The organism is Nitrospirota bacterium (assembly GCA_016219645.1).
In the GTDB taxonomy this organism is placed as follows: domain Bacteria; phylum Nitrospirota; class Nitrospiria; order Nitrospirales; family Nitrospiraceae; genus Palsa-1315.
Map to the genome: position 1 here is coordinate 114374 of JACRLR010000018.1, position 57671 is coordinate 172044.

The 57671-nt window shown below is 55.6% G+C and carries 53 protein-coding genes and 1 pseudogene (2 of these 54 running past the window's edge); 34 read left to right on the plus strand and 20 right to left on the minus strand.

All coding sequences use genetic code 11. From position 1 onward, the window contains the following. Both HZB34_07300 and HZB34_07305 read right to left on the minus strand, forming a co-directional pair. Positions 1 to 146, minus strand: the 5' end (the start) of a protein-coding gene (locus HZB34_07300; protein ID MBI5315761.1) for a hypothetical protein. Its footprint begins 451 nt before the window's first position; the window shows 146 of its 597 coding nt (coding positions 1-146); it begins with the start codon at positions 144 to 146; the stop codon falls past the left edge of the window. Positions 147 to 241: 95 nt separating this feature from the next. Then, complete coding sequence (locus HZB34_07305) at positions 242 to 1255, minus strand: hypothetical protein (protein MBI5315762.1); 1014 nt, start codon at positions 1253 to 1255, stop codon at positions 242 to 244. Between the two features lie 368 nt (positions 1256 to 1623). Here HZB34_07305 and folD point away from each other — a divergent pair, with 368 nt between their 5' ends. From folD to panB, 3 genes are all read left to right on the plus strand, one after another. Next, the gene (folD, locus tag HZB34_07310) at positions 1624 to 2484 is read left to right on the plus strand and encodes a bifunctional methylenetetrahydrofolate dehydrogenase/methenyltetrahydrofolate cyclohydrolase FolD (protein MBI5315763.1); all 861 of its coding nucleotides are present in this window, start codon (positions 1624 to 1626) and stop codon (positions 2482 to 2484) included. Between the two features lie 227 nt (positions 2485 to 2711). Next, the gene (locus tag HZB34_07315; protein MBI5315764.1) at positions 2712 to 3605 is read left to right on the plus strand and encodes a methylenetetrahydrofolate reductase; all 894 of its coding nucleotides are present in this window, start codon (positions 2712 to 2714) and stop codon (positions 3603 to 3605) included. Beyond that, on the plus strand, positions 3602 to 4390 hold the full coding sequence (gene panB / locus HZB34_07320; protein ID MBI5315765.1) for a 3-methyl-2-oxobutanoate hydroxymethyltransferase: 789 nt from the start codon (positions 3602 to 3604) through the stop codon (positions 4388 to 4390). The genes HZB34_07315 and panB overlap by 4 nt, the downstream gene beginning before the upstream one ends. A 321-nt stretch (positions 4391 to 4711) precedes the next feature. Here the strand turns inward: panB and HZB34_07325 are convergent, their stop codons facing one another. The 4 genes from HZB34_07325 to HZB34_07340 form a co-directional block, all read right to left on the minus strand. Beyond that, positions 4712 to 5140 (minus strand): DUF309 domain-containing protein, encoded by a 429-nt coding sequence (locus HZB34_07325; protein MBI5315766.1) that lies wholly within the window; start codon positions 5138 to 5140, stop codon positions 4712 to 4714. 64 nt (positions 5141 to 5204) lie between these two features. After that, complete coding sequence (locus HZB34_07330; GenBank protein MBI5315767.1) at positions 5205 to 6026, minus strand: symmetrical bis(5'-nucleosyl)-tetraphosphatase; 822 nt, start codon at positions 6024 to 6026, stop codon at positions 5205 to 5207. A 27-nt stretch (positions 6027 to 6053) separates the two neighbouring features. Continuing rightward, positions 6054 to 6443: an NADPH-dependent 7-cyano-7-deazaguanine reductase QueF gene (gene queF, locus HZB34_07335; GenBank protein ID MBI5315768.1), complete on the minus strand. Its 390-nt coding sequence runs from the start codon at positions 6441 to 6443 to the stop codon at positions 6054 to 6056. A 128-nt stretch (positions 6444 to 6571) separates the two neighbouring features. Then, a complete protein-coding gene (locus tag HZB34_07340) occupies positions 6572 to 6820 on the minus strand; it encodes a methylenetetrahydrofolate reductase C-terminal domain-containing protein (protein ID MBI5315769.1) in 249 nt (82 codons plus the stop codon). Positions 6821 to 7231: 411 nt separating this feature from the next. Between HZB34_07340 and HZB34_07345 the strand changes: the two genes are divergently transcribed. The 5 genes and pseudogenes from HZB34_07345 (at position 7232) to HZB34_07365 (ending at position 11408) form a co-directional block, all read left to right on the plus strand. Continuing rightward, positions 7232 to 8134 carry a ferredoxin oxidoreductase gene (locus HZB34_07345; GenBank protein ID MBI5315770.1) on the plus strand — a complete coding sequence of 301 codons (903 nt, stop codon included), beginning with the start codon at positions 7232 to 7234 and terminating at the stop codon, positions 8132 to 8134. A 23-nt stretch (positions 8135 to 8157) separates the two neighbouring features. Continuing rightward, on the plus strand, positions 8158 to 8871 hold the full coding sequence (locus tag HZB34_07350; protein MBI5315771.1) for a 2-oxoacid:acceptor oxidoreductase family protein: 714 nt from the start codon (positions 8158 to 8160) through the stop codon (positions 8869 to 8871). Positions 8872 to 8898: 27 nt separating this feature from the next. Then, positions 8899 to 9129 (plus strand): annotated as a pseudogene (locus HZB34_07355) (hypothetical protein). 116 nt (positions 9130 to 9245) lie between these two features. After that, on the plus strand, positions 9246 to 10010 hold the full coding sequence (locus HZB34_07360) for a 2-oxoglutarate:ferredoxin oxidoreductase (GenBank protein MBI5315772.1): 765 nt from the start codon (positions 9246 to 9248) through the stop codon (positions 10008 to 10010). A 45-nt stretch (positions 10011 to 10055) separates the two neighbouring features. Further along, a complete protein-coding gene (locus HZB34_07365; protein ID MBI5315773.1) occupies positions 10056 to 11408 on the plus strand; it encodes a ferredoxin oxidoreductase in 1353 nt (450 codons plus the stop codon). A gap of 139 nt (positions 11409 to 11547) precedes the next feature. Here HZB34_07365 and HZB34_07370 read toward each other — a convergent pair whose 3' ends face one another. Beyond that, on the minus strand, positions 11548 to 11796 hold the full coding sequence (locus HZB34_07370; protein ID MBI5315774.1) for a hypothetical protein: 249 nt from the start codon (positions 11794 to 11796) through the stop codon (positions 11548 to 11550). A 152-nt stretch (positions 11797 to 11948) separates the two neighbouring features. On the opposite strand from HZB34_07370, the gene HZB34_07375 reads away from it, so the two are divergent. The 3 genes from HZB34_07375 (at position 11949) to HZB34_07385 (ending at position 15403) form a co-directional block, all read left to right on the plus strand. Continuing rightward, on the plus strand, positions 11949 to 13052 hold the full coding sequence (locus tag HZB34_07375) for a hypothetical protein (GenBank protein MBI5315775.1): 1104 nt from the start codon (positions 11949 to 11951) through the stop codon (positions 13050 to 13052). Positions 13053 to 13535: 483 nt separating this feature from the next. Further along, a complete protein-coding gene (locus tag HZB34_07380; protein ID MBI5315776.1) occupies positions 13536 to 13856 on the plus strand; it encodes a BrnT family toxin in 321 nt (106 codons plus the stop codon). A gap of 725 nt (positions 13857 to 14581) precedes the next feature. After that, positions 14582 to 15403: a GIY-YIG nuclease family protein gene (locus tag HZB34_07385; GenBank protein ID MBI5315777.1), complete on the plus strand. Its 822-nt coding sequence runs from the start codon at positions 14582 to 14584 to the stop codon at positions 15401 to 15403. Between the two features lie 383 nt (positions 15404 to 15786). Here HZB34_07385 and HZB34_07390 read toward each other — a convergent pair whose 3' ends face one another. Together HZB34_07390 and HZB34_07395 are read right to left on the minus strand one after the other, a co-directional pair. Continuing rightward, positions 15787 to 15975 carry a hypothetical protein gene (locus HZB34_07390; protein MBI5315778.1) on the minus strand — a complete coding sequence of 63 codons (189 nt, stop codon included), beginning with the start codon at positions 15973 to 15975 and terminating at the stop codon, positions 15787 to 15789. Positions 15976 to 16014: 39 nt separating this feature from the next. After that, positions 16015 to 16374: a hypothetical protein gene (locus HZB34_07395; protein ID MBI5315779.1), complete on the minus strand. Its 360-nt coding sequence runs from the start codon at positions 16372 to 16374 to the stop codon at positions 16015 to 16017. A 119-nt stretch (positions 16375 to 16493) separates the two neighbouring features. On the opposite strand from HZB34_07395, the gene HZB34_07400 reads away from it, so the two are divergent. The 11 genes from HZB34_07400 to HZB34_07450 all read left to right on the plus strand — a co-directional run bounded on the left by HZB34_07400 (position 16494) and on the right by HZB34_07450 (position 32414). After that, positions 16494 to 16949, plus strand: a complete 456-nt coding sequence (locus HZB34_07400) for a dual specificity protein phosphatase family protein (protein MBI5315780.1) — start codon at positions 16494 to 16496, stop codon at positions 16947 to 16949. Between the two features lie 119 nt (positions 16950 to 17068). After that, entirely contained in the window at positions 17069 to 17908 is an 840-nt protein-coding gene (gene mutM, locus HZB34_07405; protein MBI5315781.1) for a bifunctional DNA-formamidopyrimidine glycosylase/DNA-(apurinic or apyrimidinic site) lyase, read from the plus strand. A gap of 216 nt (positions 17909 to 18124) precedes the next feature. After that, positions 18125 to 19321 (plus strand): ATP citrate lyase, encoded by a 1197-nt coding sequence (locus HZB34_07410; protein MBI5315782.1) that lies wholly within the window; start codon positions 18125 to 18127, stop codon positions 19319 to 19321. A 67-nt stretch (positions 19322 to 19388) separates the two neighbouring features. Further along, on the plus strand, positions 19389 to 21209 hold the full coding sequence (locus HZB34_07415; GenBank protein MBI5315783.1) for an ATP citrate lyase: 1821 nt from the start codon (positions 19389 to 19391) through the stop codon (positions 21207 to 21209). Positions 21210 to 21291: 82 nt separating this feature from the next. Beyond that, positions 21292 to 23538: an aconitate hydratase gene (locus HZB34_07420; GenBank protein ID MBI5315784.1), complete on the plus strand. Its 2247-nt coding sequence runs from the start codon at positions 21292 to 21294 to the stop codon at positions 23536 to 23538. A gap of 23 nt (positions 23539 to 23561) precedes the next feature. Then, positions 23562 to 25793 carry an NADP-dependent isocitrate dehydrogenase gene (locus HZB34_07425; GenBank protein ID MBI5315785.1) on the plus strand — a complete coding sequence of 744 codons (2232 nt, stop codon included), beginning with the start codon at positions 23562 to 23564 and terminating at the stop codon, positions 25791 to 25793. A gap of 61 nt (positions 25794 to 25854) precedes the next feature. Next, a complete protein-coding gene (locus tag HZB34_07430) occupies positions 25855 to 26568 on the plus strand; it encodes a (2Fe-2S)-binding protein (GenBank protein ID MBI5315786.1) in 714 nt (237 codons plus the stop codon). A gap of 123 nt (positions 26569 to 26691) precedes the next feature. Next, positions 26692 to 28272: an FAD-binding protein gene (locus HZB34_07435; protein ID MBI5315787.1), complete on the plus strand. Its 1581-nt coding sequence runs from the start codon at positions 26692 to 26694 to the stop codon at positions 28270 to 28272. Positions 28273 to 28370: 98 nt separating this feature from the next. Then, entirely contained in the window at positions 28371 to 29549 is a 1179-nt protein-coding gene (gene sucC / locus HZB34_07440) for an ADP-forming succinate--CoA ligase subunit beta (GenBank protein MBI5315788.1), read from the plus strand. A 157-nt stretch (positions 29550 to 29706) separates the two neighbouring features. Then, the gene (sucD, locus tag HZB34_07445; GenBank protein ID MBI5315789.1) at positions 29707 to 30579 is read left to right on the plus strand and encodes a succinate--CoA ligase subunit alpha; all 873 of its coding nucleotides are present in this window, start codon (positions 29707 to 29709) and stop codon (positions 30577 to 30579) included. Between the two features lie 200 nt (positions 30580 to 30779). Next, a complete protein-coding gene (locus HZB34_07450) occupies positions 30780 to 32414 on the plus strand; it encodes a B12-binding domain-containing radical SAM protein (GenBank protein ID MBI5315790.1) in 1635 nt (544 codons plus the stop codon). A 564-nt stretch (positions 32415 to 32978) separates the two neighbouring features. On the opposite strand, the gene HZB34_07455 is transcribed toward HZB34_07450, so the two are convergent. After that, on the minus strand, positions 32979 to 33350 hold the full coding sequence (locus HZB34_07455; GenBank protein MBI5315791.1) for a hypothetical protein: 372 nt from the start codon (positions 33348 to 33350) through the stop codon (positions 32979 to 32981). A 278-nt stretch (positions 33351 to 33628) separates the two neighbouring features. Here HZB34_07455 and HZB34_07460 point away from each other — a divergent pair, with 278 nt between their 5' ends. Then, on the plus strand, positions 33629 to 34036 hold the full coding sequence (locus tag HZB34_07460; protein ID MBI5315792.1) for a hypothetical protein: 408 nt from the start codon (positions 33629 to 33631) through the stop codon (positions 34034 to 34036). A 129-nt stretch (positions 34037 to 34165) separates the two neighbouring features. Here HZB34_07460 and HZB34_07465 read toward each other — a convergent pair whose 3' ends face one another. Continuing rightward, a complete protein-coding gene (locus HZB34_07465) occupies positions 34166 to 35368 on the minus strand; it encodes a hypothetical protein (GenBank protein ID MBI5315793.1) in 1203 nt (400 codons plus the stop codon). Positions 35369 to 35530: 162 nt separating this feature from the next. On the opposite strand from HZB34_07465, the gene HZB34_07470 reads away from it, so the two are divergent. Next, positions 35531 to 36400 (plus strand): cyclase family protein, encoded by an 870-nt coding sequence (locus HZB34_07470; GenBank protein ID MBI5315794.1) that lies wholly within the window; start codon positions 35531 to 35533, stop codon positions 36398 to 36400. 119 nt (positions 36401 to 36519) lie between these two features. On the opposite strand, the gene HZB34_07475 is transcribed toward HZB34_07470, so the two are convergent. The 3 genes from HZB34_07475 to HZB34_07485 all read right to left on the minus strand — a co-directional run bounded on the left by HZB34_07475 (position 36520) and on the right by HZB34_07485 (position 40805). Next, on the minus strand, positions 36520 to 37773 hold the full coding sequence (locus HZB34_07475; GenBank protein ID MBI5315795.1) for a fibronectin type III domain-containing protein: 1254 nt from the start codon (positions 37771 to 37773) through the stop codon (positions 36520 to 36522). 612 nt (positions 37774 to 38385) lie between these two features. Then, positions 38386 to 38838, minus strand: a complete 453-nt coding sequence (locus HZB34_07480) for an SRPBCC family protein (protein MBI5315796.1) — start codon at positions 38836 to 38838, stop codon at positions 38386 to 38388. A gap of 665 nt (positions 38839 to 39503) precedes the next feature. Continuing rightward, positions 39504 to 40805: a DUF4382 domain-containing protein gene (locus HZB34_07485; protein MBI5315797.1), complete on the minus strand. Its 1302-nt coding sequence runs from the start codon at positions 40803 to 40805 to the stop codon at positions 39504 to 39506. Between the two features lie 491 nt (positions 40806 to 41296). On the opposite strand from HZB34_07485, the gene HZB34_07490 reads away from it, so the two are divergent. From HZB34_07490 to HZB34_07505, 4 genes are all read left to right on the plus strand, one after another. Further along, positions 41297 to 42103, plus strand: a complete 807-nt coding sequence (locus HZB34_07490) for a formylglycine-generating enzyme family protein (GenBank protein ID MBI5315798.1) — start codon at positions 41297 to 41299, stop codon at positions 42101 to 42103. 149 nt (positions 42104 to 42252) lie between these two features. Then, on the plus strand, positions 42253 to 42519 hold the full coding sequence (locus HZB34_07495) for a type II toxin-antitoxin system Phd/YefM family antitoxin (GenBank protein ID MBI5315799.1): 267 nt from the start codon (positions 42253 to 42255) through the stop codon (positions 42517 to 42519). Continuing rightward, positions 42516 to 42770: a type II toxin-antitoxin system RelE/ParE family toxin gene (locus tag HZB34_07500; GenBank protein ID MBI5315800.1), complete on the plus strand. Its 255-nt coding sequence runs from the start codon at positions 42516 to 42518 to the stop codon at positions 42768 to 42770. Before HZB34_07495 ends, HZB34_07500 begins: the two co-directional genes overlap by 4 nt. 330 nt (positions 42771 to 43100) lie before the next feature. Beyond that, complete coding sequence (locus HZB34_07505; GenBank protein MBI5315801.1) at positions 43101 to 44171, plus strand: DNA adenine methylase; 1071 nt, start codon at positions 43101 to 43103, stop codon at positions 44169 to 44171. Here the strand turns inward: HZB34_07505 and HZB34_07510 are convergent. Beyond that, the gene (locus tag HZB34_07510) at positions 44092 to 44994 is read right to left on the minus strand and encodes a hypothetical protein (GenBank protein MBI5315802.1); all 903 of its coding nucleotides are present in this window, start codon (positions 44992 to 44994) and stop codon (positions 44092 to 44094) included. The two genes, HZB34_07505 and HZB34_07510, sit on opposite strands and share 80 nt — an antisense overlap. A 220-nt stretch (positions 44995 to 45214) precedes the next feature. Between HZB34_07510 and HZB34_07515 the strand changes: the two genes are divergently transcribed. Further along, positions 45215 to 46105, plus strand: a complete 891-nt coding sequence (locus tag HZB34_07515) for a hypothetical protein (protein MBI5315803.1) — start codon at positions 45215 to 45217, stop codon at positions 46103 to 46105. Between the two features lie 371 nt (positions 46106 to 46476). Here the strand turns inward: HZB34_07515 and HZB34_07520 are convergent, their stop codons facing one another. Further along, on the minus strand, positions 46477 to 47733 hold the full coding sequence (locus HZB34_07520) for an adenosylhomocysteinase (GenBank protein ID MBI5315804.1): 1257 nt from the start codon (positions 47731 to 47733) through the stop codon (positions 46477 to 46479). Between the two features lie 110 nt (positions 47734 to 47843). Further along, positions 47844 to 48992: a methionine adenosyltransferase gene (locus HZB34_07525; protein ID MBI5315805.1), complete on the minus strand. Its 1149-nt coding sequence runs from the start codon at positions 48990 to 48992 to the stop codon at positions 47844 to 47846. A 341-nt stretch (positions 48993 to 49333) separates the two neighbouring features. Between HZB34_07525 and HZB34_07530 the strand changes: the two genes are divergently transcribed. From HZB34_07530 to HZB34_07540, 3 genes are all read left to right on the plus strand, one after another. After that, positions 49334 to 49849: a TlpA family protein disulfide reductase gene (locus HZB34_07530; protein ID MBI5315806.1), complete on the plus strand. Its 516-nt coding sequence runs from the start codon at positions 49334 to 49336 to the stop codon at positions 49847 to 49849. Between the two features lie 3 nt (positions 49850 to 49852). Further along, positions 49853 to 50599 (plus strand): sulfite exporter TauE/SafE family protein, encoded by a 747-nt coding sequence (locus HZB34_07535; GenBank protein MBI5315807.1) that lies wholly within the window; start codon positions 49853 to 49855, stop codon positions 50597 to 50599. A 100-nt stretch (positions 50600 to 50699) separates the two neighbouring features. Further along, the gene (locus HZB34_07540; protein ID MBI5315808.1) at positions 50700 to 51905 is read left to right on the plus strand and encodes a geranylgeranyl reductase family protein; all 1206 of its coding nucleotides are present in this window, start codon (positions 50700 to 50702) and stop codon (positions 51903 to 51905) included. A 318-nt stretch (positions 51906 to 52223) separates the two neighbouring features. On the opposite strand, the gene bamD is transcribed toward HZB34_07540, so the two are convergent. Continuing rightward, positions 52224 to 53132, minus strand: coding sequence for an outer membrane protein assembly factor BamD (gene bamD, locus HZB34_07545; GenBank protein ID MBI5315809.1), 909 nt, complete (start codon positions 53130 to 53132; stop codon positions 52224 to 52226). Positions 53133 to 53272: 140 nt separating this feature from the next. Here bamD and HZB34_07550 point away from each other — a divergent pair, with 140 nt between their 5' ends. Next, on the plus strand, positions 53273 to 54265 hold the full coding sequence (locus HZB34_07550; GenBank protein ID MBI5315810.1) for a ketoacyl-ACP synthase III: 993 nt from the start codon (positions 53273 to 53275) through the stop codon (positions 54263 to 54265). 101 nt (positions 54266 to 54366) lie between these two features. On the opposite strand, the gene HZB34_07555 is transcribed toward HZB34_07550, so the two are convergent. Together HZB34_07555 and HZB34_07560 are read right to left on the minus strand one after the other, a co-directional pair. Further along, the gene (locus tag HZB34_07555; protein ID MBI5315811.1) at positions 54367 to 56187 is read right to left on the minus strand and encodes a HAMP domain-containing protein; all 1821 of its coding nucleotides are present in this window, start codon (positions 56185 to 56187) and stop codon (positions 54367 to 54369) included. A 15-nt stretch (positions 56188 to 56202) separates the two neighbouring features. Beyond that, entirely contained in the window at positions 56203 to 57093 is an 891-nt protein-coding gene (locus tag HZB34_07560; GenBank protein MBI5315812.1) for a response regulator transcription factor, read from the minus strand. A 225-nt stretch (positions 57094 to 57318) separates the two neighbouring features. On the opposite strand from HZB34_07560, the gene ispH reads away from it, so the two are divergent. Continuing rightward, positions 57319 to 57671, plus strand: partial view of a 4-hydroxy-3-methylbut-2-enyl diphosphate reductase gene (gene ispH, locus HZB34_07565; protein MBI5315813.1) — the 5' portion only. 601 nt of this gene lie beyond the right edge of the window; only the first 353 of its 954 coding nucleotides appear in the window; its start codon is at positions 57319 to 57321; the stop codon falls past the right edge of the window.

Consider the following 57671-nt stretch of genomic DNA (forward strand, 5'->3'; position numbering starts at 1 on the left):
AGGGCTACGGATTTGTCACCGCCTAGCTCGGTCAACTCGCGATAGAACTCTCGGCGTATCGGCATAAATTGTACCGCGAGTCGTTTCTGCTGGTAGTCGCTCCCGGATTCGAGATAGAGGCAATCGGCAGGGCATGAGACGCGCACGATTCGATGTTCGCCGCAACATTGGCTGCAGATCAGTCCCCCCAAAGCGGGGCATGGCCGCTTGCCTTTTCGCTGTGAACAATAGGCGCAGTGGCTCATTTCTTTGTTGGCCCTTCCGGTGCCGGCTTCGGCGGAGGGGGAATGAAACCGTAGTCTGCCAATGTCCGTTTCTCTTGTTTGGACTTCGCGCTGCTGGGGGTTTCAAGTCCGTTCATTTCAGCCGCATGGGCCGACTCGAATGGGACAAGGATGAGGTTGTTTGCACGGTCGATGCTCAGGTCACCCGGCGAGGGCAGAAACTCGGCGATGACTTGAAACCGCTTGTCCCAGCTCATGCGCCAAACTTTTCCTGTCGTGAAATCGGACACGTACATATTGCCCCAGCGGTCGAAGTCTACTCCACGGAGATTCTGAAAGCGGTTGGAAAAGAATCCATTAGAGAAGAGCTCCGTCACCATGCCTTCTGGAGAGACCTCGAAGATCTTGCCCTTGTCCCAGCTCACCGCAATGATCTGGCCGGACTTGGGATGGACAGCAAGGCCTGAGGGACCGGCCAGGGCCAGGTCTGTTACTAGCACGGACAGAGTCTGAGTGGCTAGATCGACGCGATAGATCGTGTTGGCTTTCTGATCGGAGCAGTACAAGTGGCCCTTGCCATCAAAGGCCACGTCGCTCAAGGAGGCCCGTGGCAGCTCAGATTGTGCGGTAGCCGGCGATCGGACGGTGAGCATCATGACCGGCTCGCCGGTGGCAGTGTTAAAACCCCGTAAGGTATTGAGGTCCGCCACGTAGAGGACATGCTCCACCACGGCCATGCCTTTGGGGGCATGGAGGGTCACGTCACCCTTCCCGCCCTGGATGAATTTGAGATTCAGAAGTTTGCCATGGGGATCGAGCTTGGTGATGAATCCGTTGTTGTCGGCGGCCTCCGCCTCGCCGTTCACGCTCGAAATAAAATAGCCCTTTTCGATGGGATCATTCACAAAGCTATAGGGAGACTGGAGTTCGGTCACGGTGATCTGGGCGCTGAGCGGGCTGACGATCGCAACGGATACGATCCAGATGAGCCAGGCCACAGGATGACGGACGACGCGTGTCAGAAGGGGCATCACGGAGGAGGTTCTGCTCACAAGCTCGATGGCGGTTGATCTTGGTTGCCGAATCCATCGTAGCTGTCAAGCGAAGAACCTGTCAAGAAATGGGCGTAAGGCGTAACGCGTTAGGCGTTAGGGGTGAGGCGTGAGGGGTATGGAGAGAGAACGGATTGTTTCTTCTTTTGTCTCCCGTCTCGCGTTTCACGCCTCACGCCTGACGCCTCACGTCTTGGCTGGTCGTTGACTTGATCAAAAATGCCCTGGTATGGTGCCGACTCCGAATACAAGTCAAGGTTGAGGTCAAGGCTGAGTGAATGGTCGTTCTGGTTGCTCTTGCTCAGCCTCAACCTTAACCTTAAACCTTGTCATAAGTGGAGGAACCCGTGGCAGCACGATTGATCGACGGCAAAGCGTTGGCATTGCAAGTTCGGGAGGGGCTCATAGCCGAATCGGCGGCAGTCTTGGCTAAGACCGGGGTGAAACCTGGCCTGGCGACGATTCTGGTGGGCGACGATCCCGCTTCGCATCTCTATGTGAAGAGCAAACAGAAAGCCTGTGATGCGGCGGGCATCTATATCGATGATCACAAATTGCCGGCGAGTACGACTCAAGCAGAGCTGTTGGCCTTGATCGCAAAAGAGAATGCTGATCCCAAGATCCATGGGATTTTGGTCCAGTTGCCGCTCCCGAAACATATCGACAGCAAAGTTGTGCTTGAAGCTGTGTCGCCTGACAAGGACGCAGACGGGTTTCATCCGTACAATTTCGGTCGACTTGTTGAGGGGCATCCCGTGTTTGAAGCCTGCACACCGAAGGGCGTTATCAAGATGATCGAATCCACCGGTGTGAGTATCGAAGGGAAACGCGCTGTCGTATTGGGTCGGAGCAATATTGTCGGCAAGCCCTTGGCGCTCATGTTGCTCCAGCGCAACGCCACAGTGACGATTTGTCACTCCAAGACCAAAGACTTGCCCGCGGTTTGTCGCGAAGCCGAATTGTTGCTGGTGGCGATTGGGAAAGCCAGGTTTGTCACGGCCGACATGGTGAGAGAAGGGGCAGTCGTCATAGATGTGGGAACGAACAAAACCCCTGAGGGTAAATTGTGTGGCGATGTCGATTTTGAGCCGGTCAGTCAGAAAGCGGGCTGGATCAGTCCTGTGCCGGGTGGTGTGGGGCCGATGACGATCGCGATGTTGCTGGACAATACGGTGGAGTCTGCGAAGAGAATGGCGGGAATGCTGTAGGTGGAAAGGGGATGGAGGCTGATGATCTTCTGTGCTCGCGCAACGCGCGGTCGCGGACTCCCCTCGTTGGACGCGCGCAGTGGAAGATCAATCAGCCCCCATCCCCGAAGAGATAACGAACGAGTTTTGAAGCATTAGTTGTAAGGATGAGGGGAGAGATGCGCGCAGTAGGGAGCCCCCAATCCTCCTACAACAGCGGGTGAAGTGTAAGGGGGTACGGAAAGAACATGAGCCGGGAGCCGAGGCGATTACGAGAGGTGCTTGATCGGGGACAGTTTGCTGTCACGATTGAGTACAATCCCCCCAAAGGCACGAATATCTCAGGCGTATTGGAAAACGCCAAACAGCTGGTGGGACGCGTGCATGGGGTCAACGTGACGGACAATACGGCTGCTGTGGTGCGGGCCGGGTCTCTCTCTGTGTGCCGACTCCTCTATGAACTCGGCCATGATCCTGTGATGCAAATGACCTGTCGTGACCGGAACCGGATTGCGATGCAATCGGACCTGATGGGGGCCTCCATGCTCGGTATCCGCAATATACTCTGTCTCACTGGAGACTATCCGACGGTTGGGGACCATAAAGAGGCAAAACCGGTTTATGATCTGGATTCAGTTCAAGTCATGCAGCTCGTGCAAGGACTCAACAACGGGAAGGATTTTGTAGGAAACAAGTTAGATGGCGCCACGCAGTTTACCATCGGGGCTGCTGTGACTCCGGAAGCAGATCCGCTCGGCCCGATGCTCGCCAAGTTCGAAGTGAAGGTAAAAGCCGGCGCTCAGTTTTTCCAGACACAGGCGATTTACCACCCGGAGCAGTTTGCCTCCTTTATGCAGGTGGTGCGGCCCTTCAAGGTCAAGGTACTGGCGGGAATTCTCGTCCTCCGGAACGCCAGGATGGCGGAGTTCATGAATGCCAATATTCCTGGTGTGTCAGTTCCCCAGGAGATGATCGACGAGCTCAGGGCTGCAGGCCCCGAGCGTGCGGAGGATGTGGGAGTGGACATCGCGGTGCGGACCATCAAGGCGGTGAAACCTTTTTGCGACGGGGTCCACATCATGGCGATCAAGGCCACACACAGGCTGGCTGACATTATCGCCAAGGCGGAAGTGGGTTCATGACGATTCCAGAATTTCAACGACACAAGCGTGAGAAGAAGAAGCTCATCGTCGTCACAGCCTACGATGCATTGTTCGCGCGCATTCTCGAACAGGCCGGTATTGAGACGATCCTGGTCGGTGATTCACTGGGAGTCGTCGTGCAGGGGAAGGCCAATACGATCTCGGTGACGATGGAGGACATGCTGTATCACACCAAACTTGTGGCAGGAGCTGCCCTGCAAGCACTCGTCATCGGTGATATGCCGTTTATGTCCTATCAAGCCAGTCGGGAAGAGGCGGTCCGCAATGCGGGACGGTTTCTGCAAGTCGGGGCTCACGCGGTCAAGTTGGAAGGCGGCGCGGCTGTAGCCGATCAGGTGGCTGCAATGACGAGTATCGGCATTCCCGTCATGGGGCACCTCGGCATGACTCCCCAATCTGTGCACCGATATGGCGGCTACAAAGTGCAAGGGAGAGACTCGGACCATGCGCAGGCATTGCTGAATGATGCCAAGGTTCTTGAAGCAGCCGGCGCGTTTGCTCTTGTGCTCGAAGCGATCCCTGCCGAGCTGGCTAAGATTGTTACAGAACAGGTGGCTATTCCTACCATTGGAATCGGCGCCGGGCCGCATTGTGATGGCCAGGTTCTTGTGCTCTATGATCTTCTTGGATTATTCGATGATTTCGTGCCAAAGTTTGTGAAGCCCTATGCCCACCTGAAGGCGGATGCGCTCCAAGCCCTTCGACGCTACAAGGAAGAAGTCGAGCAGGGGAAGTTTCCCAGCGACTCCGAGTCCTACCACTAGCAGGCTGCTGAAAAAGGCTCCCAACTTCGTTCTCGGCTCGAAACAATCCTCAACGTACCCCGAGGGTACGTCTCCGGTTCTTTCTCGCCTGCGGCATCGCCATGGGTAAGACGCGCGTCTCGGCGCGCGTGGGGTGGGAGGGTGAGATGGAAGACCTTTTTGAGCAGCCTGCAGGAGCATTCTCCTAATCTTTCCACAGGTGCGGATCATCGAAGTTCTAGCAGGCTGCTCAAAAAGCTTACCAACGCTCAACCTTAACCTCGTCCTCAGCCTTCTTCAGACGCTGCGGCCTTGCTTTCCCAAAGCCTGGTCCTAGTGCGGTTAGCCTAAGGCGATGAGTGGAGCGTGTGGGTGGGCGCTGATCAAGTGCGCCTGTAACGCTTCTGTGAGGCGAGGCACGTCGATGCCTAGATACGAAGGAGGAACCTTCTGCAATCGAATGATCCCACTGCGAAGAAGGTTACGTGCTGCCGCGGAGTTACCGAGAAAAGATTTGAGATTTGCGGCGGCGACTTGGATGAGGGCTTGGAAGAAGTTTCCTTGCGCGGTATCGTGCCCCACGGCGTGCCACAGCCCCTCGAAGACCTCGTGACATTCCCACCAATAGGCGAAATTGTAGAGATCAATTCCATAGAGATAGTCTTCAGAAGTGTGCCATTTGTCGGCGGGGAATGGCGTTGGTTTCGGCTCCGGCAGTCCATAGGAATGTCCGCGTGGATCACGGCGTGGATGTGGGGCCCTTCCGGGCACGAAATGGTATGGGGGGAATGGACGGGTTGAGTAGCGAGGCCAGTGCGGGTCTGGCGGTTCAGGCTCAGTCACCACGACACCCGACGTTGTTGCAGTCGACTTGAAATACCGTCCGGTCTTCCAGTCGTATGGCCGTGAGCTGTCGTCCCCATACACAGCCGCTGTCGATCGTGAGGAGATGCTCTTCACAATGAAGCCCTAGTGCGGCCCAATGTCCGCAGATGATCGTTGTATCGCGATGTTTTCGATCCTCAATCTTGAACCAAGGGAAGTATCCAGAGGGGATCAGGTCCGGAGGTCCATTAAATGACGATTCCATCCGACCATCGGGTGAACAGGCTCGGAGTCTTGTCATGACTTTGACGATGGTCGCGAGCCGAGTGGGACCATTCAGGCTTGAAGACCATTGGAGATGTTTACTGGGGTACAACGCGCGAAGGATGTCTCGATACGCAGGACCTCGCAAGCCAGCTTCAACTTCACGCGCCAGCTTCTCTGACTCATCGATGGTCCACTGAGGGAGCAAACCTGCGTGGACAAGGACAAAAGGACCCTCGCGATACAAGAGCCGCTGTTGCCGTACCCACGCCAGGAGCTCGTCGCGATCTGGCGCGGCCAGTATTCCTTGTAGCGTGTCTTCCGGACGCACCGTGACAATACCCTCGGCCACGGCAAGAAGGAAAAGGTCGTGGTTACCCAATACGACAACAGCTCGATCTCGAAGATTCTTGATGTAGCGGAGGACGTTCAGTGAATCCGGACCCCGGTTGACGAGATCTCCGACGAACCAAAGACGATCTACGGAAGGGTCAAATCGAATATGTTGGATGAGGCGTTGCAAGGCATCGGAACATCCTTGCACATCGCCGATTGCGTAGGTGGCCATACCTCAGAGTAAGACAGAAAATGCCGATTATGGATACTTCGCTTCGATCTTGCTCGACAGCCCGCCGCGTGCGGTAAAGGTGCCGGTGACTTTCGCCCAGACAGGCCGGCAGGCTTTGACAATATCGTGGAGGATGCGGTTCACGGAGTTCTCGTAAAAAATGCCAACGTTCCGGTAGGCGTGGACGTATATCTTGAGGGATTTCAGCTCGAGACAGGCTTTGTCCGGCATATAGTGCAGGGCGATGGTTCCGAAATCCGGCAAGCCGGTCTTTGGGCAGATCGCTGTATATTCCGGGATTTCGATGGTGATTTCGTAGCCCTTGTATTGGTTCGGGAATGTTTCAATGTCCGGAAGAGGAGCAGTGATGCCGCTCTTAGCATGCCGCTCATTATAGCCTAGCCTTGTCGCCGGCAGAATTTTTTTCTCCTTACGCCTCACGCCTTACCCTTTCAAGTTGATCCGGTTTGTTTTGTTTGTCTGGTTTGTTTGGTTGAACGAGATAACCAAACCAACGAAACAAACCAAATAGACGAGTATTTTCGTTAGACTTGTTTCATCCATTCCACTCGGCCAATTTTCTCTAATTGAATGTAGAGGGTGACCCAAGGACACACCATCTCAGGATACACCTCACAAAAGCCCCCTTTTCGCACACCTCCGCAAGGGCCATGACTCATGAATTTCGGGCACTCGGCTTTGAGCGAGTTGTCAGGTATCGGGGGGCGCTTATGGACCCCACCGGTCTGTTGGGCGCTTTCGTCTTCCCCTGGGATGATGACGTGTGTCGGCATAGGCCCTAGTCTAGACAGGTTTTATTGAATCGGCAATCTCTCTTTCTTACCCCATGACTGAGGACGCGCATTCTGCAGGTATGAAAACATCGCGAAACTTAGATTGTTAGGGCCAATGGCCTACAGGCTTGGAGTATGCTGGGCCTTCTATCTGATAGGGTGGGCCTTATGAGAAGTTGTGTTGATTATTAGTACGTTATAGTATGTTGCCGTGAACTTGGGACCCAGGAACTGTGACGTTTCTCATTGACAGTCTTTTTTGGCCTTTGTTACCATGTGGCTCGCGTGAAGGTTGATAAGCAGGTCAGTTCCGTTCATTCACCCGCGGATTCCTGCGGGTTTGCGCGTATTAACCGTGTCTTGCCAGTGAGACAATAGAATTCCGTTAAAACGGCAGAGGGAGGTGTTCCAATGAGTCTTGACTATGTAAAATTTTCCGGTGGATTTGAGAAGTTCATGCCCAAAGAATATCGGGACATGGTCGAACATGGCCCGTTCGGAAAGAAAATTACAGTCTCCCAAATGGGGAGCTTCAAGGAAATTCTCGAAGAACATCCCATGTGTGCCGGTTGTGCGATGACTCTGTTCATCCGCCTAGCGATCATCGCCTTCCCCAACCCAGAAGATACCATTACTGTCGGAACGGCAGGCTGTGGACGGTTGGCAATTTCACAGGCTGCGATCCCCTTTGTGTATGGGAACTACGGAGATCAGAACGGTGTGGCGAGCGGATTGAGCCGCGGGTTGCGGTTGCGATTCGGTGACAAGCCGAAGGATGTCGTCGTTATGGCGGGAGACGGCGGGACGGCTGATATCGGCTTCCAGCAAGTGCTCCATTCCTGGTTCCGGAAGGAACGATTCACCACGATCATGTTGGACAATGAAGTGTACGGCAATACCGGTGGGCAGGAGAGCGGGATGACCAACCGCGGCGCCGTTCTCAAGATGGCCCCGCTGGGGAAGAAGTTCGAGAAGATGGATATGTTGCAAATGGCGAAGGTGGCCGGCTGTGCCTATGTGGCATCGGTGGTCCCCAATAATCCCCGTCGTGTCGAGAGCGTCATCAAGAAGGCTGTGTTGATTGCTCGTGAAGTAGGCGCCACCTATATTCAGGCCTACACCTCCTGCAACATCGAGTATGCGATTCCAACCGACAAGGTCATGGAAGACGCGAAAGCCGTTGAGAACGATCGGTATCAGTTCACGGAGTATGTGAGCGATGAGGCTAAGCAGTATCTGACTGAGCGGTATGGCTACAAAGAATATCTTCCGAAGCCGGCTGCTCCTGCCGCGGCAATTCCAAACAAAGCATAAGCGACCAGGAGGGAGGTCCGGACATGGCAAAGCGCTTCAACATTCGGATGGCAGGGGTCGGTGGTCAGGGTGTCGTGACCGGATCACACATTCTCAGCACCGCGGTGATCCATGCAGGCGGTGAAAGCACAATCGTCCCATTTTATGGATCAGAAAAGCGGATGGCGCCGGTTGAGAGTTACGTCCGTGTGTCGGATGAACCGATCTATGAGATCGGAGAGATCACTTTTCCCCATATCATTATTATTTTCCACCCACAAGTGATTACCCACGGCAAGTCGTATACGATGCCGTTCTACTTCGGACTGAAGGAAAATGGAATTGCGCTGATCAATAACGATGGGCCGATGTCGCTTCACAGAGATCAGGCGCGCGAGCTGGAAGAGCGCCATGCCAAACTGTATTATTTCCCCGCCACCAAACTGTCCCTCCAAGTCGCCGGGATGGACCTTGCGACGAACATGGCCTTGATGGGCTGTATCGGAGCCATCACGGGCCTGACGTCTGTTGAGGCGCTGGAGGAGTCGGTGAAGGAGCGATTCCTTGGCAAAGGATTCGTCGTATCCGGTGGAACGGCCGCGTTGGACAGTGTCGTCGAGCGGAAATTCAAGAAGAAGCAGGAATTGATCGATAAAAATGTGGCAGTGATTCAGGCCGGCTGGAATTACGCAGTCGATCACGGTTGGGCTGCGGAATCGGTCAAACGGTCAGAAGCCCGTGTGCCCGTGAGTGCCTAACTAGGATTTAGTTACGAAGGAGTCACAATGTATTTGGTTGCCAATATCAGTGTTGAGATCTGTGCCGCAAAGAGCTGCAAGCTCTGCACGCAATATTGCCCTGAAGCGAATACCATTCAGTATAGCGAAGACATGGGGAAGGATCAGGGCTTTAAGTATGGCTCCGCATATGTGGCGGTGGATCGGTGCAAGGGCTGCGCGCTGTGTGTGTGGGTCTGCGACACCATGGCGAAAAATAATGCCATTAAGATGACCATGATTGATCAATTGCCGTTGGCTGCCGTGACCGACAACATTCGGTATGAAGAGAAAACCACGGTTGCGGTCTTGTCCAATCCAATGACTGTGATAGGCAATTAAGGGGGGAAACGCGAGTGGCAACGACGCAAGATACAAGAGAACGCATCATTGTTCCAGGTCCTGCTGGATTTCATCCTCCGTCGGCAGCTCAGTTAGGGGTCTCTCTTCCTGACCCTGGAGAAGGGCTGTACTATGGATTGCTGGAACCCAACGAAGACAAGGTCATCGAAGAGATGGCCCGTAAGATGCTGACCAGTCCCAACGCGACCATTTTCCCTGGTCCATTAGTTCTCTGGGCCTGGAACGAACATGCAATTGAAAAGGCCAGGGCAGTACTGGAGATCGCAGCCCAAATTCCGAATGTCATGATCATCCCCATGCCGGACTACCGTCCGAAGTATCCGAAGATCGACCCGGAAGAGGTCATCAATCCGAACCATCCGAACCTCACGATTTGGGGCAACAAGATTGAAGCCTGTATCTTTGTCGGGGTGCATTGCCACTACGCCAATTTGACCTTGAAGATGATTCGTGCAGGGACCAACTGCCTGACGATGGCGATCTGTGCGGAGCAGGGGCATGAAGATGCGATGCTGACGATCAGAGATTCGGACGTGGTCAAGTTGAAAAAGACCGCGCAGGTCTTCAAGCGGGTGCGTGAAGAAATGGGCATCAAATTGCCCGATAACGGGGAGAACGTGCGATTTACCGGCACGCAATCACGAGTTCACGGCGGGAAAACTCACACGAGTCCCCTCACCTTTGCGCCGGTGACAGTCGGCGCCGGCAGCGCGGGAGCCTTTGGCCATTCCGCTGAACAGATGAAGCGCGAAGGTTAAGACTACGGTTGAACAGCCCGGGCCATATAGCCAAGAGGTGTCATCATGAGTGAAGCGCTCGAAGCAGAACAAAAGACAAATCCCCAGGGCGATCCCATCACGAGTGTCGCCGCGCCAAAAGTGGAGGTGGGCACAGCAAGGAAGGACCCCCATGCCGAAGCGAAACGGCAGAAGGTGGTCACGCCGGAATACATGTTTCTCGAAGCCCCGCGCACGAAGGAGTTCATCACTGGGAGCGAAGCGGCCAAAGAGGCGGTTCGGCGCTCCAGCGTGGATCTGGCTATCGCCTATCCGATCACCCCGCAGAGCGAAACGATGCAGCTGATCGGCGTGCTCTACGGCGAAGGATACGTAAAGGAATACTACCGTGGTGAAGAAGAAGTCGGTGTGATGGCGGCGATTGCCGGTGGGTCACGGGCGGGTGTGAGGTGTTTTACGGCAACGGCCGGCCCGGGAACCTTGCGTGGCATGGAAGGGATCGCATCATGGCCGGGCCATCGTTTACCGGCCGTGGCAATGTTTACCTGCCGAGTGGTGAATGCTCCCTTGGCGATTCAGCCGGACAATATCGAAGTTGCTTATTTGTTGAACTGCGGCATGCTTGTCTTTCACGCCGAAAACCAGCAGGACATGTTCGATTTCATCATGGCCGGGTTTACGATCAGCGAGAAAAATGATGTGACGCTGCCGGTCGGTGTCTGCTGCGACGGGTTTTTTGTGACCCATGCCCGTGGGTATGTCCGGATGCAGGATCGCGGCATCAGGCTTCCTCCGCGTGAAGCCTGGCGCGGAGCGGTTCCGGTGCTTGACGCGGAGAATCCTCCCGCCCGCCTGTCACGCGACGCTCCGGTGCAGAAGTCGAATTTCATGGCCTACAATATCCACGCAGTCTGGCAGCAGGAAGTCTGGGCTGCCGTGGAGCGGTCGCGCAAGTACATCAATAAGTATATGGGTGGCTTGCTGACAGCTGAGAACGTAGACGATGCCGAGGCAGTCATTATCGCCTCGGGCAGTGCTGCGGCCCAGTCACGGGAGGCCGTTCGCATCTGTGCAGAAAAAGGTATCAAGATCGGCTTGATCAAGGTCCGATCGCTGCGTCCGTTTCCAACACAGGAGTTACGGCAACTTCTTGCCAAGACGAAGCTCATCGTCGTTCCAGAATTCAATTATGTCGGTTGGCTGGCAAAAGAAGTGGCGACAGCGATCTACGGGTACTCTCATGCCAAGATTATCGGTGGGCCGAGGGTATACGGTGGTCAGTCGATGCCGGTTGAATTGATTGTGGACGAAGTCGAGTCCGGTCTAACCGGGAAGAAGTCGACCAATGTGGCAATGTCCTCAATCATGGGTGGAGCCGTCAGTCAGGATGACGTGGCGCACTTCATGCGCAGCATCTAAACGGTAGGTTTGGGAAAAACACAAGGGCCCGATCCCTTCTGGGATCGGGCTCTTTGTTTTTTGGTTTATTTCGTTTGTTTGGTCTATTTGGTTGAACAAAACAAACTAAATGAACCAAACAAACCAATCGACCGTTTCTCTACCCCTGCAGCTCGTCCTGCACCATCTCTTCACTCTCCGGCATGCCATAGGCTACGTACTTGGCGTAGGAGAGATAGATCATCGCACTGTCCCTCATCGCCTTGGAACCTTGAGACAAACGGAACACTTTATCCGCGTCTGGGGATGGGGCCGCCCCCATCGTTTCTACATGGCTTTGAAGCAGTTGGGTGAATCGTTCCATTGAGCGTTCCACATCTTTGTAGGCCAAGAGAATTGCATCTGTCATGGTTGTCCTCCTAATCGACATCAGCTTACACTATGCCCATGCAACCCTTCAACGAGAAGAAACCTGCCGGTCTGTCGTCAGAGGTCCTCAAGGTTCTGGAAAAGACCTCGCCAGAGCGGGGCCTTCATGGTAGCCATTTGGCACGAGCGGTCATGAGCCTTTCACGTCTGTTTACGACAGCACGAGCCACGTTGCCTCCCCATTACCTGGATGATCCAGCCCACGCTTCTGCCTATCTCTCGTACTTTCTCCCTGTGAACCTTTCCAAAGCCCAAGTCCTATTGGACGAGCTACCCTGGGATAGAGACGTGGGGGCGTCGGATCGCCCAATGGCTGTCCTTGATCTTGGCAGTGGACCAGGGACCGGGGCCTTAGCCCTGCTGGATTGGCTGTGGCATCGTAGCCCGGATCAGGCAAAGTCTTTATCAGTCTTGGCTGCTGATGCTTCTTCCGCACCATTGCAGGATGCGAAGAAACTATGGGAGGCCTATTGCCGGGAGGTGGGAATCGCAACATCAAGACTTCGCTGTGTCGAAGGCAATCTGGAGCATCCGCTCAAAGGCGATCTTGGCAAGCAGATTGTACGGGGAGGGCCGTACGATCTGATTATCATGGCGAACTGTCTGAATGAATTGTTCCATACAGCGTCCGATCCTCCCGCAGAGCGGGCCGGGGTTGTCGGCCAACTCCTGCCGTTCCTCGCACCGCATGGCACCATCATGATCCTCGAGCCTGCTTTGCGGCAGACGGCGAGAGCGCTGCATCAGATGCGTAATCATCTGCTCAAGCAGGGCATTTGCACCGTCTATAGTCCTTGCCTGCATGAAGGAACCTGTCCCGCCTTAGACCACCCGGACGACTGGTGTCATGAGGAGCGACCCTGGCAGACGCCTCCTGCGATTGCCGCTCTTGACCGAGAGGTGGGGTTCATCAAGGATGCGTTGAAATTTTCTTATCTGCTGTTGCGTACAGACGGTCGCACTATTGTGCCGCGCAGCCCCCAGACCTTCCGGGTTGTAAGCGAGCTACGAGAATTGAAGGGAGAGAAGCGAGCCTGGCTGTGCAATGAAACAGGACGGCCTGAAGTCGGGCGGCTGGATCGGAAGGCCTCCCCTCAAAATGCGGCTGTCGATAGCTGGCACAGAGGCGCCATCGTGCAGATCGAGAAGATTGTGCGCAAGGAACGAGTGGGGAAGGTCTCGCCGGTTGGACGGATTGAGAGTGATGTGGCGGTGCAGATCGTCCGTTCCGTCTGAAATTTACCAATCAGGGCAGAGGCAGCGTGCGCCCTCTCGCTTCCGCGCCTCCCGCGGTACCCCATCCACGGCGCTCTGAAGCAGAAGGATGGGGAAGGAGCGGCCAGGTGCCCTTCTTGCTCGCAGAACGCGCGCCCTCGGAAGGGCCTCGTTCGACGCGCGCAATAAAGGGCAGCCTCGGCCACTCCCTCTAAGAACAAGTAAAAAGGGTCGGAAGCCCCCTCGTTGGACGTGCCCACATACGAGATAAGCCCCGCCGCTCCGGCGCAAGTCGCTCGATGCCGCACGCTTCCTTATAGAGTGTGGAAACGAGACCGGTCGCTCATAGTCCGGTCCCGTTTCTCGGATAAGATTGCGCACTGAGAACAGACTGCTAGCGACCTGTCACCGTTCGGAGGAAAGCCGATGGTAGAATTGGCAGATGTCTGATTTACGCCCATATAATCATATGGCCATTCTGCTGGCTTCGTGGTAGCCTGTGCGATGGCAGAGGTCAGGTTCGAGTGGGATCCCAAAAAGGATGAGGAAAATCAGGAGAAGCACGGCGTCTCTTTCGCAATGGCCCAATTCGCCTTTGCTGACTCGCGCCGCGTCATCGCGGAAGATCTCTCCCATAGCTCGAGCGAAAAGCGGCATTACTGTTTCGGTTGGATCAACGGCGGAATCCTGACCGTACGGTTCACGTTTCGCGACAACGCGATTCGGATTTTCGGAGCCGGTTACTGGCGGAAAGGCAGGCGAATCTATGAGCGGGAAAATAAGATACACCGACGAACCTCTCGGAGACCTAAGAGTCGTTCCTGATTTCTTGCCTCGCCCCGAGGAACTCATCTTTCGGGAGGAAGGAATCAAAGTGACCATCGCGCTGAGCAAGAGAAGCGTCGATTTTTTCAAGGGGGAAGCCCGCAAGCATCATACGCAGTACCAGCGCATGATCCGGCGACTACTCGACGCCTATGCCCAGCATCATTCACGACCGTCGAGTGCGCGGTCAACTCGGACACGCGCAAAGTTAGCGCGTGCCGGTTAGCCCGGCAATGCGGACGGAAGCATGCGCCTTCTCGCTTCAGCGCCTCCCGAGGCACCCCTTCCACGGCGCTCTGAAGGGGAAAGTGGAGGCGGCCTGGTCGTCCTCCTGCTCGCGGAACGCGCGCCCTCGGAAGGATGCGAAGGAGCAGGCAGACCGTTCTTCTTGCTCGCAGAGCCCCCACGATAATGCGGTGGTCGCTCGATGCGCGCAGTGAAGAACAATCTGCCTACTCCTTCTGGAGAAGTCGAGGAATCAGAAAGCCCTCGTTGGACGCGCGCGCGTAGATATAAGCACCGCCGCTCCGGCGCAAGTTGCTCGATGCCGCATGCTTCCTGAGAGTGTGGAAACGGGACCGGTCGCTCCCAAACCGGTCCCGTTTCTCGGATGGGAGCGCTACAACATTCTTGCTCTGTGTGGAGAAAGCGCCTAGGATTTGTCTCAGGCAATCAAAGGGGTTTGACCTCTAGAATTGACCCATCGTTGTCATGTTCACTAATCCATGAACATCAAGCTAAGCGCCGTTATCCCAATTAGCAACTTGACCGAATACAAGATGCATCTGGCATGCTGGAATAGTAGGAATCAACCGCTAGACGTCTTCGTTAGAAGTCGAGAGGAATGGGAACAATGGAATACGTGGAAAGGCCAGAAAGACGAATTTAACCGCGAGCACATTCTTGCACTAATTGATTTCTACCCGGAGCAGGATACCTGGCTTTTTGGTGGAATCTACAAAGTCATTTCGCGTGGGTCACAGAACTATGCCCACAGCTATATAGTAAAACTCGTCGAGAGTTCGCAGGGTTTCGTTGGCCGACTAAAGATTCGATTTAAGAGACCGGCTCGGGCAAAAGCGGTACGGCTCGAAAATTATTACGACCATCTGGTCGTTTCTGAAATTCTGAAAGAATGCTACACCGGTGAGACTTTTAGTGGATACGAAAATATCAATATCGATTTCCGTAGGCTTGAGGCGATCGTAAGGAACGGGAAGCAGGATTGGAAGGCAGCGTTGGAGAGCGTCAAGGGCGTCTACCTCATTACGGACAAGAGCAACGGAAAGAGGTATGTCGGCTCTGCTTATGGAGAATCAGGCATTTGGTCTCGATGGGCATGCTACGTGGGCACAGGTCACGGCTGGAATGATGAGCTAACAAAACTCATCAAAGAAGAAGGCATCGACTACGCCCGAAAGAACTTCCTAATATCCCTCCTCGAGTACCGCTCAATGAAAACCGATGACGATACAATTATCGAGCGAGAGGGCTATTGGAAAGGCGTGCTTTTGTCGCGAGGCCAGTTTGGATACAACAAGAACTAATAGAAGATTCATGAACATAACACGTCGTTCCACCGGACGCGCAGATGTGGCGTGCCGAGCATTTTTCATTCCCCGACAAGGCCGCATTCTTTAGTAAGGAGACGGGTCAGTGAGCGACTCGTCGCCTTTCTGTTTTTTAGGACCTACAGCGCGGGGGCAGCAAGTGGGTTGCCTCCTGCCGACCTCACCGGAGGCGCGGGGACCCACTGAGGTTCCGGCGAGAAGGAAAGCTGGAACTGACCACGTGCCACGGTCGCAGACCGTGGCCGCGGGAATTCCAGAAGGCTTCCACTCGCTGGAACCCAGAAGGGTCGCGCCGGGAGGTGCGGAGGCGGGAGGCTCCCCACTTGCTGATGTCTGTGTTGAATCTAGGGAATGCTGGACTAGTCGGCTTCGGGTTCAGATGACCCGTGCTGGTGGCTGACCCGGTCTTCGTCGAACAGTTCGGCCATTTCTTCGGCGATCATGTCGCGGTCGTTCGGGACGGAAATCAGCGGGATTTCTTTCCGGACTCTGGGGGGCTCCTCGGGCGAGGGAGTTACAGACTCAGGTTGTTTCGGCTTGTCAGTCATGCCAGCAGTATACACCACAGCAACCGTCAAAAGGGGGAACTATTCAAACGCTTCCAGTGAGGATTGTTGAGGGAAGGTTTTCTTGCAGCTGTTGCAGGTCAGGAAATAAATGGCTTCGCGGACTGACATGGTGGCGCGAAAATCTAGGCTCAGGCCCTGGTGATTACAGGTCGGGCAGGACATCTCTTTGAGGCGGTAGGGGACATCCGGCTGTGTGCGCAGGTAGAACTCCATATCTGTGTAGATTGGGAAGGTGTAGTAGCATTTCCTACAGATCCCGCGCCATTCACCATCTGCCTGCATAGAACGTTCATCGATTCCAAAGCTTGAGCCCTTACAAATGGCACAGTGAACAGTTCCAAGCCTGGTTTCCACTTCTTTTACGGTCGGGTTCGGCACTTGGGAGGCTCCTTATGTGAAGTCTGCCTAGTATAGCGGTCACATGGAAGCGACTGCAACGGGCTGGGATCGAGATTTCTCCTTGACCTAACAAGCGCGCTGCCTATACTGAGGGCACGATGCATTTTATTACCGATAACCTGTTGGTCGGAAATATCAGTGATGCGACCGAACCGCCCCCGCAGATTAGTGCGGTGCTACTAGTTGCGGCGGAATTTGCCGTACAGCCGCCCAGTTGGTTCCTGTTCGGAAGGATACCATTTTCTGAGTATGCGGAAGCCGAACCGGCTTTGTTAGATCGGGCCGTGAGCTGGATTGAACAGCATCTTTCGGGCAATCGGGTGATGATCTGTTGCCGCGCCGGTATGGGTCGCTCCGTGTCGGTCGCGATGGCCTATCTCTGTTGTGTTCAAGGGATGACATATACCGAGGTTCTGAAGTTGGTTATGAGGCGCCGTCCCGGTGCCATGCCCCTTCCAAAGCTCGAGGAAGCCATTGCCCAGGTTCGCCTTCTTCGCGAGGCTCGCGTGGCGAAAAATGACAGCCCCGCGTCACGCCCAGTGCCTGGTATCTGATTACGGCATCGCACCCGAGCCCTTGCACAGACCTTTACACAGGTTGCCTTTCCTATTCTGTCCATGGCCTAATCCACCGGATTGGGGATAGGGGTGACAGGCTACAGAGGGCTTTCTCAGTGCCGGAATTACCGGAAGCAGAAGTCGTAGCCAGACAATTGCGGGCGCAATTACTCGGCGCGCAACTCAACGAGTGTCTGATTGGACGAACGGATATTGTTCGGGAAGGGCTACTCACGCTCTCGTGGTATCACGGTGCGGTGCTGGAAGATGTGGAGCGATACGGCAAGAGCGTCGTGTTGGGGCTAAAAAAAGAGAATGAGACCAGATATGTGGTGGCGGAGCTTGGTATGACGGGACTGCTTCTTTTTCGCGCGACGCAGACGAAATATCCGCAGCATGTGCATGTCCGCATGTCGTTCATGGGGGGGCGTGAACCGGAGCTGCGCTATTGGAACCCCCGCCGTTTCGGACGGATGTCTTTGCTTGATCGGGCGGGGCTTGATCGTTATCGTGCTCGTCGCTTCGGGGTCGACCCCCTCACGGTGCCGCGAGATGCGTTCGTCCGTCTCCTGCAAGCGAGGCGTGGACGCTTGAAGCCGCTCTTGATGCACCAGCAAGTGATTGCCGGCATTGGGAATATTTACGCGAACGAAATTCTCTTTCGCGCCAGGCTCCATCCGAACCGTGATGTGAATCGACTGCGTGAGGCCACGATCGTGACGCTCTATGACACGATGCAGACGGTGCTTCGAGAAGCAATTTCTTGTGGTGGGTCAAGCGTCAAGGATTTCTATGCGCCGGATGGCACGGAAGGTCGATACAAGCTTCGCCATCTCGTTTATGGCAAAGAAGGCCAACCCTGTCCTAATCGCTGCGGACAGATGATCCGCCGTCTTCAAAGTGAACGTAGCTCATTTTTTTGCCCTGCCTGCCAGTCCAACCGCCTTCCAGGATAATTTCTCACCGAGTGTCTGCGAAGGGGTCTCGGACGAGAAATGGTTAATACCAAACATTTTCATGCGCTTAGGTTCTATTTCTCATGCCATTCCCGCCCATTAGGCCTTTTGTACCATGTTTCAATTAGTCCCTCTGACAACTTGAGTCGTCCGGCAGATTTCGTTAGAATCCTCCTCCTTTCCGATTGTTTTTCACCATTCTGAAGGAGTGAGGTCATGGCAAAGGTGCTCGAAGGTCCCGGGATGGGCCTGATGAAGAAATGGGGTATCACAGTCCCCCACTATGTCGTCGTCACCTCGGTTGACGAATTGACGAAGCTCGGCCAAGCCAATGAATGGCTGAAGAAATCCAAGCTGGTCGTCAAGGCCCATGAAGCGCTCGGTTCACGATTCAAACTCGGATTGGTAAAAGTCGATCTGAACCTTCCGTCCGCAGAAGCGGCGGCCAAGGAGATGATCGGTCGCCAGGTGGGCAGCATCACCGTCTCGCAAGTGATCGTGTCTGAAATGATTCCGCACAAGGAGGAATATTATTGTGCGGTGAAATCGACTCGAGAAGGAACGGACGTCCTGGTCGCCAACTGCGGCGGCATCGAGGTCGAATCGAATTGGGATCGTGTGAAGCGCCTGTCGGTGGAAGTCGGGCAGGAGCCTTCGGTGGAGGCGTTCGAGAAGTTAGCGAAAGATGCCGGCTTTACCGGTTTGCTCGTCAAGAAGATGGCCGATTTTGCGGGTAAGATGTTTGCCTGTTTTGACAACGAGGATGCGCAGTATCTGGAAGTGAATCCTGTGGTTCTCCGCGAGCAGGATGGCGAGTTGATCGCATTGGATGCAGTGACGCTGCTCGATGGCGACGCCAAGTTCCGGCACCCCGACTGGAATTTTGCCTTTGCAGCAGAATTCGGCCGTGCCTATTCCAGGCACGAGACGGAAGTCATGGCGGTCGATTCGAAAATTAAAGGCTCGGTCAAATTTATCGAGATACCGGGCGGGGACACAGCGATGCTTCCGGCCGGCGGTGGCGCCAGCGTCTATTATTCAGACGCGGTCGTCGCGCGAGGCGGCAAGTTGGCCAATTATGCAGAATATTCCGGTGATCCACCGGACTGGGCGGTTGAAGTGTTGACGGATAAGGTCTGCTCGTTGCCCGGGATCAAAAACATCATCGTCGGCGGGGCGATTGCGAATTTCACCGACGTGAAGAAGACATTCGGCGGCATCATTAACGGGTTCCGCAAGGCGCAGTCCGAAGGAAAGCTCAAGGGCGTCAAGATTTGGGTGCGGCGCGGTGGACCGCGTGAAAAAGAAGGGCTCGATGCGATGCGCGCGCTCAAGAACGAAGGGTTCGACATCAACGTCTTTGACCGCAATACTCCGCTCACCGATATCGTGGATATGGCGCTGCAAAAATAAGCGATCAGCTCCCAGCTGTCAGCGTTAGGTTCGCTGAAGGCTGACAGCTTCACAGCCGGAGGAATTCATGAGCATCCTGGCAAATAAAGATACCTATGTGGTGATCCAGGGCGGCGTGGCAGGGGTGAATGCCGCGCGCCGGATGGCGGAATTTTGCTATCTGATTAAACGGTCACTGAACGTCCTGGCGTTCGTCTACCCTCCTGACGCCGGCAAGACGAATGAGATTCCCTACGGCAGCGGCCTAGTGGCCGTTCCCATTTATAAGACGATCGCAGAAGCCACCCACAGTCACCCCCAAATCAATACCAGCCTTGTATACATCGGGGCCGATCGTGCAATGAAGGGCGGCATGGAAGCGCTCGACGACTCCCATATCAAAGTCGTTTCAATGATTACCGAGGGTGTGCCTGAAAAGGACGCCAAGATTCTCGGGGCCCATGCGCGCAAACTCGGGAAGGTCTTCAATGGCCCTTCCTCGATCGGCATTGTGTCAGCCGGCTCCTGCCGGTTGGGCGTCATCGGAGGAGCCTTCGATAATCTTGTTCTCTCCAAGCTCTATCGCGAAGGTTCATTCGGCGTCATTACCAAGTCAGGCGGCCTGTCCAACGAAATTATCTGGATCTGTTCCCAGTTTGCCGACGGCATCACCACGGCAATCGGGATCGGCGGAGATGCCTATCCGGGAACAGACTATGTCAGCTACCTCGAAATGTTCGAGAACGATCCGCAAACAAAGGCCGTCGTCATCGTCGGAGAAATGGGCGGCGATCTCGAAGAGCGGGCAGCCGAGTGGTATGGGGCCAGGAAGCGGCGTGTGAAGTTGATTGCCGTCGTTTCCGGTTTCTGCCAGGAGAGTTTGCCGAAGGGTATGAAGTTCGGCCATGCCGGGGCCAAGGAGGGTCTGAAAGGCGAGGGATCGGCCCGTTCCAAGTCTGACGCCCTCAAGAAGGCCGGCGCGATCGTACCGGCGACGTTCGGCGCCTTAGGTCCTGCAATCAAGGAAGCCTATCAGGAGTTGTTGAAATCGGGCCAGGTCAAGGTGCCGGTTGAGCCGGCGGTCTTGCCGAAGCTGCCGAAGAGCATTGAAGAGGCGATGAAGGCGGACGAAGTCATGGTGGCCCCGCTGATCCGCACGACAATCAGCGACGACCGCGGCGATGAGCCCTGTTATGACGGATACCCCGCGTCCGAACTGATCAATAAGGGCTATGAGATTCCCCACGTCGTTGGACTGCTCTGGGACAAGCGGCTGATCTCCAAACAGGAAGCTGAAATCATCAAGCGTATCATGATGCTGTCAGCCGACCATGGCCCCTGCGTCAGTGGAGCATTGGGGACGATCCTCGCGGCCTGCGCAGGGATCGGGATGTCTCAGTCTGTTGCAGCAGGGCTCATCATGATCGGCCCCCGCTTCGGTGGCGCCGTGACTGATGCAGGCCGCTACTTCAAATATGCGGTGGATAACAAGCTCTCGGTCGATGAATTCCTCGCCTATATGAAGAAAAACGTCGGGCCGGTGCCGGGGATCGGTCATCGCGTCAAGAGCCTGCGCAATCCGGACAAGCGCGTCAAGGAATTGGTCGGATACGTGAAAAGTTTGAATATCAAGACTCCCTGCCTGGACTTTGCGCTCGACGTGGAAAAGGTTACGTCGGTGAAGAAGGATAACCTGATTTTGAACGTAGACGGTACGATGGCGGCGGTTCTTGTCGATATCGGATTCCCGGTCGATAGCTTGAATGGCTTCTTCATTCTCTCACGCACGATCGGATTGATCGGGCATTGGGTGGATCAGAAGCGCCAGGATAGTCGCTTGATCCGGCTGTTCGACTACCTGGTGAATTATGCGGCGCCCAAGCGGCGCGAGGTGCCGCCATTGAAGTGAAAAGCTATCAGCTTACAGCCGTCAGTCTTCAGCCAACTGTGAGCTGAAAGCTGATCGCTGACAGCGCTTTGAGGAGAAAATCATGTCGATGGATCTTGCCAAGAATCTATATGCAAAGATGCCGGACGTATTCGCCAAGGCTAGAAAGAAGTTCGGGCGTGGTCTCACATTGTCGGAAAAGGTGCTGGTGTCACATGCCGACAATTTCGAGACCCAGACCTGGGAGCGCGGCAAGGCGATGTTGGCTCTGCGCCCGGATCGTGTGGCGATGCAGGATGCGACGGCTCAGATGGCGATGTTGCAGTTCATGCAAGCCAACAAGCAAAAAGCGGCTGTGCCGAGCACGATCCATTGCGACCACTTGATTCGTGCCGAGATGGGTTCTGAGAAAGATCTGTTGCGTGCGGTGGACGAGAACAAGGAGGTCTATAACTTTCTGGCCTCGGCGGCCAAGAAGTACGGGATCGGATTCTGGAAGCCCGGTGCCGGAATTATTCACCAAGTTGTGTTGGAAAACTACGCGTTCCCCGGCAGCCTGATCATCGGGACCGACTCACATACGCCGAACGGCGGCGGTCTGGGTGGCTTGGCGATCGGTGTCGGCGGCGCTGATGCCGGCGAAGTGATGGCCGGTCTGCCATGGGAAGTGCTCCATCCAAAACTGATCGGCGTTCGCTTGACCGGCAAGTTGAGCGGATGGGCCTCGCCGAAGGACGTGATTCTCTATCTCTGCGGTTTGCTCACGGTAAAGGGCGGGACGAACAAGATCGTGGAATACTTCGGGCCCGGTGCGGAAACCATCAGCGCGACCGGTAAGGGAACGATCTGCAACATGGGCGCAGAACTGGGGGCGACGACTTCAGTGTTTCCCTTCGACCAGAAGATGGTCGCCTATTTGAACATTACGGATCGGGCGGATCTGGCGAACCTTGCGATCGCCAACAACTCATTGCTTGTCGCGGACCCTGAGGTCCTTCAGTCGCCGGAGAAATATTACGGCCAGATCGTCGAGGTCGATTTGTCCACCCTCGAGCCCCATGTTGTCGGGCCTCATACGCCGGATCTTGCGCGCCCCATTTCCAAGATGGCGGCGGAAGCCAAAGAGAAGGGGTACCCGGTCGAACTCAAGGCGGCGCTTATCGGAAGCTGCACCAATTCATCCTATGAAGACATCAGCCGTTCAGCCCACATTGCCCAACAGGGGCTGAAGGCCGGGCTCAAAGCGAAGACCTCGTTCCTCGTGTCGCCCGGTTCCGAGCGTATTTACCATACGATGAGGCGGGACGGGTTCTTGGGCACATTTGAGCAATTGGGCGGCACGGTCCTGTCCAATTCTTGTGGCCCCTGCATCGGGCAGTGGAAACGGGCCGATGGTGTAAAGGGAAAAGCCGATTCGATCGTCAGTTCCTTTAACCGTAATTTCCCAGGACGCAACGACGGCATCAACGAAACCCTGTCATTTCTTGCGAGCCCGGAAGTTGTGACCGCCTACGCCATCGCGGGCGATCTTGGGTTCAATCCTCTGACCCAGACACTCAAGGGAGCGGACGGCAAGGAATTCAAATTCATGCCGCCGGTGGGGGAAGAGCTTCCGGCCAAGGGTTTTGCGAAGGGAGAAGAAGGATTTGTTGCGCCGGCAGCCAGCGGCGAAGGCTTGACCGTCGAAGTCCCTCCGACCAGCGAGCGGCTGCAATTGTTGCAACCCTTTCCACGCTGGGACGGCAAAGACTTCGAGAAGCTGCCGCTGTTGATCAAGACGAAAGGTAAGACCACGACGGACCATATTTCTCCGGCCGGACCCTGGTTGAAGTTTCGCGGTCATCTCGACAAGATCAGCGACAATATGTTCCTCGGGGCCAACAATGCGTTTTCATCCGAGCCGGGTAAGGGTACGGATGTGCTGACGGGAGAAACGGGGCTGACCATCGCGCAGATTGCCCGCCGTTATAAAGCGAAGGGCATCGGGTCGGTTGTCGTCGGCGATGAGAACTACGGGGAGGGCAGCAGTCGTGAGCATGCGGCCATGTCGCCCAGGTTCCTCAACGTGCGGGTTGTCATCACGAAGAGTTTTGCGCGCATTCACGAGACTAATTTGAAGAAGCAGGGGATCTTGGCGTTGACCTTTGCTGACACGAAGGATTACGAGAAGATCGAACAGCAGGACCGCATCAGCGTGACAGGGCTAAACAGTCTGGCTCCTGGCAAACCGGTGCAAGTGACCATCCATAAGGCGGATGGTACGTCACTCACCATTCAGGCGAACCATAGCATTACCGAACAACAGGTTGCGTGGTTCAAGGCCGGTTCAGCGTTGAACGCGTTGAACTAACAAGGAGTTAGGAGAGAATAGTCATGACGACCAAAGCAGACAAAATTATCTATACGAAAACCGATGAAGCGCCCATGCTGGCCACCTATTCATTTCTGCCGATCATCAACGCCTTCAGCAAGGCAGCCGGTGTCGCCGTTGAATTGCGCGATATCTCACTGGCCGGGCGCATTCTCGCGATGTTCCCCGATTACCTGACCCCGGAACAGAAACAGGTGGATGCACTCTCCGAACTGGGCGAGCTGGCCAAGACTCCGGAAGCCAATATCATCAAGCTTCCGAACATCAGCGCATCGCTTCCTCAGCTTCAAGAGGCAATCAAAGAATTGCAAAGTCAGGATTATAAGCTTCCCGACTACCCTGAGAATCCGAAAGACGACAAAGAGAAGGACATCAAGAATCGTTACGACAAGGTCAAAGGCAGCGCTGTCAACCCGGTGCTGCGCGAAGGTAATTCCGATCGCCGAGCGCCGCTTTCCGTGAAAGCCCATACCAGAAAGCATCCGCATAAGATGGGAGCCTGGAGTCCCGACTCCAAGACGCATGTCAGCTATATGAAGGGTGGAGATTTTCGGTCCAATGAAAAATCGATGACGACGACTGCGGCGACCGATGCGAAGATCGAGTTCGTCGGTCAGGACGGCAAGACGACCGTGCTTAAGCCGAAGGTAACGTTGCAGGCCAATGAAATCATTGATGCCACCTTCATGAGCAAGCGAGCCCTGCGGCAGTTTCTGGAAGAGCAGATTGAAGACGCCAAGAAGCAGGGTGTGCTGTTCTCGCTCCACATGAAAGCCACCATGATGAAGGTCTCGGACCCCAAAATCTTCGGTCATGCCGTGACCGTCTATTACAAGGACGTGTTCGAGAAGCATGGGGAGACGCTCAAGAAGCTGGGTGTGGATCCGGACAACGGGATTGGCGACCTCTACACGAAGATCAAGGCCTTGCCTGACGATCAGCGCAAGGCGATCGAAGCCGACATCCAAGAGGTCTACAAGAAACGGCCTCCCATGGCGATGGTCAATTCCGATAAGGGGATCACCAATCTGCATGTGCCCAGCGATATCATCATCGACGCCTCCATGCCTCCGGTCATTCGGGACTCAGGAAAGATGTGGGGCCCTGACGGCAAGGCCTATGACGCGAAGTGTGTAGTCCCTGATTCCAGTTACGCGCCGGTCTATGAGGAAGTGGTGAGCTTCTGTAAGAAGCATGGCGCATTAGACCCGAAGACGATGGGCAGCGTGCCCAACGTCGGTCTTATGGCCCAGGCGGCCGAGGAATACGGTTCGCATGACAAGACCTTCAAAGCACCGGGTAACGGTACGATTCGAGTGGTGGATGCTTCAGGCAAGACCCTGTTGGAACATCAAGTGGAAGAAGGCGATATCTGGCGCATGTGTCAGGTGAAGGATGCGCCGATCAGGGACTGGGTCAAGCTGGCGGTGAATCGCGCAAAGGCTACCGGCGCGCCCGCAATTTTCTGGTTGAACAAGGACCGGGCGCACGATGCGCAGTTGATCACAAAAGTCGAACGGTACCTGAAAGATTATGATACGCAGGGTCTCGATATCCGAATCATGACTCCGGCCGACGCGACGAGGCTCTCCTTGGAGCGGATCAAGGAAGGGAAGGACACGATTTCTGTGACGGGGAACGTGTTGCGCGATTATCTCACGGACCTGTTCCCGATTTTGGAAATCGGGACCAGTGCCAAGATGCTCTCGATCGTTCCATTGCTGAACGGCGGCGGCCTGTTTGAAACCGGCGCCGGCGGTTCTGCCCCCAAACACGTGCAGCAGTTCCAAGAAGAAGGCTATTTGCGCTGGGATTCGCTGGGTGAATTCCTAGCCCTTGCCGCTTCTTTGGAACATCTTGCCAAAGTGGGGAATAATCAAGCGGCAAAAATTTTGGCCGATGCGCTCGACCAAGCCAATGCAAAGTTCCTGGAGAGCAATAAGTCGCCGGCCCGCAAAGTCGGAGAGATTGATAATCGTGGCAGCCATTTCTATCTCGCGCTCTATTGGGCGCAAGCGCTCGCGGCTCAGACCGTGGATAAGAAGATCGCGGACAGGTTTACGAAGATCGCGAAGGACCTGAGCGACAATGAGAAGAAGATCGACGCAGAGTTGCTTGCCGCGCAGGGCAAGCCGCAGGATGTCGGCGGGTACTATCACCCCAATGATGCGAAGGCGTCCAAGGCCATGCGTCCAAGTGCGACCTTGAATGCGATCGTGGATGCGATCGCTTAGAGACCGTTAGGGGTAAGTGGGGAGTAGTAAGTAGTAAGTGGGGAGTGGTTGGTTGAAGAAAATGGCACAGGAAGACAAAGAGAACGTCATCGATCAGCCGGAAGTCATCCGGCACAAGATGGTGACCATCGAGATTGCCGGCAAGAAGTACGAGGTGCCGGAGGGAATCACGATCATAAAGGCTTTGTGGTACTCGGGACAGGAAGTTGTCCGCGGGGCCGGCTGTCTTGGGGGATTCTGCGGGGCTTGCGCAGCCTATTATCGGACCAAGGACGATCCGAAAGTGCGAACCTGTCTGGCCTGCCAAATGGCGGTGCAAGACGGTATGTCGATCACGATGATGCCCCCGTTTCCGGCTCGAAAGGCCACCTACGACATTCAGACGCTCGACAATCCGAAACAAGACCTCTTCAATCTTTACCCTGAGGCGCCGCTCTGCCGAAACTGCAATGCCTGCACCGAAGCTTGCCCGCAGCAGATCGATGTGCGGGAGGGAGTCTGGAAGGCAGTCTTCGGTGATTTTAAGAGTGTGTCTGAGATGTTCATGGATTGCGTGATGTGCGGGATGTGTACGCCGGTCTGCATTGCGGACATCGCCCCCAACCTTGTCGCTCTATACGTGAGCCGGGCAGAGGGGGCTCACTTTACCGAGAAGCCTCTGGGCCTGGATACACGTATCAAAGAAATCCAGGATGGCCGCTTCAACGACGAGTGGGCCAAAATTCTCACGATGACGGAAAAAGAACTGGCCGATCACTGCGCGAAGGTTAAATAGCCCATGGTTAATGGACAATGGTTAATGGTCAAGGGGAAAGAAACCAGACCGACAGGATTTTTTGCAGGAACCTCTTGTCCATGAACCATTACCCATCAACCATTACCCGTTGACCTTACCTTTATGGACGTTCACGCCCTTCAACAAATCGTTCATCGGACCAGGGATGCCCGCCGAAAACAGACTATTCCAAAGCTTCCTCCCGCAGAGCGCGATCAACTGATCCACAAGTATCACCCCGACTACCGAGCCAGCGCCTATCGCCCCATTCGATTCGGGCCCAATGCCGATGACAAGACGGTCGTCGAGTTGGCGACGTTGTTGGAGGGCGATAGCCCGATTGCCGACGGGTTCGACCTCACGCCGGACTACCAGACCGACGTGCTCGTGGTGGGTGGCGGGGGCGCCGGCTGCGCTGCTGCACTCCATGCGCATGGGGCTGGCGCCAAGGTCATTCTGGCGACGAAGCTCCGGCTCGGCGACTCCAACAGTGTGATGGCTCAAGGGGGCATGCAGATTTCTGTGGCCCCTGAAGACTCACCCGTCACCCATTTCGTGGACACGCTGAAGGGTGGCCACATGCAGAACGACCATCAGCTGCTCAAGGTGATGGTCGAAGAGGGCCCCTCGATTGCGAAATGGTTGTTGAGCCTGGGCGTCTTGTTCGATCGCGACGGGGACGGCAACCTCCATGTGAAAAAAGGCGGCGGCAGTTCGAAGCCCCGACTCCTGACCTGTTCGGACTACACAGGTCTTGAAATCATGCGGGTGCTCAAGGACGAAGTGTTGAATCAGAAGATCCAGTTACTCGAGTTCTGCTCCGCGGTCGAGCTGACGAGTGATGAGGAGGGGAACTGCACCGGCGCCATTTTCAAAGATCTCGACAACCATCGCCACGTCGTCGTGGCAGCCAAGTCCGTCATTCTGGCAACCGGCGGGATCGGACGGCTCCATATTCAAGGGTTTCCGACCAGCAATCACTATGGTGCGACAGGCGACGGGCTCTGTCTGGCCTATCGGATGGGCGCCAAGCTCATGCACATCGATACCTTCCAATATCATCCTTCCGGTGCGGTCTATCCCGAACAGCTCATCGGGGCATTGGTGACCGAGGGGATTCGGTCCGAAGGCGGGCATTTAGTGAACGCGAAGGGTGAACGGTTCGTCAATGAATTGGATACCCGCGACGTCGTGTCCTCCTCAATTATTCGTGAATGTGAAGAAGGGCGCGGTATCCGCACGATGTCCGGGCGTATCGGCGTTTGGCTTGACACCCCGCTCCTCGATGCCGAGCAGGGTCCCGGCACGGTTGAGAAGCATTTCCCCGCCATGATGATGCAGTTCGAACGATTCGGCATCGACATCAGCAAAGATCCCGTCTTGATCTATCCGACACTGCACTATCAAAACGGCGGCGTGAAGATCAATACCGATTCAGAAACCAATGTAAAAAATCTCTTTGTCGCAGGCGAGGCTTCAGGCGGATTGCACGGGCGCAATCGATTGATGGGTAATTCGCTCCTGGATCTGATGGTGTATGGCAAACGTTCAGGTCTCACTGCCGCTTCTCGGGCTGGGGCGATGAAACAGGGTAAACTGACGCTGATGCACCTGCAACGGTTCCGTACGGATGCCAAGATGCATGGAAATTTGAGCGGTGTCACTTCTCCGATGATTCTGCCGGCGTACACAAGAAAGGAGTAGCGGGACAGGCGCGAAGTGCGAGAAAAGCGAGACGTGGAAGATTCATCACCTCGTCCCGCCTTTCGCGCAAGTCCCGCTCGTCCCGCGGAAGCAAAAACATGAACGTTCATGAATTTCAGGCTAAGCAGTTGTTCTCGCAGTTCGGAGTTCCGATCCCCCGTGGGAAAGAGATTACTTCGCCGGAGGCAGGAGCGGCATGGGCCGCCGAGCTCAATACCCCTGTATTCGTCGTAAAGGCCCAGATCCACGCAGGCGGCCGTGGCAAGGCCGGCGGCGTCAAAATTACGAAGGACAAGGCAGCTGTACCCGGTTTGGTCAAGGAATTGATCGGCAAGACCCTCGTGACTCACCAAACAGGCCCGAAGGGGCGGGAAGTGCGTCGGCTACTGATTGAGGAAGGAGCTGGGATTGCCAAGGAATTGTATGTGAGCCTCCTCATCGATCGGGATAGCGGATGGCCTGTGTTTATCGCCAGCACCGAAGGAGGGATGGAGATCGAGGTCGTGGCAGCCCAGACGCCGGAGAAGATTATCCGGGAAGCGATCGATCCGGCCGTCGGTTTTCAGGGATACAACGGCCGAAACATTGCCTTCGCGCTCGGGCTTCCTGCCATGGAACCGGCCGTCGTGAACCCTTTCATCCAGATGCTGGGGAATCTCTATCGTCTGTTCATGGAGAAGAATGCGGCGATGGTCGAGATCAATCCGCTGGTTATTACCGGCGACAAGAAACTGATTGCGCTGGACGGCAAGGTTTCATTTGACGATAACGCCTTGTTCCGGCATGCCGATGTGCAGGCAATGCGCGACCTCAACGAAGAAGATCCGCTTGAGATCGAAGCGGGGGAGAGTAATCTGAACTACATCAAGCTCGACGGGAACATTGCCTGCATGGTGAACGGCGCGGGTCTCGCCATGGCGACGATGGATGTTATCAAGCTGGCAGGCAGCGAACCGGCGAATTTCCTGGATGTGGGTGGCGGCGCAACGAAAGAAACGGTAGCAGCCGGCTTCCGTATCCTGCTGAAAGATCCAAACGTCAAGGGCATCTTCATCAACATCTTCGGCGGCATTGTTCGCTGTGAGCGGATCGCCCATGGCGTCATCGAAGCAGCGAAAGAAGTGAAGATCGATGTGCCGTTGGTCGTCAGGCTACAAGGGACCAATGCGGACGAAGGCCGCAAGTTGTTGGCCGAGTCCGGCATGAAGTTGGAAGTCGCGAACGATTTGTGGGAAGCGGCGCAAAAAATTGTAAAGTTGACTGGAAAGGCGGCGTAAGAAGAAGAGTGGAGGCACAGGGTTGATCCCCTGTGCTCGCGCAACGCGCGCCCTCAGAAGGGCCTCGTTGGACGCGCGCAGTGGGGGCTCAACCCTGCGCCTCCTAAAAACCGTTTCCCGGTCTAAGGGGAAGTGGAAAAAAAGAAATGAGGATATTGTGAGCATTCTTGTTAATAAGAATACGCGGGTGGTGGTGCAGGGGATAACCGGTAAGGAAGGCTCGTTCCATGCTACGCAGTGCAAGGCTTATGGGACGCAGGTCGTTGCGGGTGTGACGCCTGGCAAGGCGGGGCAAGAGGTCGAGGGTATTCCGGTCTTCAATACGGTGCGGGATGCGGTCAAGAAGACCCAGTGCGATACTTCGCTGATCTTTGTGCCTCCGCCCTTTTGCGCCGATGCGATTCTGGAAGCTGCCGATGCCGGCGTGAAGCTGATTATCTGCATTACCGAAGGCATTCCGGTGAACGATATGGTCAAGGTCAAGCGCGCGCTTCGTGGCAAGGACGTCCGCTTGATCGGACCCAACTGTCCCGGCGTTATCACCGTCGATGAAGCGAAGATCGGCATCATGCCTGGGTTTATCCATAAGAAGGGGGTTGTGGGAGTCGTATCGCGAAGCGGGACCCTCACCTACGAAGCGGTGCATCAGCTCACGACAATGGGATTGGGTGAAACGACGTGCGTTGGCATCGGCGGCGATCCGGTCAATGGCACAGGGTTCGTCGATGTGCTGGCCCTGTTCGAGAAAGATCCCGAGACTCAGGCAATTGTGATGATCGGCGAGATCGGCGGCGATGCGGAAGAGAAAGCCGCGGAGTTCATCAAGAAGAATGTGAAGAAGCCGGTTGTCAGTTTCATTGCTGGAATCACGGCTCCTCCGGGCCGGCGCATGGGCCATGCTGGAGCCATCATCTCAGGCGGGAAGGGCACGGCAGCCGAGAAGATGAAGGCTCTCGAAGCAGCCGGCGTTCGTGTGGTAAAGAACCCTGCTGAGATTGGCAATGCGGTCAAGCAAGCTTTGGGGCGCTAGCCGTCATCCATCCACCAATCTAGCCATGCCATGAGAGAGGGAGCGTCGGCTTTCTGAACTATTTCCTTCCCCCCCATTCCGGCATCGTGGTATGGTGACGATAGTGTATTCCCTCTAGCAGGGCTCCCTCCGCTCTTTTAACCGCGTCTTTCCGTTATCGCCGCACGCAATAGTAGTTGAAGCCTAGTCAAGGAGTCTGTCTGCGAGTCTTTCTCATCCACGTGCGCGACCCCCAGTTCTACGCGCTCCCAGCAAAGACCCGCGCAAAGAATGGCCGTATCAGGGTAATGGGTTTCCCCCCCATCGGCATTATGTCTCTCTCGTCGGTCCTCAAGCAGGCAGGCCATGACTGTGTGATGTTCGATCAGGCGAATCCGGATACGCCGAACGAGGTCATCCTCGATGAAATCAATCGGCAACAGCCGGCCCTGGTCGGTCTCAGTTTTCTCAGCACCACCAGCTATCCCTATGCGAAGATCCTGGCCCGTCAGATCCGCGCCGCCAACTCGACGGTCAAGCTGGCTTTCGGTGGCGTCTTTGCAAGCTTGAATGCCGCATTGGTCAAACTGCAGTGTCCTGAAGTGGATTTCATCTGCAAGGGAGACGGCGAACAATTGCTCCTCGATCTCCTTGATCGGCTCGATGATCCCGCTGATGTCGCTGGGCTGACCTGGGCCAAGGACGGCCGTGTCATACATAACTCCGGTCGGCCGATGGAGCGCCATCTCGATCAGTGGCCTTTTCCAGATCGCGAAGGCCTTCCGCTCGACTTTATCGAGTCGATGCCGCTTGACGTGCCGGCCGTGCTCTCGATGGAGCGGTTTACGACGATGCAAACTTCACGCGGCTGTCCGTGGCCCTGTGTGTTCTGCGACATTCCGATCTTCAATGAAGGCAAATGGCGCGCGCGGAGCGCGCAACACGTCGTGAGCGAATTGAAATACCTCGAAGAATGCGGCTACGGGTCCGTCTATTTTGTCGATGACCACTTTTTACTGCAACCCAAGCGGATCGAGGCGATTTGCCAAGGCGTGATGGACGAAAAGCTTTCGATCCAATGGGGCATCGAAGGGCGTGTGGATTCGGTTGCCCAGCACTTGTTTCCTGCGATGGCCAAGGCCCAATGCCGGACGGTGATGTTCGGGATTGAAAGCGGGAGTCAGAAGATTCTCGATCGCCTCAAGAAAGAACAGACATTAGATGAGGTGGCCACCGCCGTCAAGAATGCCAAACAGGCCGGCATCGAGATCGTGCACGGCTTCTTCACCGTGGGCAACCCGGATGAAACGGTCGAAGACATGAACGCGACGTTCGACCTGGCCTCCAAGTTGCCGCTGGACACGTTCGGCTTTAATCGGCTCTGTGTCTATCGGGGGACCCCGCTCTGGCAGGAATATGTGAAGCGTGGCTTGGTCAGCGAAACCACCGATTGGTACAAGTACTTTAAGTGTTCGACGATCGATCCCACCTGCCTACCCGGTGAAGTGATCAATGAGGTTCGCCGTCAAGGGCTCAAGCGACTTTTTGTCTATAAGCTCCTACACTATCCCATTCAGACGTTCCGGTTACTGCGGCGGTTTCTCCGCTTCATGCCGGCGCGGGATGTGGCTTACCTCATCATTAAGCCATTCCTGGGCCAGACGAAAGGCGCCACGAAGGCCGAAGTGCTGTCTCGCGCCGTCGAACATGCCGATATGAAAGATGTGGCGGCACAGCTGACCCAGATGTCTGATGAGTTACTCCACAATGTTATGGAAGAGTCGCGATTGGAACGGTTACGCATTCAGCAGGAAGCGGAAAGTTCACGCGAGCTACCCATGTTCCAAGCCCGCTAGCGCAGGTTCTTGGCAGGTTGCTCAAAAAGGCCAGACTTCTCACCCACCCAACCCTGGCTGGTATTTCACCCGCCCGCCCTGAGTCTGCCAAGACAGACTCTTTGCCCTGGGACGCGCCATTCCACCGGCAAGGCCGCAGCGTCTGAATAAGGCTGAGGTTGAGGTCAAGGTTGAGTAAAGGTGACGTCTCTCATCTCAACCTTAGCCTTAGCCTCAACCTTCCCCAATACCTCTGGCGGACTTTTTCAGCAACCTGCTCAGCTGATCAGGAAGTAGGCCCCAAAGCCGATTGCTGCGAGGGCGGCAACGCTCAGCATCACCTTTTCATGCCCGCACATCCCCACCTGTGCCTTGCAGACTGCCAGGGAACACATGACTGACATTGTGTGACCTCCATCTAGAAGTTGGAGGAAACGATACGCCACTGGGGAAACGTAGTCAACGCTCACTTCACCATGCGCGCATCGAGGATCAAACGGGACGCAACGAGAAGTCCTGCCATGAGGGAGACGAAGGGTGCTTGTTCAGCCGAATATGGCTGAGGTGAGGGGATAACGGAGAACGTTACCGACAGTTGGGAGGCGGGCTATTTCCGAAGACTTGCTTCAAGTTCGTCCACCGCTCAAACTCACCCGGTGAGAGATCCCGGGCTCCAATGCTGCTCGACTTGGTGGACAAGTTGACCCATTCTTCGTACATCTCACATTCCCGAGCTGATGCAGCAGGAAGGCGCGATTGCGTGGCGCCCGCCCTTCCTCCGGCATCGGCTGCTGGTGCCGGGAACTTTGAATCGAATTCAGGCGCCTCAGGAACCTTACTAAACCCTTCTTTGTTAGAATCCTCCAGAGGGTGGCAGCCTTGACGGGGTTGGTCGGTATAGATGTCTCCTGGACAGACATACAGTGCGGCGGCGACTAGGATTGCTCCGAGTAGCATAATCAACCTCCGTGGTTCTGATCCTTCTCAGCCAAGCTAACATGACATCATCTGATCAGAAACAAAATTATCGCTTTTTTTACAGCGTCGAACCATGCGATGAAGTCGTGTCCTTGAGAGAGTTTTTTGCACAACGCTGCTCACTTCCTCGCCCAGGTGCAGACCGCTCTGTTCCCTAGATCAAGGGATCACAATCTCTTGAATCTCGATTGACAGGATGTAGGTACCAGCCTAAACTTGGCCTCGCTGGTACGCCATTGATTACCCTGGAGACGATCATGGGCAAGCTGCTACGTGTCTCCCCATCTCATCTGCGATTCGCAGGGGCCTTTTTCGGCATTCTTTCAATCATGGCGCTTCAGAGCATGGCGCTTGCTCAAAGTAGCCTTGGTGGCCTTGCCATTGGGGAAAGGACCATCGCTGGCCCGGGAAATGTAAAGGTCACCGCTGGCTCAACGGTTGTCATCTTCAAGCGAAAAGTGGCGGACATACCACTCTGTGTGACCATTCAAAACCAAGGACCCACCGAACTAGTAATTGTTGTTGATGGCGAAAACTCTCACAAGGTGGGAGCAGGAAATACGGGATCGTATTGCGGGGGCAATGATGTCAATGAGATCGCATTAACTGCACCCTCTTCCAGAGAACCCTCCCTCGTGTTATGGCGAATCGATGACGCTCGATAGCACTCCATAGGACCTTCGATTTGCTCGGCCTGCTGGTCTATCTAACTCCATCCATTACTATGACTGTCGCACGCGAGTCGTTCGGCCCCTTTTTATAAGGCCCTGCCTATCCCGTGGTACGGAGGGGCTTCAGGCCGCGATTGCCTGTTTCGTTTCATCCAGATGTTTCTGGAGATAGGTCATAAAGGGTGTGCCCCCCGTTCCGACAGCGGTGGGGTTGCTCTCGTGGGCTTGATGTTGGCGATAAATGTAACTGTCGGCATAGCCGATATGGATTTGGCGAAATTGGGCTAAGAGATCGATGCAGGCACAATAGGCAGTCCAGAGATTGGGATTGTGAACTTTTCGATCGCGCACGTAGCCTGCGAGCACTGAACGGCCCCGACCATCGGTGGCCATTTCCAGGGCCTGCAGGAAAGCTCGGTGGCGCGGAGGCATGTAGTCGCGCATCTCTTGCAGATAGACGGTCAAGGGATCAGGGGCATGGGCGATTCCAAGTCCAGCGTCGAGACAGGGGACAATCGAGCTTTGCGCGCCGGTCTCGCCTCGAAACTGTTGTGGTTGTCCGGCATAGGCTTCCACATCCTCGTAGGTGATTCCGTTCGGTAGGGTCGGGCTGTTCTTCCAACCGTGGATATAGGGCCGCACTCGGTTGTAGTAGACATAGGGATCGCAACGTTCTTTCATCCTGAGTAGCGAGTCTCGCATTGTCGTTTGGGCCGCTGACAGGGAGTTGAGCCCAACCAAGACTTCGTCCTCCTTGCCCTCAGCCGCACCATTCATTGCTCGAAGAAGTCCAGCCAGCCCTGGTCCCGCTTCCCGCTCGATCTGGATGTGGACCACGACAAACCACTCTTCATCCAAACCGCCGAGAAAATTTTGAAGCAGCACAATGTTGTCGAGACGAATTGGTTGCGTCCGGTCGAGTCTCCGCCAGTTGTCGAGCGCATAGGACGCATAGGACAGGACAGGCGGGCGGCCAAGCTTCTGTGCCACTTCATGCCAGGGTCTCGCCAGTTGGGGCGGTAGGGTTGCAACCGGTTGGTCTGGCACTTCCCACACATAGGCATGCCCGGCAAACGAAAGGATCCGCATTGCGGCCCGATAGTCTTCTGTGCGCCATGAGGAAGGAATGGAAGGGAGCAGTTCTCGTTGCTCGCCGATGTACCGCCGGACCGTCCGAGCACTCAATAGCTTCGGCAATTCATGCCCAAGGTGGTTGAGCGCAGCATAGTCCGGCAGGTTCTCACAGGGGTCTTCAGGGAGAAATCCCTGTTCGGCTGAAATCTCGTAATCGGAAAGCGAAAGAGGAAGGAAGGGGGGCGATTTCATAGAGGCCTCCGGTACTCAACCTCAGCGTCCGCTCACACTTTACCACACCGGAAACGAATTCTGATCGATTCCCTGGTTAGAGAAACAACAGACTACCGTTTGCTTTCCTGCCTGGTGGACTGACAATATTTACCGGAGATTTGTGGAATGGAGGGGCATGTTATGTGTAAGCAGGTATCGAATCACTCAGGGATCTACTTGGGGCAACAGCTACTCGGCTTGGTTGTTGTGCTGTGCTTCCTGGCCGGCGCGGGGTGCACTGCCGGTCATACCCGGCACGATCACCTTGCCTGGGAGCAGTCGCGGCTCATCGATCTCACCCATTCTTTCGGGGAAGCCACGATTGTCTGGCCGACTGAACAGGACTTCCAGCTTGTCCTTCAGCAGGCGGGGGAAACAGCGGGAGGGTACTACTATGCTTCGAATCGATTGGAAATGGCCGAACATGGAGGCACCCATATCGATGCGCCCATTCACTTCTCCAAGGGTGGGCAGACGCTGGACCAGGTGCCGATCGAACGCTTGGTTGGAACCGCTGTCAAAATTGACGTCACAGCCCAATGTGCCGGTGATCGGGATTATCTCGTGACCATTCAGGATATTGAACGGTGGGAGGCAGTACATGGGCTGATACCGACTCGCGCAATCGTGCTGGTCGATACGGGCTATGCCCGATACTGGCCGTCCCGGCAACAGTATCTCGGAACAGAACTGAGAGGGCCCGAAGGCGTCAGGGCGCTTCATTTCCCTGGCCTGCATCCCGAAGCGGCAGCCTGGCTTGTGCGTGAACGGCAGGTCAAAGCAGTGGGAATCGACACAGCCTCGATCGACTATGGCCAGTCCACAAAGTTTGAAACCCACGTCACGCTCCTCTCGCAGAACGTGCCGGTGTTCGAGAATCTGAGCGATCTACGAAATCTTCCTGATCAGGGATTCGACGTGATCGCACTGCCGATGAAAATTGCCCGCGGAACCGGCGGCCCGCTGCGAATCATTGCGGTGCTTCCAATATCCGTGAAGCGTCAATCGTGAAGCGTATCTCGCAGGGACGTTTCAGGTTGCAGATTGTGGCGTGTGAGAGTGGAAGTGGGATGTTTCACGCCTCTTCCCGCCACCGTCGGGGGGTCAGTTCCTGCGGGTGATTAAGTGAGTTAGAGGATGGTCTTACTCACTTCACTTGAGGAGCAGCCTTCTGCCACGGAGTTATAGGCAGTCACCGAGAAATAATAGGTCGTCCCACTCTTGAGGGTCGAAAACGAATAATTGGTGCTCAGACCCACATCGGTTGCCTGCTGATAGGAGTTCGGCGCCGCTCCATAGTACACTTTGTATCCCTTCACTGAAGGATCTGTGGCTGAGTTCCAGGTTAGCCTGACCTGGATCCCATTTGAAGGTGTCATGATTTCGGCGGACGTGAGTGCCCCTGTGCTTCCGCGTCCCCCTGCCGCAAGAACGGTCCCATCCGGCAGTAATGTGGCAGTATGGCTGGTCCGTGCGACAGTCAGGTCTCCTGCGGTGGTCCATTGTCCCGTCGTCGGATTATAGAGTTCGGCGGACGTGAGTGGCCCTGTGCTTCCGTGGCCCCCTGCGATCCAAACCGTTCCATTTGGCAGTGGCGTCGGCAGCAACGTGGCGGCATGCCCGGTCCGGGCGACAGTCAGGTCGCCGGTGACGGTCCATTGCCCTGTCGTCGGGTTGTAGAGTTCGGCGGAGGTGAGCAGCCCGGTGCTCCCGTGCCCTCCTACGACCAGTACGGTTCCATTGGGTAGTGGTGTCAGCAGAGGCGTGGCAGTATGCCCGGTCCGGGCAATAGTGATGTCGCCCGTGGTGGTCCATTGCCCCGTCGCTGGATTGTAGAGTTCGGTAGACGTGAGCAGCCCGGCGCTCCCAGACCCTCCCGTAACCAGTACAGTGCCATTCGACAGCAGCGTGGCAGTATGGCCAGTCCGCGCGCTGGTCAGGTCGCCTGTGGCGGTCCATTGCCCTGTCGCTGGATTGTAGAGCTCGGCGGAGGTGAGGAGCGCGGCGCTCTCAGAGCCTCCCGTAACCAACACCGTGCCGTTCGGCAACAGAGTGGCAGTATGGCCGGTCCTGGCGACAGTCAGGTTACCGGTGGCGGTCCATTGCCCTGTCGTCGGATTGTAGAGCTCGGCGGAGGTAAGGAGCCCGGTGCTCCCGGAGCCTCCCGTAACCAACACCGAACCGTTCGGCAGCAGGGTAGCAGTGTGGCTGGCCCGCGCGACGGTCAGGTTGTCAGTGGCGGCCCATTGTCCTGTCGTCGGATTGTAGAGCTCGGCGGAAGTGAGGGGCGTGGCGTTCCCAGACCCTCCGGTAACCAGTACGGTGCCATTCGACAGCAGCGTGGCAGTATGGTTGGCCCGCGCAGAGTTGAGTGTATTCGCCAAGGGCGAGCCACTAACGGTTGGGGAACTACAAGTTGAGGCCAGCGCCGGATCATGAGAAGAGCTAGAAGAACCTCCCCCCGAACAGGCCAGGAGATTTGTGAGAATCAAGGAGACAAGTCCCGCTACCATGGGCAGCCGTGCGGTCTCGTGCTTCCGTTGGTGGAGACTTTGATGTCCGCCCGCTTGAATGGTTGCCCTCAACATCAGAATGCTCTTAAGCGAGGCGGGTTTCTAGGGGGGAAGGGTAATCTAGGAAGGAGTTTAGGCGAGTGGCAGACGCACCACACAATTTTCCCACTGAACAACGCAAGAGGGGACCAAATAAAGTGGCCAGTAGTAACACTTACCAACATGCTGTATTAAGCGACAGAACTGATGGTGGGGCAATTCCCCGGAGGAGGAGGAACCCTCCCCACATGGGGGGGCGTGACGGTTTCCGGGCGGGAGTTTCAGATGCTGTCGAGACCGTCTACACCTTGGAGGTCGGAGCAGGAGGCATTGGCGGGATTTCTGAATCCTGTATGAATGAAGTGGGTCCAGCCTCTTCCCGCGATGTGCGAGAGCAGGGAGTAAGATTGTGAGCGGGTCATTCGTCTAAACGTGCACCCAGGATTACATCGCTTGCCAATCAGCAAAGGGTGACTTGTTACCACGGTTTTCGATGAATAATTTGAATCGCTCGAGGTCTCCCTGGACGCGCGAAGACATCACTTCCGACCCATCTCCTCCATTTTCCACGAAACCCTGAGGATCATACTCGACTTGCAGCGTGACCCTTGACCAGTCCTTCGAAACTTCATGAAATGTCGCGACCCATCCTTTGATGGCGCCGCTTCGATAGCTCATCCCGAGCCGCTGGTGCTCCGTCCGTTCTGTGATCACCGCATCCCACTCCGGGGCCTGGCCTGGGACCTTTGCTTTCCAGTGATAACATGAGCCATCCACTGCCCGGTCGACGTCTTTCACCCCTTCCATGAACCGGGGATATTCATCAAAGCTTGTCCATTGATTGTAAGCGGCAGACCGCGGCACGTTGACTTCAATGGATTTTTCAATGGTCGCCATGGGATCCTCCTGTCGCTATTTGGGTGCCGCGCTATGTATAGCTCAATGATTCCCTGTCAGAGGCTCAGTGGCTAGATCGCCAGTTCATTGTCAATCTCTTTAGTGCGCCGGACAGCGTATCACAATCTGCTCCCATAACTCACGATCCGATCGCGTTTTCAGGATGCAGTCACTCCCGACCCACCCCGTTGCAGGTAGGACATTCAGAATGACCCCGTTTTCTTGCTGAAATGCTGAGGTGGTGGGGCCTGGCAGGTGCTCCGGCACCTCCCGGCGCGCCCCTCCCGGGCTCGGCCAGGCGGAACGCCTTCGGAAATTCCCTCCTCGCCCGCATTATTCATGAGCGCTTCTGCTGCAATCGCCGATCTGCTGCTACGACGAGCCTTCGGCCGGTGGGCTCGCCCCTCGGACGCTCACCGTACTGCACGAGTACGCATCGAGTCCTCGGGACTCCGCGCGCCGGTCTCGCGACGCGGCTCAGCGATTTCGCGACGAACCGTCATGAACAATGCGGGCTAGACTCGGTCAGTTTCCGTCTTCCTTCCTGGCCAAGCCTCGGTGGGTCCCCGCGCCTCCGGTGACCTCCGCTCCTACCAGGCCCCACCACCTGCAACATCAGGAAATTGAGAATGTTCCTGTCTCTCCCCTGCTTTTACGTCATCCCCTTACGGCACCAAGGTCAAGGTAAAATCCTGGGGTGTACTCACCGTGGAAACGTCCGGGATGTTGATCGACTGAGGTTGGTAAGCAGCCGCAGCGGCCTGGATCGTATAGTGAACTCCAACCGCTGCAGATTGCGGGGTAAACACGATTGGGAGGCTTGTGCTGTACAAGCCGAGCGAAGGCGTGCCGATGGGCAGGGTCAAGTTGTAGCCGAAATCGCCGGTCGGATCTAATGGATTGACGGTTAAGAGGGTGGCAGGCAGCGATTTCACGGTCACGGTTGGCCCGCTGTCGAGTGTTTGCTTCGCTGCAACAAAGACGGTTGGTTCGTCAGTGGGTGGGCTCAATGTTACTGTGCCGCTGATGCTATGGGTCGCGGAGGAGCTCAAGGCAATTGGCGAAGTAGGGGTATCGTTGGTGCTGACCGTGGTAATGCTGGTATTGGTCGGAACCGGGACTTCGGTAATCACTGCTGTCGCATGGCTGTCTGCGGTGATCACAACATCGTAGGTTACCCCTGGAGTAAGGCGGGCCAGGAAAAATTTCCCTCTATTGGGGTTGGGGGCTGGGTTTGTGTTCGGCACTGTCGCGCGAACGATTTCACCGTTCACCTGGGCCGACACGACGACATTGTTGCCAAGCAGGCTTGTATCGACGAAGCCGTCTATGCCGTTCAAGACAAATGGGACGACCTTAATCACAGGTTTGAGTAGGTACTTACCGTTGCCGGTCCGCACAATAGAGCGGCAGGCATCAAAGTCCAGCACCAGATCGACCCGCTGTCCGGACCCCACGTCGAACTGATGGATCAACTTGATTCCGCTTTGGACGGCACTGGGCGTTACGAGCGGAATCCTATTGCCAATGATTCCAGGATCTTGACCTTCCAGGACAACCCAATTGGCAGTGGGTGAATTACCATTGTTGTCGACCAAGACCAGACGCACTTGCGTGTAATGGCCTGCCGCTAACGGCGTCTCGCCAAGACTGTCAAGCGCGAGATTGTGTTGCGTTGGATCATTGAGGTTGAGCAGGTTGATTGTACGCACGGGGTTGAGAGTGATATCGGTCCAGCCGGCGGCCTTGTCATCTGCCGAGTTGCTCTGATGCACGCGGACCTTGCTGACAGTGACATTCACTTCTTCGAAGCCGCAGGCTGGTGCATCGGTCAACGACACACCGAGCACACCGGCTTGTGGGCTACCGCCGTCGTTACCGCTACTACCGCATCCGGCGAGCAACAGCGTGACTACTAATCCCAGGGACCAGACCAGCTGGTTAGAACAACTCCCGAACCTCTTCATATTATTAGCCCCCTGCTTTCTTGATACGTTTGGAGCCCATCTGTCTTCAGACCACCCATGACTCAACATTCTAGAATGAGCGAGCCAGATCAGGACTATCCCCCGCAGTCTGAGCAAATATCATACTGCTCAGTCTGTGGGCTGCAACGGAATCTCTACGGCCAACATGCAGCATCGTGAGTGCAATCCACCCCTGGTACAAATGCGCAATAAATCAAACGGATCTGAGCATGTTCCTTTTCCGGCGAACACTCCTGTGCTGAGCTTCTCAGGACGCATTCCTTTCGTGCAATTCCCCATTCGTAGGTTCAGCTCTGTAGGCATCCTGATACAGCGGTGGCCACAAGTATGTGGGGTGGGGTCGAGCCTCTGAGAGACTGCCCGCCCATACCATGGAGAGGGAACGGACCCCATTTCTTCGAACGATTGAGGATAACAGCAAGCAAGGTTACCATGGGTAAACCGATCGCCTAACGGAAAGGTGCAGAGGTATGGGGGTGAGGCAGAAGGGTCAGGCTTGGCTGTCTGTTCTCTGGTTGCTGATGGCTGTGACGTTGGTCGCTTGCGTCGCAGGGCCGCCGCAGACACCATTACCGGAAATCACAGGCAAAGACGGGGCACCGATGATGCTGGTTCCAAGGGGGGAGTTTACCATGGGGAGCAATACAAGCTTTGCCCATGAACAGCCTTTGCATCGGGTTACCCTTGATACCTTTTACATGGACAAGTACGAAGTGACCGTGGGGCAGTATACGAAGTTTTTGGAGGCCACGAGTTTAGCTGCGCCGCCAGACTGGAACGTGATGAATCAGCCACCCCATCAGAATCGACCAGTCGTCAACGTCAATTGGTGGGATGCGAATTCCTACTGCCGGTGGGCTGGGAAACGGCTGCCGACGGAAGCGGAATGGGAGAAGGCGGCGCGGGGAACTGATGGGCGGATGTATCCCTGGGGCAACGAGCCGTTGGATCGGCTCCGCGCGAACTATGGGAAAGAGGCCTGGGACGATCATGCGGCGTTGGCGCCGGTGGGATCGTTTGAAGCAGGCCAGAGTCTCTATGGGATACACGATTTGGCCGGGAATGTCTGGGAATGGGTGAGCAACTGGTATGACAAAGACTATTACGAGAAGAGTCCGTCGCAGAACCCGAATGGCCCGGAACAGGGCGCGACAAAAGTGTTGCGGGGTGGTTCATGGTACGCCAATCTGGGGTACTTAAAATCCACCTACCGGTTCAGCCTCCCTCCGTCTAGCCGGGACAGCGATTTCGGGTTCCGGTGCGCCAAGACTCCGTAGGTGCATGCCGTAAGTCACTGGTCACCATGTCAGATCCTATTTCCTCTCCTCAAACAGGAAATTCAGAACTCCCCTATTCTCAGACTTCCAAGCACGGATTGCCAAAGGGGGCATAATTCTGTACACTCTTTACACGCAAGGAGATCGGCATGACTAAGACACTTTCGTTAAAAGAAGCGCGGAGCCAATTCTCGGACATCGTCGACAGAGCGGGACGGCTTTCAGAACGGATTGTGGTGACGAAGAATGGACGGCCGGAGGCGGTGGTGATGGGAGCCGACGAATTCGAAAGTTGGGTGGAGACATTGGAACTGTTGTCCAACCCGAAGGCGGTCAAATCCCTCAAGCAGGGACTGAAAGAGGCCAAAGCTGGGAAATTTCACTCCTTCAAAAGTGCTTTCGGTGAGGAGCAGTGAGGCAAGTACGTCTCACCCCGCAAGCTCTCAAAGACCTCAAGGATTATGACGACCCCACGCGAGAACGAGTGAAAGAGGCCCTCCGCCACCTCGCCGATCATCCTCTCGACGGCAAACCGCTGAAAGGCCATTTTCAAAAGGACAAGGTTTGGTCCTACCGGGTCTGGCCCTATCGCATTCTCTACCGCCGTATCGGCTCTGAGTGGTTGGACGTGCTCTCCATCGAACACCGCAAAGACGTCTATCGGTAGGCGGAATGGTCCGGCCTGTCCGTAACGAATAACCAATTTGAGTATTCTGAGTGACGAGGCAGTGAAATGCCGAGCTGGTGGAGGCCGGCAAGTGCTCCGGCACCTCTCGGCGCGACCCTCGCAGACTCGGTCAGTTTCCGCCTTCCTTCCTGGCCAAGCCTCGGTTGGCCCTCGCGCCTGCTCGCCCTCCCCCCACCTCGGTAACAGGAAATTCAGAATGTCCCTATTCCTCCGTAATAAAGCAGAATGTCATCGTTATTGGTTCCTCGATCGTCGATCCCTTGTTACGAGGGATTGACTTAGCATCTACTCCCGCGTTACAAGACTGCCATGGGAAGATCGTCCACAACTTTTTCTGGGAAGTGGCTTAGCGGGAAGACGACCGTAGTCCGAGTACCGCAGATTCTTGCGAACCGTGTCATCGAATACGCTCGTGAGCTCGATACTCATGCGGATATCGCAAAAGACCCTGAGGCCATTTATCGAACCGCGGCACATGTTGAGCTTAATCAACCGATCAATGTCGCCGCTGTTCCTCACCGATCTCCATTTCGCTATCCAGGAGGAAAGACTTGGTTGGTCCCTTACGTGCGCAGCTGGCTTAGTAGCCTACGGCCTAGGCCACAATTGCTCATTGAACCATTTGCCGGTGGTGGAATAATCGGACTAACCGCTGGTATCGAGCGCTTGGCCGATCATGTAATCCTAGTAGAAAAAGATGCAGATGTTGCCGCTGTCTGGAAGGTAATTCTCAGTGGGCAAGCTGAGTGGCTGGCCCAGAGAATCGAAGAGTTTTCACTTACTAAGGCGAATGTGTTGACCGTTCTCCGTAAAACGCCCAGAAACCCTCGTGAGCGTGCTTTTGCCACTATCATCAGAAATCGTGTCCAGCGAGGAGGGATTATGGCAGCTGGGGCTGGACTGGTGAAAAATGGAGAAAACGGACGCGGTCTGTCTTCTCGTTGGTACCCTCAAACGCTTGCGGAACGGATTCGCACAATTGCCGAGATGAGAGAGCGATTTAGTTTTATAGAGGGGGATGGGATAGAAGTCATCCAGTCCTATGCGCGTGAAAAGAATGCCGCTTTCTTCGTCGATCCACCATATACCGTTGCTGCACGTCGCCTCTACTCTCACTGGCAGGTTGATCAACGGACCTTGTTTAACTTGCTTAGGCGAGTTGAGGGAAGTGTGCTGCTTACCTATGACAGTACTGTGGAGATTTCTGATCTAGCTGTTGAGTTCGGATTTGAAACGCAAGCAGTTGCTATGAAGAATACCCATCATGCCAGGATGACCGAACTCCTAGTAGGGAAGGATCTCACCTGGCTTCGCCTCGCTCAAGCTTCTCCCGGATCGCGAGCTCGAACTGCTCAAGTGACACTGGTATTCCCCCAGTGAGACCTTCGACCGCGTGCTCCAAAGTGGTGAGAACTGCTTCACGTGGTTTAAGTTTGTAACGGCCCTTTGTCGGCCCCTCGTAATCGACTACGAACCATACGATGTCAGCATTCGAAATGTGTGGTGTACGCCTCATCTCTCCCAAAGATTTCCAGAACGCACGATCAACTACCACCGCCATTTTCTTTCCCCATCTGCGAAGTGTAGGGACTTTAATCTGGAGCTGAGGCATTAGTCGTTTGGGACCAGAGGAACGGAAATCTGGCCGTCGCTGCTTCGTAGGGAAAGGAAGGCCTGGGTCCGTCCACCTCCGCATGAGTGCAAAATCATCTTCCATTTTTCCGCCAGAGAAATAAACAGCCTGCATTTCAAGCGCACACCAGTTGAGACGATTGTTATTTTGATGCACTAAGACACTGTCAATTCGACCAACTTCATCCTCCTCCGATTCCTGATCTTGATTTGACATGAGAAACGAAACTTCATTGACGATTTTTGCCTCAGGCGTTTCGAGCAAAGTCTTACTCACCCACCTAAACACCACACTTCCTTCAAGGAAGCGACTTGGGCATGTTGTGACCGGAGAATTTGAAGCGGCAACGTTTCCATCCACTCCTCTCTCGTAAATGGCCAGCGAGCACACGCCTCCTTTCTTATGGCATGTGGCGTGATCAGGTTTGAATGGACAATTAATGTTTCTGTTTTCAGTGGATGACAGAGTTCGTAATTCTTTTGGAGAGATGCCAATCAACGAACGGCCAAAGAGTTCAGCCGCACCATAACGCTTGCTTGGCCGTTGGCGGTTCTGTTCTTGTCTTGGCATCGCGGGAGAATAACTTGCTTGATCTCTCGAGGTCAAATTCAAGAGGATGAGATGTAGATGCCGCGAGTGAGTAGGGAAGGGCCAGGCACCGGCTCCTTGAGTTCTGATTTCTGTGGGGCCCCTAAAATGACATCGCGTTGCCGCGATGTTAGGATTGACCAGTTTTCCTTCTATGCAGCTGGTAAGTAGAAGCTACAACTTGAGTAGGAGCGATGGGAAAATGAGTAATGAGGTAAGCTGCAAAATTTGCGGGCGAGTGAGCGTGCTTGCTAAGTCCATGGGCAATCGGGATGTAACGATCTATGAATGCCCGGTTTGTGGTGAATATGGTTTGAGCAGACAGGCCTTGATGGATCTGGGCACTATGTTCACTAAAGATAAAGCAAAGCTCTCTGCCTTCTTGAGGCAGCGCCATATAAGACAGGACATAATGATCACATTAGTAAGCAAGCCGATGGAGCCCATTTCGACTAACATTCCGGTCACTTCAATTGACGAGATTGTGAACAACTGGTTCCCCTCTAGCGTGTCCGATCGTCTTGATTATGCATTGAAGAATCTACACAAATTATCGTCGCACCCCGGTGCAGAGGTTCCCTTGTTTGCACACAGTGATTATTCGGTTCTTTTTGCAGAGAACCAGCAGGCATTTCAATTCATTTTGGGGACTCTGGAACAAGCGGGTTGGATAATCAGCCAGGGAGGTCCGGTTACTCCGTTGGTGATGCTCACAGCTAAGGGTTGGAACCGAATAGCAGAACTAGAGAGCAACAAACCAGGTGAGGGCTCTAAACAAGTATTCGTGGCGATGTCTTTCGAGGTGAGCCTTGATTCGGCTTATCGAACTGGGATTAAGAAGGCCATTGAGGCTGCTGGCTACAAAGCAATCCGCATTGACCTTAAGGAGCATAATGAGAAAATCTGTGACTCTATCGTTGCAGAAATCAGAAAGAGCCGCTTCATGGTAGCTGATTTTACTGGTCATCGGGCAGGTGTCTATTTTGAAGCTGGTTACGCACTTGGCTTAGGGATTCCTGTCATCTGGACATGTCGAGAAGATGAACTAGCGAACACTCACTTTGACACCAGGCAGTACAATCACATTGACTGAAGGAACGAACTGGACTTGTCTGAAAGGCTCAAACGCCGGATAGAGGCCACAATTCCAGCCTAGACAAGAAGGTTGAAAAGGAGCCAAGAGGCTACCTGAGTAGGTGGCCTCTCCGTTTATTCTCGTTCTCTCCAGGTGAGGTAGGCGCGTCACTATGTTCTTCCCCAGGTGGGCCTGAGGCTCTCTGGAGCGACCTTGGCGGAGGAATGGGGACCCACCGAGCCTCGGGCGATGTGAAAGCTGGAACTGACTGAAGGACTGCGGTCGCCGAAGCGACCGCAGCTGAAGGAATTCCAGAAGGTTCGCGTCGCCGGAGGCCGGAAGGATCAATTCCGGGAGCCAGGGAGCGACAGCGAGCCTCAGGCCCGCCGCTATGTGCCCATCTCCCACGACGCCAGATACTTCACCTGCTCCTTCGTCAGCTGATCAATCTTCATCCCCATGCCGGCAAGCTTGAGCCTCGCGATTTCCTTGTCGATCACCGGCGGGACCGGATAGACCTTCTTCTCCAGCTTCTTGTAATTCCTCACCAGATACTCCGCTCCGAGCGCCTGGTTGGCGAAGCTCATGTCCATGACGCTGGAGGGATGGCCCTCCGCGGTAGCGAGATTAACCAACCGTCCCTCACCGAGCAGACTAACACGCCGACCGTTTTTCAATGTGAATTGTTCGACACCAGGCCTGATAAGGCGCTTCCTGCGGCTCAGTTTCTCCAAGGCGGGAATATCCAGCTCGACGTTAAAGTGCCCTGAGTTACAGACGATAGCCCCCTCTTTCATCACGGCAAAATGCTCACCGCGGATAACCTTGAGGTTGCCGGTGACCGTGACGAAGAAATCTCCGATGAGCGCGGCCTGTTCCATCGGCATGACGCGGAACCCATCCATCACCGCTTCAATGGCCTTGACCGGATCGATCTCGGTGACGATGACGTCGGCCCCCATGCCCTTGGCGCGCATGGCAATTCCACGCCCGCACCAGCCATAACCTGCGACCACGAAGCTGGTACCGCAGACCAGGCGGTTCGTCGCACGGATGATGCCGTCGATCGTGCTCTGGCCAGTCCCGTAACGATTGTCGAACAGGTGCTTGGTGTCGGCGTCGTTGACGGAGATCACCGGGAACTTCAGCACCTTCTTTTCAGCCATGCTGCGAAGCCGGATCACGCCGGTGGTCGTCTCTTCCGTGCCGCCGATCACGTGTTTGAGCAGATCTTTCCGCTTGGAATGGATCAGCGACACGACATCGGCCCCGTCATCCATCGTGATCTGCGGCTTGTGACCGATCGCCGACTGGATGTGCTGATAGTAGGTCTTGCTGTCTTCGCCCTTGATCGCGAAGGTTGGGATGTTGTCATGTTTGACGAGCGCCGCCGCGATCTCATCCTGTGTGCTCAGCGGGTTGGAGGCGCAGAGCCGGACATCGGCTCCGCCTGCCTGGAGGGTCTTCATCAGATTGGCTGTTTCGGTCGTGACATGGAGGCAGGCCGTGACGCGGAGCCCTGCAAAGGGCTTCTCTCGCTGAAACCGTTTCTTGATCAGCCGCAGCACCGGCATGGTGGCTTCGGCCCATTCGATCTTGAGTTTGCCCTGGTCTGCCAGCTTGATATCCTTCACATCGTATTCCACAAATCCTCCTCGTTAGGCGTGAAACGTTAGGCGTAAGGGGTAAGGGGTATTAGAAAAAGGGGGACGGTTCATCCACCGCCCCCCTTCGGCTAGTTCGCACACAGTAGTGATTACAGCCCTGCGTCTTTCCGCAAGAGTTTAGCCTTATCGGTCTTTTCCCAGGTAAACTCCGGTTCGTTCCGGCCAAAGTGCCCGTAGGAGGCGGTCTTTCTGAAGATCGGCCGGCGGAGCTTGAGGTAGTCGATGATGCCGCGCGGGGTCATGGGGAAGTGTTTCCGCACGAGCTTATCCAGAGTCTCGACCGCCACCTTCTCCGTTCCTTTTGTATCGACCAGCACTGAAACGGGATCTGCCACGCCGATCGCATAGGCGAGCTGGACTTCACATTTTTGCGCTAACCCGGCGGCGACGATGTTCTTTGCGATGTAGCGGGCCATGTACGACGCCGACCGGTCCACCTTTGTCGGATCCTTGCCGGAGAACGCGCCGCCTCCATGGCTGCCGTGGCCTCCATAGGTATCGACGATGATCTTGCGGCCTGTCAACCCTGTGTCCCCCATCGGACCGCCGACCACGAAGCGGCCGGTGGGATTGATGTGGTGTTTCACACTCGTTGGGTCGTAGAGCCCTTTCGGCATCACGGGCTTGATGACCTTCTCCATGATGTCGCGTTCGATCTGCTTGTTCGTCACGTCGGGGCTATGCTGCGTCGAGACAACGATCGTGTCGATCCGCACCGGTTTGCTGTCCTTGTACTCCACGGTCACTTGGGATTTTCCATCGGGACGGACCCAGGGCAGGATGTTCTTTTTCCGGACTTCTGCCAGCCGCCTGGTGAGTCGATGTGCGAGCACGATCGGCATCGGCATGAGCTCAGTCGTTTCATTGGTGGCATAGCCGAACATCAACCCCTGGTCGCCGGCGCCGCCGGAATCCACGCCCATGGAGATATCGCCTGACTGCTGGTGAATCGCGGTCAGGACGGAACAGGTGTGGTAGTCGAATCCCCAGGCGGCGTCGCAATAGCCGACATCTTTGATGACCTCACGAATGATATCGGGAATCTCGACGTAGGCTTTGGTGGAGATTTCACCTGCCACGAAGGCGATTCCGGTGGTGAGAATCGTCTCGCAGGCCACCCGGGAATACTTGTCTTTGGCAATGATTGCGTCGAGGATTCCGTCGGAGATCTGGTCGGCGATTTTATCCGGATGTCCTTCTGTGACAGATTCAGATGTAAACAGATAGTTATGTCGCATTGGCCCCTCTGGGTTCAGGTGATCGGTAAGCGGACAAAAGGCCGAATCCGTGCGATAGTATATGAATAGGTCCTCCATTGTCTATTGCCGATTCCTCCGGTTCCTTGACAGTTGTTTTGGGCCACTTGTAAGATGCCTGCATTAGCTTGCACTGACCCAGATGTTCCCAGTCCCCGTGGGATCGACTATCGCCTTCCCCCTACAAAAGTTTCTCACACCACGGCCCTCTGTTCGAAGGTTCGAGGGGTCATCTTTGTGATGCGAAGAGGGGGAGAGGCGATCGTGGCTCAGCGATCGAATCGCGGAGCGAGGAAGGGATGATGAGGCTGGCAATTGCCGGAATGGCAATGTTTTTGATGGTTGCAGGCTCAGGCATGGGTAGTGCCGCGGCGTCGGATGCTCTGCCGGTTGCCGACCGCGCCTTCGTCAAGCTGGGTGAGCCGGCGCCGAACTTCCAGCTGCGGGATTTGAACGGTCATCTGATCACACTTTCGGATTTGCGTGGCAAAGTGGTGCTGCTGAATTTTTGGGCCACCTGGTGCGGCCCCTGCCGGGTAGAGATGCCGGCGATGGAACAGCTCTATCGGATGTTTCAACGGAAGGATTTTGAGATTCTCGCTGTATCCACTGACGCACAGGGTGCGGCGATCACCAGACCGTTTCAGCAAGAGAACCGTTTGACGTTTCCCATTCTCCATGACCCTGACTACCGTGTAGGATTGACCTATGGCGCACGAAGCCTTCCGATGACCTTCCTGATCGATCGACAGGGGATTATCCGCCACCAGGTCTTCGGCGCGCGTGATTGGGAAGCTCCTGAAGCGCAGCAGCTTATACAGATGTTGATGAAATCCTAGCCCATGTCGCAATCGATCACGAATATTTCTCTTGTGGCAGCCTTTTCGGCCGGGTTGCTATCGTTCGTTTCGCCCTGCGTGCTGCCGCTGGTTCCTTCCTATATTTCGTATATCACCGGGCTGTCCATCGAACAGCTGACCGACTCGACTGTGCGGTCGAAGTTCAAGAAAGCCATCGTGGTCAATGCCCTATTGTTTATCGGCGGATTCTCAGCCGTATTCGTGTCCTTCGGGGCGTCGGCCAGCTTCATCGGACAGGTGTTTATTACCTATCAGGATTACATCAGACGGATCGGTGGGGTACTGATCGTCATCTTTGGCCTCTACTTACTGGGGATCTTGAATATCAACTTTCTCAAGATGGAGCATCGATTTCAATTCAGAAGCAGGCCGGTCGGCTATGTGGGATCGTTCTTGATTGGCGTGGCGTTTGCAGCTGGCTGGACCCCTTGCGTCGGGCCGGTGCTCGGGACCATCTTGTTGTATGCCAGCACCACCGACTCGATGTTGAACGGCGTGCTGTTGCTCATGAGCTATTCGTTGGGATTGGGGTTGCCCTTGTTTCTCACGGCTTTGGGAGTGGATCGATTCCTCAGTTATTTCAAGAAAGCGCGTCTGTACTTATGGGGAGTCTCCACAGTCAGCGGGGTGTTGCTGATCGCCGTGGGCGTCATGATTTACGCCAATAGCCTTACCATGATTACGGGGTTTTTGGAGCGGTATGGTATCGGCTGGTACCTGGGGCAGTGACGCAGGGCGGCACTGCCCCAGGTGTGAGTTCTGAGCTAGAAACATTTCACTCCATCTTTCGGGCCTAATTTACAACTCAGGACTAAAGCGTCTTTCTCCTATGCCCGCTCCGCCTGACGTAAAAGCGTACGATGTCTTGGTGGTGGGCATGGGGCCGGCCGGCGCGACCGCCGCCTATGAACTGAGCCGTGCCGGCCTGTCGGTTCTCGCCATCGATAAACAACCACATCCTCGCTACAAGGTCTGCGGCGGGGGCTTGTCGGTCCGGATCGAGCAACTTCTCGATCCAGGGTTCAAGTCCGTTGTCGAAGAGACCATCTTCGGATTTCAGTTTTTGTACCGGGGTGAGAAATCCATCACGATCGAATCGCCCAGTCCGATCGCCTATATGGTCATGCGTGATCGGTTCGATCATCATCTGGTTCAACAGGCACGATACGTTGGTACGGAGATTCATGAAGGGGAGCAATCGCAGTCATTCCGTCACCTGCCGGATGGTGTTGAGATGACCACCGATCGTGGATGCTATCATGCGAAGGTATTGATCGGCGCCGACGGCGCGAATAGCCAAGTCGCGAAGCATCTCTTCCCCGACCGGCGACAACGTTGCATCGCGACATTAGAAAGCGAGATTGAAATTGGACAGGGGGCACAATATCCGGACGTAGGAAAAGCCGTGATCGACATCGGCGCCTGCTCGATGGGATATGCCTGGATCTTTCCCAAGCAGGGGCGGTTGTCTGTTGGTGTGGGGGAGTTTCAGAGCAAACCGGCGAGCCTCAAGAAAACATTCGACCGATTCGTGTGGGGGGAAAAAGGCTTGGCGGGTTTGGAAGTGCCCAAGCCGGTCGGCCATCCACTGCCCCTGTTTAGTAGGACTGAACTGAGTTCGGAACCGGGGCCGGACGACCTTGTGAATGGTCAAGCGATGTTGGTCGGCGATGCCGGGCACCTTGTCGATCCATTATTTGGCGAGGGTATCTATTACGCCGTTCGATCAGGCAAGATGGCCGCGATGGCTGTCCTCAATCAACGGCGCGATCGAAGCAAAAGTTTATGGGACTATGAGTTGGCGGTCAGGGAGCAATTGTATTCTGAGTTTCGAATTGCTTCGCGTCTCGCCGACATTGTCTATACGTTCCCGCGCCTCTGTCACCGGTTGTTGAATCCCTACCAAGCGGTCGTTCAAGTATACTGCGAAGTGCTACAGGGGAAGGAAACCTACCAGTCCTTCATCCGGCGAGCCAAGGGAATCATAAAGTCCTCCACGAGTGAGCTCCTGCTCGAAGCGCTGCAGCTGCGTTGAGTCCACCAATAAATTTCAGTGATCAGCTTTCGGCCTGAAGAGATAACAAAGAAGTTGTTTCGGCGTGAGTGCTTGCTGGCTGCTGAATGCTGCTAGCTTCGAAACGGCTCTAGCAGGCGGTGGAAAAACTCTTGTGACACGGTGGAAATTGAATTACCATCACAACTAGGGTAACAGCAGAACTTCACATAGGATGCTCAAAAAGGCCGTCCGGCAAGGCCGCAGGCGAGTCGAAACCGGAGGCGTACCCTCTGGGGTACGTTGAGGATTTCGATAAGCCGAGAACGAAGCTGGCGGGCTTTTTCAGCATCCTACTGATTAGCACCAGGCGCCTAGGCGGCACTGTACAAAAGCCTGGCTCAATGATGTGGCGGAAGGGAGACGGAACGATGCAGCTGGGACAGAGGGGATGAGTCCATCGGCAAGGCTCGGTTGATTCCCCGATGGGGGGCCAGGCGGTGAGGCTGAGGAAGCTGCCGGTTCTGCCTTGGCCAGCAAGGTTTGGGGGGGTGGACCTCCGATCTTTGCGAGCAGGCTCTTCCCTTCGCTGGAATAGGCGCTGCCGGGATATTTTTCCGCCAGCAACGTGAGCTTTTCGCTTGCCCAATCGTCCGCACCCAGGTCGTGGTAGCTGAGTGCCAGAAAGTACAGGGCATCAGGCGCAGCCGACTTATCAGGGTATAGTTTCATGATTTGTTCGAAACGATGGGCGGCGGCCAGATAGGAGCCCCGTCGATAATAGAATTCCCCCACGAAAAGATGCGTCTGCGCCAAGAGGTCGTGGCATTCTTGTATCTTCTGGAGCGCTGAGCTGTCATACCGGCTTCCCGGAAAATTCTTCCGCAGCCGTTCAAAGGATTCGAGAGCTTTCTGAATGGGGCCAGGATCGCGCTGGATCCCCTTGGTCAGTTTCATCTGACTCTCTCCGACTCGGAATTCCGCGTAGGGAGCAAGGATATGGGTGCGATGGAGATCGAGGAAATGGGTATACTCGACGATCGCCTCCGCATACTCCTCTTTCTCGAAGAACGCTTCCCCTCGCTTCATGATGACATGGGGGTCGTAGTTCTTCTTGATCGAATCGCCCAGAAAAATCTGTTCATCCGTGCCGCTCAGGGCCTTCTTTGCTGTTGCCTGAGGTTTGGGAGTGCTGGAGCAGGCGGTGGTGAGGCAAAACATTGCCATGCAGAGGCCGAGGGCCACTGAAATCCGTGCTGGAGTAGTCATGAGAGGGAACGAGCGTGCCATTACTGTGTGAAAATGTAGCAGGAGCCCCGGCTGAATGCAAGGATTCCCCTCCATTGACCCCTCTGCCACTGAGTCCTATAATCCCGCCGGCACTCCCGCGAACCGTGCTATTCGTTATTATGATCCGAACGAGAATTATTGGGACTGGTTCATACCTGCCTGAGCGAGTACTGTCGAATCGCGAGGTTGGGGCTTCGTTGGGCATTGACCCGGAGGCCGTCACTCGCTTGACGGGAATTCAAGAACGACGCAGGGCTAGCCTGTCTCAAGCCTCTTCAGATCTTGCGGCTGAGGCGGCGAGACAGGCGCTCGAAGCTGCCGGACTCCCGGTCCAAGAGCTGGGGGCCATTGTACTGTCAACCACCTCCCCCGATACGGTCTTTCCCTCTACCGCCTGCCATGTTCAACGAATGCTCGGTTGCTCTACGATACCGGCATTCGATGTGGCGGCTTCCTGTTCGGGCTTCCTCTACGGGCTTTCGATGGCCGATGCAATGATCCGGAGCGGGCAGGTCAAGACCTGTTTGGTGGTGGCGGCGGAAGTGAAGTCCCGTTCTCTCGATCCTGCCGATAGCGATACGGCTCTCTTGTTCGGCGATGGGGCCGGTGCGGTCCTGTTGCGGGGGGAGCCAAAGGCAGGCCAGCTAAGCTCCGGCCTCTGGGGGATCCGTCTCCACGCGGACGGAACCCAGCACGGCCTGATTATGATTCCCGCCGGCGGCTCGCGCCAGCCGACGACGTCGGGGACGGTCGGCGCGAAGAGCCATACGCTACGGATGCGAGGAGCCCCGCTGTTTCGCTTGGCGGTTAAGCGATTGGAACAGGCCGTCCGTGAAATCGTGAAGGAGTTTGGGGTCGATATACAGGACATCGCACAGTTGGTCGTGCATCAAGCCAACGGGCGGATTCTTGACCAGCTCACGAAGCGGCTTGGAATCTCACCGGAGCGGGTCTGTTCCGTGATCGGCTGCTACGGTAATACATCGTCAGCGTCATTGCCGATCGCACTCGACCACGCGGTCCGTTCGGGAAGAATTCGGCCTCACGACATCGTTGTGTTGGGCAGTTTTGGCGGTGGCGTAACCTGGGCGGCAGGACTGGTTCGATGGTGAGATACGCGAGACGAGCGAGCGGAGCGCGACTCGCGTGACGTGCAGGAGGGATGAGGGTTCGAGGTCCGAACTTCGTCTCGCGCTTTTCCCGCTAGTCTCGCCTATTGTTGGACCGGTAGCCGGACAACAAAGCGGCTCCCGGTCGGAGCATTCCCTTCGACCCACACCCGTCCGCCTAGCCCCTCGACAATATGCCTGACAATTGCCAGCCCGAGCCCCGTGCCACCTAGTTCACGCGAACGGGCCTTATCCACCCGATAGAATCGTTCGAAAACGCGTGGGCGATCTTGATCGGGAATGCCGATGCCGGTATCAGTCACGCTCAGTTCCACAGCCGTGGCCATCCCGGGTTGCGCGGGATCGCCCGAAACCGGGTGAGCGGCAACGGTGATGGTCCCTTTCCCAGGAGTATATTTGACCGCGTTATCGAGCAAGTTGGACAGGACCTGTGTGAGCCGGTCTTCGTCACCGAGCACGGCAGGCAGATCGTCCGCCACGTAGGAGAGGAGCCGATGCCCATTCTTGTCTGCCAACGGCTTGATCATGGCCAATGTTCGCTCGACTATGCCCTGGATATGCAGTGGCTCCCGCTTGAACAGGATCTGGCCTGATTCGATCCTTGCCAGCTGGAGGAGATCTTCGAGGATCAGGTTCAGCCGGTCACTTTGTTTGAGAATAATGTTGAGGAACTTTGTGCTGGTTTCAGGGTCGTCTTTGGCACCATCGAGCAAGGCCTCGATATACCCCTTGATCGATGTGAGTGGGGTTCGCAGTTCGTGGGACACATTGGCGACGAAGTCTTTCCGGATAATTTCCAGCCGGCGTAATTCCGTCATGTCGTGAAAGACCAGGACCGCGCACGCGTCATTCTCTCGCTCATTTTCCATGACCGATGCCTCGATATGGAGGCGGCGGCCGCTCGGATGCAGGAGAATTTCATCTTCTTCGTTCATACGTTTCGTCAGGACAGTCGAGACTAACGTATCCAACTTCGGATGCCGGAAGACATCCGAGCAGGGGTGCCCCCGCACTTCCATCCTGGTGACGTCGAACATCCGTTCCAACGCAGGATTGATTTGGAGCACGCGACCTCGGCTGTCCAGGACCATTACGCCTTCGACCATTGAGGTCAGCATGGCCAAGAGCTGGGCCCGATCTTCCGAGAGCTCATCAAGCTTGGCTTTGAGTTGGTCTGTCATGTGGCTGAGCTCGTCGGCTAGAAGGCCGACTTCATCTTGTGATCCGGTCCGAATGCGGACATCATGGTCACCCTTCGCCAGCTGCCGTGCAGCGGTCGCAATTTCGGACAAGGGTTTCGTGATGCCGTGAGCGAGCCATACACTGAGCGTGATGGCGATTAAGAATGTAACTCCGAAAGCGACGGCCAAGTTACGGTGCAGCCTATCCGTCTGACGATCAAGCGCAGCCATCGGCAATCCCAGCCTCAAGAAGACGGGAGGCATCGCTTGATTTGGACTACTCAGGCTGACAGCCGAATACAACGTCCGTTCACCGGTGGTGTGATTCGTCCGGAGATCCGTTCCATGACCGTTGGCAGCGGCTTGCTGGATTTCCGGTCGCGCCAGCTGGTTCTCCACCGCAGTCAGGTTGCTGTCCGATACAGCGCTGTCGGCCAATACCCGCCCATCGGAGGCAATGACGGTCACGCGCGCGAGGGCTCGCGCGCTGAGATCTCTTAGGACTGCCTGTAATTGGTGGGTTGAAGACAACGACTCGGGCTGCGTCAGAAACGGCTGCAGCCCATAGGCGACGAGACTGGATTGAGTCTCCAGTAGGCGGCCCGATTGAGTGATCTCCTGTTGCTCAAGAGAGCGAAGCGTCAAGGTACGGGCGATGAGCAGCCCACAGACGAGCACCAACAGGGTTATGATCGTGACCTTCCATCGGATGGAGAGTGCCATAAGGGACGTGTTTCGTTAACGGTTCATCGTGAATCGCTGAAAGATGTCCGCACATTTCTTGTGTCTAGGAGCCTGTCCGACATTGCCAGTTCTACTGCGGCGAACGAGCTGCAACCATCTGCGTCGTTCTCGGCCCTGAAAAATCCTCAACGTATTCCAGTGAATACGCCTCCGGTTTTTCCGAGCCTGCGGCCTTGCATCTGGTTGTATCTCCTTCGCCTCGTCACGAAGGCAATGTCTGACCGAAATAATCGCCTCGTTCAGGGAGGGGAGTTTCTGCTTGAGTCTTCGGATGTGGACGTCGACGGTCCTCGTCGTTCCGTAGTAATCGTATCCCCAGACGGTATTGAGAAGGATGTCTCGTGTCAGGACTCTACCGGGATTGCTCAAAAGATGTTCGAGCAGGCCGAACTCTTTTGCAGTGAGGGGGACTTCAACTTTCTTGACGGTGACTTCGTGTCGCGCGAGATCCATGACGAGATCGCCATAGCGATAGTGAGCCAGGCTGCCGTCCGGTTTCCGTTCAAGACGTCGAAAGAGGGCCTTGATGCGGGCGACCAGAGTCTTAGGGCTGAAGGGTTTAGTGATATAGTCGTCGGCTCCCAATTCCAGGCCTACGACGGTGTCTGCTTCCTCGGCTTTGGCGGTCAGCATGATGATGGGAAGCAGTGCGGTCTCCGGAGCCGCTCGAAGGCGTTTGCACACTTCGAGGCCGTCGATGCCTGGCAACATCAGGTCGAGAACGACCAAGTCAGGCTTCTCTTGTTTCACTTGTCGGAGGCCTTCCGTGCCGCTCGTCGCCGATACGGTCCGAAAGCCCTCTTTTTCCACGTACAGTTTGACCAGCTGGAGAATGTCGTGCTCATCCTCAACGATGAGGATTTTCTTGTGCGCGGGGGGTGACATAGCTAGTGGTCTGAGCCTACGGGGGCAGGATAACTCTGTCAAGCGGGGAAGCGGAGTTATCTGACGTTGCTCGCTGCTTCCGGAACGTATTCGTTGAAAAGGGGAATGAGGTGCGGGCCAATTGTGTTGACGGAGCCCGCTGCTCTGACGTAAGGTTGCAGCAGTGATCAGTGAGGATGTGGCGCACGAGGGTGGCCTGTACTCAGTCAAGGAGAGGTGGCAGCTATGAAGATCTATCTCGCCAATCCGCGAGGTTTTTGCGCCGGAGTCGACCGGGCAATCGACATCGTCGATCTTTCGCTCAAGAAATATGGCGCGCCGATCTACGTGCGGCATGAAATCGTCCATAGCCGGCATGTTGTGAACTCCCTCCGCACCAAGGGCGCCGTGTTCGTGGAAGAGTTGTCAGAAGTGCCGGAAGGTTCGGTCGTGATTTTCAGCGCACATGGAGTAGCCAAGTCGGTCTGGGACGAAGCCAATCGGCGGCGGTTGCATGTGATCGACGCCACTTGTCCGTTGGTGATCAAAGTGCATAATGAGGTCAACCGCGACTATACGCAGGGGTATGACCTTATTCT

Excerpts from the sequence above, each read along its gene's own strand:
- HZB34_07305 (MBI5315762.1), bottom strand. The coding sequence starts at position 1,255 with ATGCCCCTTCTGACACGCGTCGTCCGTCATCCTGTGGCCTGGCTCATC.
- HZB34_07315 (MBI5315764.1), top strand. The coding sequence starts at position 2,712 with ATGAGCCGGGAGCCGAGGCGATTACGAGAGGTGCTTGATCGGGGACAG.
- panB (MBI5315765.1), top strand. The coding sequence starts at position 3,602 with ATGACGATTCCAGAATTTCAACGACACAAGCGTGAGAAGAAGAAGCTC.
- HZB34_07330 (MBI5315767.1), bottom strand. The coding sequence starts at position 6,026 with ATGGCCACCTACGCAATCGGCGATGTGCAAGGATGTTCCGATGCCTTG.
- HZB34_07340 (MBI5315769.1), bottom strand. The coding sequence starts at position 6,820 with ATGCCGACACACGTCATCATCCCAGGGGAAGACGAAAGCGCCCAACAG.
- HZB34_07345 (MBI5315770.1), top strand. The coding sequence starts at position 7,232 with ATGAGTCTTGACTATGTAAAATTTTCCGGTGGATTTGAGAAGTTCATG.
- HZB34_07350 (MBI5315771.1), top strand. The coding sequence starts at position 8,158 with ATGGCAAAGCGCTTCAACATTCGGATGGCAGGGGTCGGTGGTCAGGGT.
- HZB34_07365 (MBI5315773.1), top strand. The coding sequence starts at position 10,056 with ATGAGTGAAGCGCTCGAAGCAGAACAAAAGACAAATCCCCAGGGCGAT.
- HZB34_07370 (MBI5315774.1), bottom strand. The coding sequence starts at position 11,796 with ATGACAGATGCAATTCTCTTGGCCTACAAAGATGTGGAACGCTCAATG.
- HZB34_07375 (MBI5315775.1), top strand. The coding sequence starts at position 11,949 with ATGAGCCTTTCACGTCTGTTTACGACAGCACGAGCCACGTTGCCTCCC.
- HZB34_07380 (MBI5315776.1), top strand. The coding sequence starts at position 13,536 with ATGGCAGAGGTCAGGTTCGAGTGGGATCCCAAAAAGGATGAGGAAAAT.
- HZB34_07385 (MBI5315777.1), top strand. The coding sequence starts at position 14,582 with ATGAACATCAAGCTAAGCGCCGTTATCCCAATTAGCAACTTGACCGAA.
- HZB34_07390 (MBI5315778.1), bottom strand. The coding sequence starts at position 15,975 with ATGACTGACAAGCCGAAACAACCTGAGTCTGTAACTCCCTCGCCCGAG.
- HZB34_07400 (MBI5315780.1), top strand. The coding sequence starts at position 16,494 with ATGCATTTTATTACCGATAACCTGTTGGTCGGAAATATCAGTGATGCG.
- HZB34_07410 (MBI5315782.1), top strand. The coding sequence starts at position 18,125 with ATGGCAAAGGTGCTCGAAGGTCCCGGGATGGGCCTGATGAAGAAATGG.
- HZB34_07415 (MBI5315783.1), top strand. The coding sequence starts at position 19,389 with ATGAGCATCCTGGCAAATAAAGATACCTATGTGGTGATCCAGGGCGGC.
- HZB34_07420 (MBI5315784.1), top strand. The coding sequence starts at position 21,292 with ATGTCGATGGATCTTGCCAAGAATCTATATGCAAAGATGCCGGACGTA.
- HZB34_07425 (MBI5315785.1), top strand. The coding sequence starts at position 23,562 with ATGACGACCAAAGCAGACAAAATTATCTATACGAAAACCGATGAAGCG.
- HZB34_07430 (MBI5315786.1), top strand. The coding sequence starts at position 25,855 with ATGGCACAGGAAGACAAAGAGAACGTCATCGATCAGCCGGAAGTCATC.
- HZB34_07435 (MBI5315787.1), top strand. The coding sequence starts at position 26,692 with ATGGACGTTCACGCCCTTCAACAAATCGTTCATCGGACCAGGGATGCC.
- sucC (MBI5315788.1), top strand. The coding sequence starts at position 28,371 with ATGAACGTTCATGAATTTCAGGCTAAGCAGTTGTTCTCGCAGTTCGGA.
- HZB34_07455 (MBI5315791.1), bottom strand. The coding sequence starts at position 33,350 with ATGCTACTCGGAGCAATCCTAGTCGCCGCCGCACTGTATGTCTGTCCA.
- HZB34_07460 (MBI5315792.1), top strand. The coding sequence starts at position 33,629 with ATGGGCAAGCTGCTACGTGTCTCCCCATCTCATCTGCGATTCGCAGGG.
- HZB34_07465 (MBI5315793.1), bottom strand. The coding sequence starts at position 35,368 with ATGAAATCGCCCCCCTTCCTTCCTCTTTCGCTTTCCGATTACGAGATT.
- HZB34_07470 (MBI5315794.1), top strand. The coding sequence starts at position 35,531 with ATGTGTAAGCAGGTATCGAATCACTCAGGGATCTACTTGGGGCAACAG.
- HZB34_07480 (MBI5315796.1), bottom strand. The coding sequence starts at position 38,838 with ATGGCGACCATTGAAAAATCCATTGAAGTCAACGTGCCGCGGTCTGCC.
- HZB34_07485 (MBI5315797.1), bottom strand. The coding sequence starts at position 40,805 with ATGAAGAGGTTCGGGAGTTGTTCTAACCAGCTGGTCTGGTCCCTGGGA.
- HZB34_07490 (MBI5315798.1), top strand. The coding sequence starts at position 41,297 with ATGGGGGTGAGGCAGAAGGGTCAGGCTTGGCTGTCTGTTCTCTGGTTG.
- HZB34_07495 (MBI5315799.1), top strand. The coding sequence starts at position 42,253 with ATGACTAAGACACTTTCGTTAAAAGAAGCGCGGAGCCAATTCTCGGAC.
- HZB34_07505 (MBI5315801.1), top strand. The coding sequence starts at position 43,101 with ATGGGAAGATCGTCCACAACTTTTTCTGGGAAGTGGCTTAGCGGGAAG.
- HZB34_07510 (MBI5315802.1), bottom strand. The coding sequence starts at position 44,994 with ATGCCAAGACAAGAACAGAACCGCCAACGGCCAAGCAAGCGTTATGGT.
- HZB34_07515 (MBI5315803.1), top strand. The coding sequence starts at position 45,215 with ATGAGTAATGAGGTAAGCTGCAAAATTTGCGGGCGAGTGAGCGTGCTT.
- HZB34_07525 (MBI5315805.1), bottom strand. The coding sequence starts at position 48,992 with ATGCGACATAACTATCTGTTTACATCTGAATCTGTCACAGAAGGACAT.
- HZB34_07530 (MBI5315806.1), top strand. The coding sequence starts at position 49,334 with ATGGCAATGTTTTTGATGGTTGCAGGCTCAGGCATGGGTAGTGCCGCG.
- HZB34_07535 (MBI5315807.1), top strand. The coding sequence starts at position 49,853 with ATGTCGCAATCGATCACGAATATTTCTCTTGTGGCAGCCTTTTCGGCC.
- HZB34_07540 (MBI5315808.1), top strand. The coding sequence starts at position 50,700 with ATGCCCGCTCCGCCTGACGTAAAAGCGTACGATGTCTTGGTGGTGGGC.
- bamD (MBI5315809.1), bottom strand. The coding sequence starts at position 53,132 with ATGACTACTCCAGCACGGATTTCAGTGGCCCTCGGCCTCTGCATGGCA.
- HZB34_07550 (MBI5315810.1), top strand. The coding sequence starts at position 53,273 with ATGATCCGAACGAGAATTATTGGGACTGGTTCATACCTGCCTGAGCGA.
- HZB34_07555 (MBI5315811.1), bottom strand. The coding sequence starts at position 56,187 with ATGGCACTCTCCATCCGATGGAAGGTCACGATCATAACCCTGTTGGTG.
- HZB34_07560 (MBI5315812.1), bottom strand. The coding sequence starts at position 57,093 with ATGTCACCCCCCGCGCACAAGAAAATCCTCATCGTTGAGGATGAGCAC.